The sequence below is a fragment of the Rathayibacter sp. AY1A4 genome (genome assembly GCF_002930955.1).
GTDB lineage: Bacteria > Actinomycetota > Actinomycetes > Actinomycetales > Microbacteriaceae > Rathayibacter.
Genome location: NZ_PSTN01000020.1, coordinates 1 through 57,671, shown reverse-complemented (window position 1 = coordinate 57,671; position 57,671 = coordinate 1). Strand labels below are relative to the sequence as shown.

Sequence of the window (57,671 nt, the reverse complement as noted above, 5' to 3'; positions counted from 1 at the left end):
TCACCGCGGTGTTCGCGGGGAACGACCAGATGGCGCTCGGACTGATGAGCGCGTTCCACGAGCGCGGCGTCCGCGTGCCGGAGGACGTCAGCGTCATCGGCTTCGACGACATCCCCGAGGCGGCGTTCTACTGGCCGCCGCTGACCAGCGTCCGCCAGGACTTCGTGGAGCTCGGACGCCGGTGCGTGGCCGCGCTGCTCAGCCTGATCGAGGGCGACCGGCCGGAGAAGGCGGCGCCGATCGCTCCGCAGCTGGTCGTCCGCGGATCCACGGCCGTCCCCCGGAGCGCGAGCGTCACCGCCTCGCGCTGACCGGCGGCCGCGACGCCCTCGCGCCGCGACCGCCCGGGATCACTCGCCGTGAGCAGCGATCGACACGTCGTTCCAGCGCTTCCAGGTCTCGAGGCGCGACTCGTAGTCCGCCGTCGCGATGCCCAGCGGCGCGCGTCCGAAGAAGATCCGCAGTGGCGGCTCGTCCGCGTCCACGACCGCGAGGATCCCGAGACGCGAGGCCCGCGGGTCGCCCTGCTGAGCGGCCGAGGGGCGTCGGCTCGCGGCCTCGCGGACCTCGTCGTACGCGGCGATCGGCTCGCTGCGCGACGCGGAGGGACCGGACCAGTCGGTCGAGTACCCGCCGGGCTCGACGAGGGTCACGTGGATCCCGAAGCCGGCGACCTCGGCGGCCAGCGACTGGGTGAAGCCCTCGAGCGCCCACTTCGACGCGTGGTACGCGCCGATCGAGGGGAATGCGCTGATGCCGCCGATGCTGGACACCTGCACGATGTGCCCCGAGCCCTGCTCGCGGAGGATCGGCAGCGCGGCCTGGGTGACCCAGAGGGCGCCGAAGACATTGGTCTCGAGCTGCGCGCGGACCTCCTCCTCGGTGAGCTCCTCGATCATGCCGAAGTGCCCGTAGCCGGCGTTGTTGATCACGACGTCCAGCCGGCCGAACCGCTCGGCCGCAGCCTGCACAGCGGCGAAGCCGGCCGCGCGGTCGGTCACGTCGAGGGTCAGCGGGAGGAACGTGTCCGGGTACTCCTCGACGAGGGCGTCGAGGGTCTCGATCCGGCGGGCGGTGCCGGCGACCGAGTCGCCGCGCTCGAGCGCCGCCTCGGCCCACTCGCGGCCGAAGCCCTTCGAGGCGCCGGTGATGAACCAGGTCTTCGTCATGGTGTGCGTCCTTTCGACAGTGCTGGACGCAACGCCGACGGCTCCGGCTCCCTTCCGGGGCCGGGGACCCTTGACAGCACCGCTCCGAGGGCGGACGACGCGCCGCCGGTGTCCCGTTACCGAGTCGAGACGTACGCGTTGACACGAACGGCGCCGTCGGGTCTAGCATGACGCAATGTGATCGCTCACATGGCATCACATCTCCGCCCCGATCCCGAGGGCGGCCCTGCATCCACTGCATTCAATGACGAAGGAATCACAGTGACCACAATGAAGCGCGCTCTCATCGCCGGCATCGCCGGCGGAGCGATGATCCTCTCCCTCGCCGCCTGCTCCTCCGGAACCGGTGGCGGCTCGGGCTCGGGATCCGGCGACGGCGGCCTCGTCGGCGTCGCGATGCCGACCAAGTCGTCCGAGCGCTGGATCGCTGACGGCAACAACGTCAAGTCGCAGCTCGAGGAGGCCGGCTACCAGGTCGACCTGCAGTACGCCGAGGATGACATCCCCACCCAGGTCTCGCAGCTCGAGAACATGATCACCAAGGGCGCCAAGGCCCTGATCGTCGCCTCGATCGACGGCACCACCCTCACGAGCGTGCTCGAGGAGGCCAAGGCCAACGACATCCCCGTCATCGCCTACGACCGCCTCATCCGCGACTCCGAGAACGTGGACTACTACGCCACGTTCGACAACTACAAGGTGGGCGTCCAGCAGGCCACCTCGCTCCTCGCGGGCCTCGGTCTCACCGACCTCACCGGCGCGAAGGCCGCCGACGCCCCCGCCGGCCCGTTCAACGTCGAGCTGTTCGCCGGCAGCCCCGATGACAACAACGCCACGTTCTTCTTCAACGGCGCGATGGACACCCTCCAGCCGTACATCGACGACAAGACGCTCGTCGTGAAGTCCGGCGAGACCGACTTCAACACCGTCGCCACGCTGCGCTGGGACGGCGAGGTCGCCCAGAGCCGCATGGAGGACATCCTCACCAAGACGTACTCCGACGGCTCCAAGGTCCAGGGCGTCCTCTCGCCCTACGACGGCCTCAGCCGCGGCATCATCTCGGCTCTGACCGACGCCGGCTACACCGTCGGCTCCGACTTCCCGATCATCACCGGTCAGGACGCCGAGCTCGACTCCGTCAAGGCGATCATCGCCGGCGAGCAGTACGCGACCATCTACAAGGACACCCGCGAGCTCGCCAAGGAGGCCGTGAAGATGGCTCAGGCCGTGCTCGAGGGCACCGAGCCCGAGGTCAACGACACCGACACCTACGACAACGGCAAGAAGGTCGTCCCGTCCTTCCTGCTCGAGCCGGTCATCGTCACCAAGGACCAGATCCAGTCCGTCCTCGTCGACGGCGGCTACTACACCGACGCGGAAGTGAACGGCTAGTCCTCTCTCCTCACCCGAGAAGGAACACCCCGGGAGGGCGCCCACTGGGCGCCCTCCCCCACTACGAAGGAAGGGAGGCGGCGTGACCTCGAACATCCTCGAGATGCGCGGCATCACCAAGACGTTCCCGGGCGTGAAGGCGCTCCAGGACGTCACGCTCAACGCACAGCGCGGCGAAGTCCACGCGATCTGCGGGGAGAACGGCGCCGGCAAGTCGACGCTGATGAAGGTCCTGTCGGGCGTCTACCCGCACGGCACCTACGAGGGCGACATCGTCTTCGAGGACGAGGTGATGCAGTTCTCCAGCATCCGCGACTCGGAGGCGAAGGGCATCGTCATCATCCACCAGGAGCTGGCCCTCAGCCCCTACCTCTCCATCGCGGAGAACATCTTCCTCGGCAACGAGGTGCGCGGCTTCGGCGGCCTGATCGACTGGAACAAGACCAACCAGGAGGCGGCGGCGCTGCTGGCCCGCGTGGGTCTGCGCGAGAACCCGACCACCAAGATCATGGAGATCGGAGTCGGCAAGCAGCAGCTCGTCGAGATCGCGAAGGCGCTCTCCAAGCGGGTCAAGCTGCTCATCCTCGACGAGCCCACCGCGGCCCTGAACGACGAGGACTCGGACCATCTGCTCGACCTGATCCTGCACCTCAAGGAGCAGGGCATCACGTCGATCATCATCAGCCACAAGCTGAACGAGATCAAGAAGATCGCGGACACCGTCACGGTCATCCGCGACGGCAAGACCATCGAGACGATCGCGCACGACGACGTCACCGAGGACCGCATCATCAAGGACATGGTCGGCCGCGACCTCGACCACCGCTACCCGGACCACACGCCGCACATCGGCGAGGAGATCCTGCGCGTGGTCGACTGGACGGCCCACCACCCCCAGGACCCGACCCGCGTCATGGTGGACAAGGTCAACCTGTCGGTCCACCGCGGCGAGATCGTCGGCATCGCCGGGCTCATGGGCGCCGGGCGCACCGAGTTCGCGATGAGCCTCTTCGGCCGCTCCTACGGCAGCCGCATCTCCGGCCAGGTGTTCAAGGCCGGCAAGGAGATCAAGATCCGCAACGTCTCGGAGGCGATCGCCCACGGGCTCGCCTACGCGACCGAGGACCGCAAGCACTACGGCCTCAACCTCATCGACGACATCAAGCGGAACATCTCGCTCGCTTCGCTCGACAAGGTCGCCCGCGGCGGACTCGTCGACGACAACCGCGAGTTCGAGGTCGCCAACGAGTACCGCGGCAGCATGAACATCAAGTCGCCGACCGTGCTCGCCAAGACCGGGAAGCTCTCCGGCGGCAACCAGCAGAAGGTCGTCCTGTCGAAGTGGATCTACTCCGACCCGGACGTCCTCATCCTCGACGAGCCCACCCGCGGCATCGACGTGGGTGCGAAGTACGAGATCTACACCATCATCAACCGGCTCGCGGCGCAGGGTAAGGGGATCATCGTCATCTCCTCCGAGCTGCCGGAGCTGCTCGGCATCTGCGACCGCGTCTACGCGCTGTCGGAGGGCCGGATCACGGGCGAGCTGCCCATCGCCGAGGCGACGCCCGAGGCGGTCCTCACCCTCATGACCCAGGAGAAGCAACGATGACCGATCTGCAGAACGAACCGTCCACCGCGGCCGGTGCGCAGGTGAAGCCCACCGAGAACGCCTTCACGAAGCGCCTCAGCCACGTGCTGGGCGACCTCGGCAAGAACGGCATCTTCATCGCCCTCATCGTGGTGGTGCTGCTGTTCGAGGTGATGACCGGCGGAATCCTCCTCCGCCCCCAGAACATCTCGAACCTGATCGTCCAGAACGGCTACATCCTGATCCTCGCCATCGGCATGGTGATGGTCATCGTGGCCGGGCACATCGACCTCTCGGTCGGCTCGGTCGCGGCGTTCGTCGGAGCGATCTCGGGCGTCTTCGCGGTCAACATGGGTCTCCCGTGGTGGCTGTCGATCATCCTCTCCCTCCTCATCGGCGCCCTGGTCGGAGCGTGGCAGGGCTTCTGGATCGCCTACGTCGGAATCCCGGCGTTCATCGTGACCCTGGCGGGCATGCTGATCTTCCGCGGCCTGGCGCTCGTCGTCCTCGGCAACGCGAACATCGGCTCCTTCCCGACCGAGTACCGCGCGCTGGGCAACGGCTTCCTCACCGACCTGTTCGGCGAGACCGATCTCGACCCGCTGTCGCTCGTCATCGGCGCGCTCGCGATCGTCGCCTTCGCCGTGCAGTCCGTGCGCACCCGCCGCGGCCGCCAGAAGTACGCGCAGAGCGTCGAGCCGGGCGCCTGGTTCGTCACCAAGCTCGTCCTCGTCTCCGTCGTGATCGCGGCCTTCTCCTTCGCGCTGGCCACCTTCAAGGGCATCCCGGTCACCCTGATCGTGCTCGCCGTGCTCGTCCTGATCTACGGCGTGGTCATGAACCGCTCCGTCTTCGGTCGCCACGTCTACGCGATCGGCGGCAACCTGCACGCCGCGGAGCTGTCCGGCATCAAGACCCGCAACGTCACCTTCTGGCTGTTCGTCAACATGGGCGTCCTCGCGGCGCTGGCCGGCCTCGTCTTCACCGCGCGACTCAACCTCGCCGGCCCGAAGGCGGGCGACGGCTTCGAGCTCGAGGCCATCTCGGCCGCGTTCATCGGCGGCGCGGCGGTCCAGGGCGGCGTCGGCACCATCGGCGGCGCGATCATCGGTGGCCTCATCATCGGCGTCCTGAACAACGGCATGTCGATCATGGGCATCGGCATCGAGTGGCAGCAGGCGGTCAAGGGCCTCGTGCTCCTGCTCGCGGTCGCCTTCGACGTCTACAACAAGCGCCGCTCGGGCGGACGCTAGGCCCTGCGGTCGTGCCCGACTGGTCGCGGTTCCTGCCGCTGAGCACCGGGCCCTCGGTCGACGAGACGGGCGTCAGCAACGACTGGCGCCCCCTCGTCGCCGAGAGGCTCGACCGCCTCGCCGTCCTGGCCGCCTCGCCCTCCACCACGGAAGGCGAGGCGGCCAGTGCCGTCTCCCGGGACGCCCTGCTCGGAGAGCTCGTCGTGCGGCTCTCGAGCAGCACCGGCCAGCGCCTCGCGACGCGGATGGGCGCCCGCGAGGCCTCCTCCCCTCCCCCTGCCGCCGAGATCGCCCCGGCCCTGGCCGCTCTCGCCTCCGCTCGCCGCGCCGGCGCGGGTCCCCGCTCGGTCGCCGAGCTGGTCGAGGTCGTCCGCGTCGAGCTCGCGCTCTCCCCCGAGCCGCTCGCCCTCTCCTCCCGCATCACCGGCGGGGTGGCCCTGGACCGCCTGCAGCGCGCGCCGCTCGCGATCCGCGCCGCCGTCCGCGGTCGCACCCTCGCTCCGACCGACGCGGAGTGGGAGCTCGGCTCCGGCCCCGCCCTGCGCGTGCCGGCCGACGCGATCCTCCGCTTCCTGCTCGGCCTCGGGCCCTTCCCCGCCGAGCCGACCGCCTAGGCGGCGCCGCCTCCTGCCCCCGGGCGGAGGCGGCGCCGCGCCGGTCGTAGCATCGGAGGATGACGCGCTCACTGCCGAGAAGCACCCCGTCCGCCCGCTCCGTCGACGCCGAGGGAGTGCTGGCCTTCGTCGAAGGCGTCGAGGCCGCTCCCGGCGTCGAGCTGCACGGCCTGATGGTCGTGCAGGGCGGCGACGTCGTCGCCGAGGGCTGGTGGGCGCCGTACTCGGCCGAGCGGCTGCACCTCTTCTACTCGCTGAGCAAGAGCTTCACCGCGACCGCCGTCGGCCTCGCGGTCGCCGAGGGCCTGGTCGACCTGGACGCCACCGTCCTCTCGTACTTCCCCGAGCTCGACGACGAGATCACCGACCCGCGCTCGCGTGCGATCCGCGTCCGCCACGTCCTCGCGATGGCGAGCGGCCACTCCGCCGAGACGATCGACCGCGCCGAGGAGACGGACCCGGCCGACCTGGTGCGCGGCTTCCTCCTCCTCCCGCCGGAGCAGGAGCCGGGCAGCGTCTTCGCCTACAACCAGCCCTGCACCTTCGCCGCCGCCGCGATCGTGCAGCGCGTGAGCGGGCAGTCGCTGACCGACTACCTGCGCCCGCGCCTGCTCGATCCGCTCGGCATCGGCGAGGTCGCCTGGCATCGCGACGACTCGGGGCGCGAGCTCGGCTACAGCGGGCTGCACGCCACCACCGAGGCGGCAGCTGCGCTCGGACTGCTGTACCTGCAGGAGGGGCGCTGGGGCGACCGGCGGATCCTCTCGCCGGAGTGGGTCGCCGAGGCGTCCCGCGCGCACGTCCCGACCCACGAGGACGGCGGACCGGACTGGCAGCAGGGCTACGGCTTCCAGTTCTGGCGGTCGCTGCACGGCTACCGCGCGGACGGCGCGTACGGGCAGTTCAGCCTGATCGTGCCCGAGCGCGAGCTCGTGATCGCGCTGACCGGCCAGACCTCGGACACGCAGACGCTGCTCGCGCTCGCCTGGGAGCACCTGCTCCCCGCCGTCGGCCGCGGGTCCACGGCGGAGGCCGACGCCCGGCTGGCCGACCGGCTGTCGGAGCTCGCCCTGCCCCCGCTCGAGGGCGCCTCCCCCGCGACCGGGAGCTACACGCCGGTCGGATCGTGGCCCGACGCCGTCGAGGTGACGGCCGACGAGGGCGGCTGGACGCTCGCGCTGACCGAGGGCGACGAGCGCTTCACGGTGACGCCCGGCGCGGGAGCCTGGACCGTCGACGGGCTGTTCGCGGCGAGCGCCGGACCCTCGGGCGACGGAGTCCTGGTCGACGTCGTGTTCCTCGAGACCCCGCACCGCCTGCACGTCGAGCTCGCTCCCGACCGCACCGCCCGCGTCCGCTGGGAGACGGAGCCGCTGCACGACGGCCCGCTCGCCGGGCTGCGCGCCCCGCGCTGACGGCAGGACCCGCTCCGCTCATCCGTCGCGAACGGCCCGTCCGCCCCTCGGCGACGGGCCGTTCGCGACGGATCGAGAGGGGTCGCGCTCGGCCGTGCGGACCGCGCGCATCGGGCGGTGCTCACCGGGGGTCGACCGCAGCCGCTACTTCCCGTCGATCCGGCCGAGGGCGGCCCCGTGGTGTCGGAAGGCGTCCCGCGCGGCGCCCCAGCTCCGCGGATCGACGCCGAGCGCGGTGCGGAGGTAGGCGGTGCTCAGCCGCTGCAGCGCGGCGACGCGCACGGGGTCCGCGTCGGTCGTCTCCGCCACCGAGTCCCCGACGATCCCGCCGAGCGAGTGCTCCGCACCGTGGAGGGTCAGCAGGTCGGAGGCGCCGGGGCTGTGCGTGAAGGCGTCGGTGAACCAGTCGGGGCCGCGCCGCGACATCCGCGACTGGTCACGGTCGCCCGCGACGACCAGGGTCGGTGTGGTCAGCTCGGCGAACGAGGGCCGCAGGAAGGGGAAGTGCTCGCGGGCGAACGGCGCGAGGTCGTCCCCGGCGAGCCCGGTCGCCGCGAGCAGGATCCCGGCGCGGACCCGCTCGTCCGAGAGGTCGGCTCCGGCGGTGCCGTCGTCGTCGAGGACGCGGGCGCCGAGGAGGGCCTGCGCGGTCTGCCCGCCCCAGGAGTGGCCGGCCACGGCGATCCGGGCGCGGTCGATCCGTCCGGCGAGGCCGGGGACGGCCGCCTCGAGGGTGTCGAGCCGGTCGAGGGAGCGGGTCAGATCGGCGATCCGCTCCGTCCAGATGCTCGGGAAGACCGGGTGGTCGAAGCCGAAGCCGTTGCGGCGGGAGTCGAGATGGGTGGGCTGGATCACGACGAAGCCGCGGGACGCCCAGAAGGCGGTCAGCGGGGCGTAGCCGTCGAGATTCCAGCCGTTGCCGTGCGAGAACAGCACGACGGGCAGATCCGACCCCGTCGTCGGGGCCGAGACGCGGACCTCGAGCGGGACGGGGCGGCCGGGGGCGTCGAGCACGACCGGAGCGAGGGAGACGACGGGGGCGCCGGGTCCGACGACGCGGTCGAGGGAGTCGAGGAGCGGAGTGGGCACGAGGGTCCTTCCTGGGGGGCGGCGCTCTGGCACAATCGTCGGAGCGCTGCTCCGGAACATTGCGGAGCACTGCTCCGGAACGTGGTGGAGCGGCGCTCGGAGACATTACGGAGCGCCGCTCCGAAAAGCAAGGAGAACCGATGAGCGACCGTGTGCCCCGCACGCCCGGCCGACCGCGGACGAGTCGCGACGCACTGCTCGCCGCCGCGGCGACGGTGTTCGTGGCCTCCGGCGTGGACGCGCCGGTCCGCGAGATCGCGGCGGAGGCCGGCGTCGGCATGGGGACGATCTACCGGCACTTCCCGACCCGCTCGGAGCTCGTGGTCGCCGTCTACCGCCACCAGGTCGAGGCCTGCGCGGAGGCGGGCCCACGGCTGCTCGCCGACAGCGCGACCCCGGAGGCCGCCCTCCGGGCCTGGGTCGCCCACTTCGTCGACCTCCTGGTGACCAAGCACGGCCTCGCCGGTGCGCTCCAGGGCGACAGCGCCGGATCCGACGCCCTGCACGCCTACTTCGTGGAGCGGCTCGTCCCCGTCTGCGGCGACCTGCTCGAAGCGGCACGACCCGCCCGGATCCCGGCGTCGAGTCTCAGCGGCTACATGCTCCTCAAGGGCATCGGCAACCTCTGCATCGGCGCCGCCCACGATCCGGACTACGACGCCGACACCCTCGTTCAGGCCCTCGTCACCGGAGCGCTGCAGGCGGATCAGCCCTGATCGCCTCCACGGTCCGCTCGACCGCGTCCTCGACCGCCGCCCTGCGGCTCGCGTCGTCCTCGCGCTCGGACTCGTGGACGAAGACGGCCCCGCCGCGCCGGGCCCCGCAGTAGTCGATGATCCCGTGCTGGATCTGCGTCAGCAGCGCCTGCTCGTAGCCGTGCCGCTCGTAGGTCCCGGCGGAGTCCCCCGCGATGAGGACGAGGTGGACGGTCAGAGCGCCGAGCCTCCGCTGCGTGCCGTGGACGGGGTCGATGTCGAAGGCCCAGCCGGCGAGGAAGACGCGGTCGATCCAGCCCTTCAGCAGCGCGGGCATCGACCACCAGTAGACGGGGAAGACGAGCACGAGGTGGTCGACGCCGTCGAGCCGGCGCTGCTCGCGGAGGACGTCGTCCGGAACCGGGCCGACACCTCGGTAGCGGTCCCGGTCGGCCGCGCCGAACCGCGGGTCGAAGCCCTCGGCGTCGAGGTCGGCCGTCTCCACTCCGTCGGGGCCGAGCTCGTCCCGCAGCCGCCGGGCGAGGGCGGCGGTGAGGGAGTCGCGGTCGGGGTGCGCGGTGACGAGGAGGGTGCTCACCGCTCAAGTGAACCGCACCCGCCCTGCGGCACCCCTGGCAGGATGACCCGGTGACTCCGCACCGCTCCCCCCGCCGCCCCGACGTCGCATCCGTCGAGCTCGTCGGCGGACCGGAGCCGCTCGAGCTCGCCCTGCACGAGCACGAACCCGAGTGGTCCGCCCTGTTCGAGGAGCACCGGCGGCGCATCCTCGAGGCCGTCCCGGGCGTGCGGGTCGAGCACATCGGCTCGACCTCCGTCCCGGGCCTGCCCGCGAAGCCGATCATCGACGTGCTGGTCGTCGTGCCCGACGTCACGGCGGAGGAGGACCACGTCGCGCCGCTGCTCGAGGCCGGCTACGTCCTGCGCACCCGCGAGCCCGGGCACCGGCTCGTCCGCACGCCCGGACGGGACGCCCACGTCCACATCTACGAGGAGGGTCATCCCGCGATCGACGCGTACCTCCTCCTGCGCGACCGGCTGCGCACCGACCCGGCCGACCGCGAGCTCTACCGCAGCACGAAGGCGTCTCTCCTCCTCCGGCGCTGGGAGGACGGGAACGACTACGCCGAGGCGAAGTCCGCCGTGATCGAGGCCATCCTCGAGCGCGCGAGATCCTCGCAGCCCTGAGATCGATACCCGGAAGGCGGTCGGCGGCTAGGCCGCACCGCACGTCCGATCGCCCTCGAGCCCTCCGGCCCGGGGGCGGGGGCGGTTCGGGCGGCATCGGATGATCGACGGTTCGCGGAGCGCGCCCTCCAACCGGGCGGAGCGCTCGCGCCGGAAGGTCGAGCAGCGAGGACCGGGCCCGCAGCCGTCGGGATCCGGCGATCGAGTGGATTCGGATGTTGACGTCATCAGACCCTCGTGGAAGCCTGATGTTTGCGTGAACATGCGCGAAGTCCCCGGTGCAAAGGAGCACAGCATGACGTCTCGACCACGAACGGCCGCCGCGGCGGTGGCCGCGCTGCTCGTCGCAGCACTCCTGGGAGCAGGAGCGCAGTCGGCCTCGGCCGCCGTGGCCACGGATCCCGACGACGGAGTGCCGCGCACCTCGACGCCCGTGACCTACACCGACTACCCGGCGGTCCAGGACCCGGGCAGCACCGCGGCCGGCTACTTCCAGCCCTACTGGTACGACACCGACGGCCGCCACATCCAGGCGCACGGCGGCCAGATCGTCACCGTCGAGGAGGGCGGTCAGCAGGTCCAGTACTGGTACGGCGAGGACCGCACGAAGGGCTACTGGAACAGCCCCGGAGTCGCGGTCTACCGCTCCACCGACGGCCACAACTGGGAGAACAAGGGCACCGCGCTGCGCAGCGTCTCGGCTCCGGCCGACCTCGAGGCCCCCTACTTCGACGCGCTCTACGACACCGTCGACGACTCCGGAGCCCCTCGCGCCGACCGCATCGCGGAGCTCGACTACCACCTCGACACGACGCAGGCCTCGCCGAACACCGCCATCTTCGAGCGCCCCAAGGTCCTCTTCAACGAGAAGACCGGCAAGTGGGTCATGTGGTGGCACTCCGACGGCCGGACCACGCCGGGCGGCAGCACCTACGCGCGCTCGATGGCGGGAGTCGCCGTCTCGGACAGCCCGACCGGGCCCTTCACGCTCCAGGGCGTCTACCGCCTCTACAACCGCACGGACTACAAGGCCTGCACCACCTCCGCCGTGCCCGGGCAGGCACGGGACATGACCGTCTTCCAGGACGAGGACGGCACCGCGTACATCTCCTACTCCTCCGAGGAGAACTACTCGCTCTACGTGGCGAAGCTGGACGCCGACTACACCAACGTCGAGCGGACCACTACGACCGACACCCTCGACGCGAACCAGTACTCGGCCGACGGGACGTACCCCTACGTCTTCGCCGACGGTGCGGCCGGAGCACCGGTGCGCGGCACCGACTTCCAGATCGTGAAGGAGTGCGGACACCTCGAGGCGCCCGCGATCTTCGCCAACGGCGGCAAGTACTACACGATCGCCTCCGGGGCGACCGGCTGGGCGCCGAACCCGCAGACCTACTACACCGCCGACTCGATCCTCGGCGCGTGGACCCGCGGAGTCGAGAAGGGCGACGCCGACGAGAACGTCGCCTACAACGCGATCCCGGAGGGCGGCGACGGCCTGCTCTCGATCGGCGACTCCCGCAAGACCACCTTCGGCTCGCAGTCGACGAACGTCCTCACCCTCGCTCCCGGGAAGTACGTCTACATGGGCGACCGCTGGAACGAGGGCAAGTCGGACTCGACCTACGTCTGGCTCCCGATGACGGTCGGCGAGAACGGCCGCCTCGCGATGCGGAATCCGGCTCAGGAGGACCCGGCGCGCTGGGGGTCCGGCTGGAACCTCTCCTACTGGGACGACAAGGGGGTCGGCGAGGGCGTCTGGTCGGTCGTGGACGCCCGTCTGCCGAAGCAGGTCCGCCGCGGCGCCGACATCGCCGCCGCGCTCCCCTCGACGGTCTCGGTCGCGAGCAACGGCTCGACCCGCGACGTCGCCGTGACCTGGGCCGCCCCCGGCCCCGCCGAGCTCGGCACGGTGCAGGTGACGGGCACGCTCGCCGCCGACGCCGGATTCTCCTCCGGCCGCCGCTTCACCCGCACGATCGAGGTGGCGGAGCCGGGCATCGCGAACCTCGCTCCCGGAGCGTCGGTCGCGGTCTCGAGCCGCACGGACCTCGCCGGCAAGCTCATCGACGGCGACGTCAAGGGCAAGGGCTGGGACGACTGGTCCTCGGCCGGCTACCCGCGCGACAGCCGCCTCTCCTTCTCCTGGGGCGCGGCGCAGAACCTCGACTCGGTGACGGTCAGCACCTACAAGGACGGTGCGACCGCGACCTGGCCCTCGCGGATCGAGGTCGAGTACCAGGTGAACGGCGCATGGACGACCTCCTCGGTCGCCACCACCCTCAGCCAGGCCGCGACCGGATCCGCCCCGACGGCGATCCTCGACCTGTCCTCCCTGCCCGACACCACGGGCCTCCGCCTGCACCTCACCAGCGCGGCGAACACGTGGCAGTCGGTCTCGGAGGTGCAGATCTGGGGCACCGCGCCGCCGACGAACGTCTGCCGCGTCCCCGGAGCCGCGGTCTCGGCGTCGTTCAGCCAGACGAAGTACGCGACCCTCCCCGCGAAGAACGCCTGCGACGGCAACGTGAGCACCCCCTGGTCGACCTGGACCGACGGCACCTTCGCCGGCAGCGCCGAGTTCACGCTGACGAACACCGAGGCGCACCGCGTCGCCGGGCTCACCTTCACCAACACCGAGGGCACCCTGGCGTCGGTGAGCGTGGCCTACCGCGCCGAGGACGGCACCTGGAAGCCGACCACCGCGCAGAACGTCGCTCCGGCGGCGAACGGCACGCTGACCACGATCCCGTTCGCGGCGGTCTCGGCCACCGGCCTGAAGCTGACCTTCTCCACGCCGGGCTCGTTCCTCAAGATCGGCGAGATCGTCGTCCCCGAGGCGGCCGCCCCGGCGCTGACGGTGCCGGTGACCGTGACGTCGCGCTGCGTGGCCGGGAAGGCGGTGCTGACTGTCCTCGCCAAGAACGGCGGCACCGCTCCGATCGACGTCGCGATGGCCTCGGCCTACGGCTCGAAGACGGTCACCGCGGTGGCCGCGGGTGCGAGCGGATCGGCCGCGTTCACCACCCGCCTCGCGAGCATGCCGGGCAGCCAGGTGACGGTGACCGCCACGGCGGGCTCCGAGACCCTCGCGCAGACGGTGGCCTACCCGGCCCGCGTCTGCTGAGCGCACGGCGGCCGGTCGACCGGTCGTGACGGAGGAGGGAGTGCCCGCGGGCGCTCCCTCCTCTGCGTGTGCGGCCGGGCGTCCGGGGCGGAAGCGGCGGTGGGTCGGGGGGCACTCGCCCTGCATCGCAGTCCGCTCGCTCTGGTCGTCCAGTGGCGGCCCGTCCGCGGAGGGTCATCCGGCGCGGAGGGCGAGCGCGGGCTCGATGCGCGCGGCCCGGAGGGCGGGGGCGACGGCCGAGACCGCGCCCGCTCCGATCCCGGCCAGGACTCCCGCCGCGGCACTGAGCGGGTCGAGCACCGGCGTCCAGCCCTGCGCGGCACTGAGGACGGCGGTCGCGAGGACCCCCAGAGCCAGGCCTGAGAAGGCGCCCGCGGCTCCGATCACCGTCCCCTCGGCGAGGAAGAGCGCCCTGACGTCGGACCGTGTCGCTCCGACGGCCCGCCGCAGCGCGATCTCGCGGGTGCGAGCCGAGACGGCGAGGAACATCGAGGTCGCGCTCGTCAGGCAGACCAGCACGAGTAGGAGCAGCGACACCAGGAGGAGGTTCGCGGCGAGGTCGCTGCTCACGCCCCGGCTGAGCAGCCGCAAGTCGGCGACCGTCTGGACGACCGAGCGCTCGGGGTGGGCGGCGTCGACGGCGAGCGGCACGGACTCGGCGATCGCGGCGGGCCGGCCGGGCGCGGTGCGGGCGACCACCGAGGGCTCGGCTCGGGCGGGCACCTCGAGGTCGGTCAGCGAGACGAGGATCGACTCCGCGAGCGCCGGATCGCGCTGGGAGGACTCGACGAAGCCCGCGACCACCACGGGCGTCCCGGCGATCCGGACGGTGTCGCCCGTCCTGCCGACGGGGATCCCGAGATCGGCCGCCGCTCCTGCGCCCAGCAGGGCGACGGGACCTCCGTCCACCGCGTCGAGCCACTCGGAAGCGGTGGAGGGACGGGTGGTGACGAGCTCGACGTCGAGGAAGGCCCGGTCGACGGCGACCACCGCGGCGTCGGTGGCGACGACGGAGGAGGCCACCCAGCGCTCCGGGTGCGCGACCGCCGCCGGAAGGGTCAGGCGGGCGCTCGCCGCCTCCACTCCCTCGAGGCCCCCGATGTCGGACGCCGCCTCCCGCAGCTGAGGCAGGGTCGTCTCGGCCGGGAGGCGCACCGTGATCTGATCGAGGGCCGCGGCGTCCAGCCGTGCCGAGATCTGCTGCGCCGCGGCCGCGCTCATCCCGACCGAGGTCACCAGCCCGGCGACAGCGAGGACGAACGCGGCGAGGATCCCGAGGGTCCGGGCGGGCGAGAGCAGGAGCGACGACACCGCGTCGGCGAGGTGCGGAGCGCGGCGGCGACGCGGTGCTGCAGCCGGGGCGGGGTCGGACGGATCGGTGGCGCCCTGTGCCGCCTCGGAGGAGTCCGCAGCGGACAGACCCGCGCCCTGGTCTGTGTCCGGCACCGCACCCGAGTCGTCGACCACTCGTCCGTTCTCGAGGCGGAGCCGGCGCTGGGCGTGCGCTGCCACCTCCGGCGAGTGCGTGATGAGCACGATCGTCACGCCCGCGCGGTGCAGCGCGGACAGCACCTCCAGGACGGCATCGGCGGTCGCGGAGTCGAGGTTCCCGGTCGGCTCGTCCGCCAGGATCACGGCCGGTCGGCCGACGACGGCGCGCGCGATCGCGACCCGCTGCCGCTCGCCTCCGGAGAGCGTGCCCGCGCGCTGATCCGCAAGTGGGAGGAGCGCGACGCCCTCCAGCGCCTGCGCGACCGGGTCGCGCTGGTCCCCCGTCCGCTCTCCGCGGGTCCGGAGCGGGAGCGCCGTGTTCCGGGCGACCGTCTCCCGCGGCAGGACGAAGGAGTCCTGGAACACGAAGCCGAACGTCCGGGACCGCAGCGCGTCGCGCTCCCGCTCCGGGAGCGAGGCCACGTCGACGCCTGCGAGGCGGTACTCCCCCTCGTCCGCCGAGTCGAGAAGCCCGAGGATGTTGAGCAGCGTCGACTTGCCGGCGCCGGAGCGTCCGACGATCGCGACGAACTCCCCCGCACGGACGTCGAGGTCGAGCCCCGAGAGCGCGCCCGCTGATCCCCCGCCGGGATAGCGGCGGCCGACGCCGCGCAGCGACAGCAGCGGCCCGCTCACGGCGTCACCACGACGGTGTCGCCCTCGGCCGGTCCCGTCGACTCGTCGAGGTGTGCCCAGCCGTCTCCGACTCCGAGCACTGTCACGGGGACCTCCTCGCCCGTCCGGTATCGGGAGGACCGGCCGACCACGACGAACGGAGCGGTGGAGGCCCGGTGGACCGCCGTCAGCGGGACGGCGAGGACGGGGTCGCCCGCTCTCGCCGCGGAGACGACGACGGACGCCTTGTCACCCAGGTCGGCCCAGTCCTCGGGCAGGTCGAGGAACAGGTCGCGGCCGGACGCGCTCCCGGCGGTGCTGTCCGCGGCGACGAAGTCCCCCTGCCGCACGACGGCCCCCGATCGCTCGGGCCGGCCGTCCGCGTGGAGCACGACCGGCGTCCCCGCCTGAAGCGCCTCGGCGTCGATCACGGTCGCCCGGGCGGTGATGCGCCGCGGGCTCGTCTGCAGGACGGCGAGCGGCTCCTCGGAGGAGGCCGTCGCCCCCACCGCCGGCGCCGAGAGCACGGTCACGGAGTCCGACTCCAACTGGACGATCTGCGTCACGTCGACGAAGGGGCGCGTGACCGCGGTGGGTGGCGGCGTAGGACCGGGAGTCGACGTCGCCCCCGGATCCGACGATCCGCCCGCGGGCGACGCGACGGTCTCGGTCGGGAGCCGGTAGCCGCGCTCGCGCCACAGCGCGTCGGCGGCAGCGACGGTCGCCTCGGTCACGGTGCCGTCCACAGCGAAGTCGGCGTCGGAGAGCGCGCTGAGCGCCACCTCGAATGCTTCGGCGTCGGGCCCCGAGTCGCCGACGTGCAGATCGCGGTACAGCGGAGCCGTGACCCGCAGCCCGAGGAGCGGACGGCCTGCGACGGCGAGCAGGAGTCCCCCGCTGGCGAGGACCCCGCCCTGCGGTGTCCCCACTTCGGTCACGTAGGGCAGGACCGCGGGTGCACTGATGCCCGCGAACGGAACGGTCCGGATGTCACCCGGGTCGACGACGCCCTGCACTGTCCGCGGCGGCTCGATGGAGCGCCGCTCCACCTCGACCTCGACCGGGGGCGGCGGCTGCTCGGCCGCCGCGTCGAGGTCGTCGGCGGATCGGAGCGAGGCTCCCACGCCCACTCCGACGGCTCCGACGAGGAGGACGCTCACGAGGAAGGCTACGAGCGCTCGCGGCCGGGCGACGGCGGGCAGGCGCACCGATCCGTGCTGGTCGGCCACGGCTCAGCGCCCGTACCGCGCGATGACGGCATCGGCGCGCTCCAGGACTGCGCGCTCCTTCTGCGCCACCTCGTCCAGCTCGGCGCGGTGCCTGTCGATCAGCGCCGCCTGGTACTGCGCCTGCAGAGAGCTCAGCGTCTCGACGAGCCGGGTGTCCTCTTTGCACTGCACGTCCTGCACCGCCGTCCGGATCGCCGCCTCGGGGTCGTCGGGCACCTGGGGCGACCAGGGCTGCTCGCTGTCGGTGCGGAGCTGCAGTCCGTGCGCGATCAGGCAGTCGCCCCACCGGGTGCGCGCCCGGTTCCACCGGGGATCCGCCGATGCGAGGCGCCCGGCGTCGTTGGTGATCGCCTGCGGCAGCTGAGTGATCTCCATCCCCTTATCGGCCGCGTAGTCGCGTCCCAGGCCGGGCAGGGTCTCGACCCGGTCCTCACACGCGCTCATCGCGTCCTCCCACCCCGGATCGGCGGCGGCGGCCTCGATGACCGCCGCACTCGCCGCCTCGACGGCCGCCGCGTTAGGCATGTCGAAGCCGTATCCGGAGCGGGCCGCGCGCTCCGGGCTCCAGATGCCGAAGGTCGTCTCCGTGACGACGGCGGACCGGGTGAGGTCGAACGCCGCCGACGGGTCCGTCCGGCCGCCCTCCCGCATGCAGTCGTCCAGCAGCAGGGCATTGGCCTGCACGATCCGGCCGAGCCCCTCCGCGTCGATGAAGTACGCGTCGATCGGGTAGGTCATCAGCTCGTTCGTCCGGTCGAGGACGGCGTGCACCTCCGAGTAGGCGCTGATGTCGAGTCGCTCATCGACCGGCGCATCCGCGGGAGTGCACCCGGCCAGCGGCACCAGCACGGCGAGCGCCACCGGAGCAATGCGGAACACCGGCCCTCGTACCCGGGTCCGGGTGCTCGATCGCGGGTCGGCGGTCATGTCGCCGCCCCGTCCCGCGCCATGACCGCGTCGGCGCGCTCGAGGACCGCGCGCTTGTTCTGCGCCATGTCATCAGGCTCGGTGCGGTGCAGGTCGAACAGGGCGACCTCGTACGGCGACTGCAGCGAGGTCGGCTTCTCGATGAGGCGGGTTTCCTCCTTGCACTGCACGTCGACGACGGCGGTGCGGACAGCGGCGTCCGGATCATCCGGGATCTCCGGCCCCCAAGCGTGCGGCTCCGCCGGATCGAAGCGGAGCCCGTGGTCTTTCGAGCAGCTGATCCGTTCGGAGCGCATTTTTTCCCATCGGAGATCCGCCGTGGGGATCGTCCCTGTGCGACGGAGGACGTCGTGAGCCGACCCCGCGACCGCCTGGGCGGCGTCACCCCCGGAAGAGCGTCCGAGATGGGGCGGGCGCTCGACCGACTCGTCGCAGGCATCCGCCGCCGCGCCCCAGGTCGCATCGGCGGCCGCTTGCGCCACGAACGCCTGGTTCGCCGCCTCCATCGGTGCATCAGCGGAGCCGTCGAAGCCGTACCCCAGCCGAGCCTCTCCCTCCGGACACCAGCTGCCGGAGGACGTGTCCGGCAGCGGCGGGAGCGCCGCCAGGTCGACCTCCACGGGGCGGAAGGAGCGGCCGCTCGTCCGAATGCACGCCCCGATGAGGAGATCATCGGCCGGACCGACTCGGTTCAGCGCCGCCTCGTCGAGGAAGCAGGCGTCCGTCGGCGTCCTGATCGACTCCGCCGCAGGGTCGAGGACGGGGTGAACATCGGCGTACGGGCCGATGTCGAGGTCGCCTGACGACGCCTGTCGAATCGCTGATGCGCACCCGACGAGGAGAACGACGGTCGCGCCGACGGCGAGGAGAGCGGCCGAACGCCCTAACGGCCGCATCAGTCGACGCTCGAGATGAAGTCGTTCCAGTCGGGGTGGTAGTTCTTCCCCGATGCGATGCGCTGCAGGTTGGAGACCTGGTGTCCGCTGAGGATCCGCAGCTGAGCCCCGCCTCTGTTCGCGTCTTCAAACCAGGTCTTCGTGCCCGTGTAGCGGTTTTTCAAGCTCGAGATCGAGTCGTTGAAGACCCGTCCCCCCAACGCATGCCACTCGTCGTAATTCGCATTCCCGCGCCCGGAGTAGCTGCCCTGGTAATCGGCATCTGTCCAGACGCAGCTGTACCCGCTCGGACATTGCGACTCGGAGGCCGACGCCGTCGGTGCCATGAGGGCTACCCCGGCGATGGTCGCTGTGATGATGGCAAAGGCGTGCGAACGCACGGAGGCAAAGGACAAGAGTGAACTCCCGGCTCGAAGCAAATGAGGATGTGTCGAACAGTACGCATGTATTCCGCTGGCCGAGCCCGCTGGCGCGCTCCGCGGCACTCCACCCGGAAGCGGGGGTGCAGAGCACTTCGCGCTCCTGGTAGTAATCACAGGCGGGCGCATCGCAGAGCCCGCAGAACTGGACCGTCCGTGACCCGCACCACCCGCGCTCTCGCCGCGTTCGTCCCGACGACGACCCTCGTGCTCTCCGTGGTGTTCGCCTCCGCCGCCCTCGCGCCCGAGGCGATGACCGCCCCGGAAGCGGTGTCGACGCCGACCGCCGCCTCGCCCGCGGAGGATGGGGCGGCGACTGCGGACCCCTCCGCTCCCGGTGCGGGATCCGGCGCCTCCGACCGCCGCTCCTCGAGCCCCTCCTCCGCGGACCCCGTCGACCCCGCGCAGCCGACGACCGGCTCCTCCCCCGCAGACCGGCCCGCCACAGATCCGCCCGCGACAGACCCGCCCGCCGCGGACCATCCCGCCGACTCCCCCTCCGCCACCCCGCCCGACGCCGCCGATCCCCTCACCGGCGAGGACCCGGTCCGCACGCCGCCCCTGCTCCACGACCTCGACGGAGTGGACGTCGACGTCGACATCACCCCTCCCGCGCAGCCCGGCTCCCTCTCGCTCTCCGTCGCCGCCGACGCCGTCGACCTCGCCGAGTCGGGCTCCACCGCCCTCCAGCGCCGGTTCACGGGCGGGCTGCCCACGGTCACCGTCACCGACTCGCGCGTCGGCGCGCAGAACGACTGGTACGTCCTCGCCTCGGCGAGCGCCCTCACCGGCCCGAGCGCCTCGATCGGAGCCGACCATCTCGGCTGGACCCCGCGCCTGATCACCGGCACCGGCGCCGTCGCGGGCGATCCGGTCGCCTCCTCCCTCGAGGGAGGCGCGGGCCTGCGCGACGCGCTGCTGCTCGGAGCCGCCGGCGGGGCCGGCACCTGGAGCGCCGACGCCGAGCTGCGGCTGCTGGCCGAGCCGGACGTCGAGGCCGGCTCCTACCGCTCGACGATCACGCTGTCGCTGTTCGCCTAGGCGCGGACCGGCGCAACGGCCGGGGACCGCGCCCCGCGGTCACTCCTGAGCGACCGCGACCGCCACGACGAGCCCGGAGTGGACCGCCGGCTCCGAGACGGCGAAGTAGCGGCTCGAGCCCTCGATCCAGGCCTCGGTCGCACCCTCCCTGGTGCGGAAGCGGACGGGCTCGTCGCTCGAGGTCCCGCGCCCGTCGGCCTTCGCGACCGCCTGCGAGCGCAGATCGGCGAGCACCTGCTCCGCCGTCGTCGCCCCGGAGGCCACGCGGTCGCGGACGCTGCGGGCGCGCACCGCGTCGATCCCGATGTCGCGTCCGGTCGCCAGCGCCGCGACCACCGCGCCGTCGCAGTGCGCGATGCTGATCCGCATCCGCTCCAGCGCCGGGTGCTCGCCGCGGAGCACCGGGCGGCCGTGCGGTCCGGAGCAGCGCTCGCAGCGCGCGTCCACGGCGACCTCGAGGGGATCGATCCCGAGCGTCTCGGCGGCCAGCTCGCGCACGAGGACCCGGCCGAGGAGGAAGCCGTCGCGGACCTCGCGCCGACTCGTCGCCTCGTAGCGCAGGCGCTCGGCGAGGGTGAGCAGGCGCAGCATCCGGTGGCGGGCGGAGTCGAGGACCTCGGGTCGCGCCCAGCGCAGCTGCACGTCGTCGGTGGCGAGGAGGGGGAGTCCGGTCATGCCCCGGACGCTACGCACGCCAGGCGACATCGGCGTGACGGGAGGGTGGCCGGAGGGAGACGGGCCGCTGTTGACTGGGAGGCGTGCAGACCTTCCTCCCCTACCCCGACTTCCACCGCAGCGTCCGCGCCCTCGACGGCAAGCGGCTCGGCAAGCAGCGCGTCGAGACGCTGCAGGTCATGCGGGCGCTGACCGTCCCGGGGTACGGCTGGCAGAACCACCCCGTCACGCGGATGTGGCGGGGCTACCGGCCGGCGCTGATGACCTACCAGCGCGAGACCTGCGCGGAGTGGACGGAGCGCGGCTTCGCCGACACGTGCCTCGTGAAGACCGAGGAGGCCCTCGCCGCCGCCCCGGAGGATCTCGCCGCCTACCTGACCGGCGACTACCCGCTCCCGCCGTGGTTCGGCGACGAGCGGCTGCACCTCTCGCACCGCTCGAAGCTCGTGACCAAGGACGAGGAGCACTACGGCCCGCTGTTCCCCGGCACGCCGCCGGGGCTCGACTACCTCTGGCCCGTCGGCGCCTGAGCTCAGGCCGCGGGCGGGCGGAGGAACGGGATCGCGATGCGCGGACGGAACACCTCGCGCTGGTTCGCCTTCACCAGTCCGCAGATGATCAGCACGAAGTGCACCAGCCAGAGCACGGCGAACAGCGTGATCGGGATGCCGATCGGATAGAAGTCCTTCGCGAGCGGGGTGTCGGAGGCGGCGAAGAGCAGCACGACGTGCGCGCCGAGCGTCACGACCCCGATCAGGATCACCGTCAGGCCCCAGTTCGCCGCGTTCCGCGCGTTCTCGGCGGCGATCCCGCCCTTCCTCCGGGCGGACGGGTACACGGACGCCATGACGATGCCGCCCACGATCAGGCTGAGGAACGGGATCCCGATGAACGCGAGGAAGCCGAGAGCGTACGAGAGGGCGCCCGTGGGCGGTGCGGGGACGGCCTGCGGGGGCGCGACCGGAGCGGCCTCCGGGGTCGTCGCGTCGGCCGGTCGGGGGTCGGAGGAGGGGCTCGCCATGCCGACAGCCTAGGGAACACCGTCCCCCGGGTGGCGGTCAGGGTCTTTTCAGGCCTCTGGCCGGGCCTTCGTCTTCGGGGGCTCTCGGGTTAGTCTGTCGAGGTTGACCTGCCGCACGGAGCGTGCAGGGCGTCGGCCGCGGTCGTCGCAGCATCCGGGGGGATTCGCGAAGGAGAAGGTTTGGCGTCCGACAGAAGGACCACCGGTGGTGTGGTCAAGGCGATCGTGGGCTTCCTGGGCATGAGCGTCGTGGCCGGAGTCCTCGTGACCGCCACCGTCACCCCGGCCGTGGCGCTCGCCGGAGTCGCCGCGAACCAGTCGATCGGCGTCTTCGACGGCCTGCCCGACTACCTCGAGGTCGACAAGCTCTCCGAGAAGAGCAACATCTACGCGACCGGCTCCGACGGCCCGCAGCTGCTCGCCTCCTTCTACGTCGAGAACCGCGTCGAGGTGCCGCTCGACCGCATCGCCCAGGCCGCCAAGGACGCCGCCGTCTCGGGTGAGGACCCCCGCTTCTACGACCACGGCGGAGTCGACCTCCCCGGCACGCTCCGCGCCGTCGCGCAGACCTACGTGCTCGGCAACGACGTGCAGGGCGGATCCTCTATCACCCAGCAGTACGTGAAGAACGTCCTCGTCGAGAAGGCCGTCCGCAACATCTCGGACGACGCCGAGCGCGCGGCCGCGATCGACGAGGCCACTCGGACCTCCCCTGAGCGCAAGCTCCGCGAGATGAAGCTCGCCATCGGCCTCGAGAAGCAGTACACGAAGGACCAGATCCTCCAGGGCTACCTCAACATCGCGTTCTTCGGAGGCACCACCTACGGCCTCGAGACCGCCGCGAACTACTACTACGCGACCTCGGCCGCGGACCTCTCGATCGCCCAGGCCGCGAGCCTCATCGCGATCGTCAACAACCCGGCCGTCCTGCGGATCGACCAGCCCGACAACCCGGACAACGGCGCCGCGAACGGCTACGCCCGCAACAAGGACCGCCGCGACTACATCATCGGCAAGATGCTCGAGGAGGGGAAGATCTCGCAGGAGGACCACGACGCCGCCGTCGCCACTCCGATCGAGCCCCGCATCACCCAGCCCAGCACCGGCTGCTCGACCGCGGGCAACGCGGGCTTCTTCTGCGACTACGTCACCAACGTCCTGAAGAACAACGAGATCTTCGGCGCCGACGAGGACACCCGCTGGACCAACTTCCGCCGCGGCGGCCTCGACGTCTACACGACGCTCGACGTCGGCCTGCAGGACGCGGCCGTCGCCGCCGTCGACGCGCAGGTCCCGCAGACCTGGAACTTCGACGTCGGAGCCGTCTCCGTCAGCGTCGAGGTCGGATCCGGGCGCGTGCTCGCGATGACGCAGAACAAGAAGTACTCGCAGGATCCGGACGTCCTCACGACCGACCCGTCCTACAGCGCCGTGAACTACAGCACCGATCGGGCCAACGGCGGATCCTCCGGGATCCAGCCGGGCTCGACCTACAAGCTCTTCACCCTGGTGGAGTGGCTGAAGGAGGGCCACAGCATCAACGAGTCGGTCGACGGGACGCGCAAGTCCACCTGGGGCACCTTCACGGACTCCTGCGTCTCGGGCGGCACCGACACGAGCAACGAGACGAGCGCGAAGAACGACGAGGGCGGAACCGGCGAGGTCGGCACCCCGGTGTCCTTCACGAAGACCTCCCTCAACACCGGCTTCGTCGGCATGGCCCGTGAGCTCGACCTGTGCGGCATCCGCGACACCGCGGTCGACATGGGGGTGAAGCAGGGCAGCGGCGAGGAGCTCGAGCACAACCCGTCGTCGGTGCTCGGCACGAACTACGTCTCGCCCCTCTCGATGGCCGGCGCCTTCGCCACCATCGCCTCCGGCGGCACGACCTGCGACCCCGTCGCGATCGACCGCATCACCGACTCCGCCGGAGCCGACCAGCCGGTGCCCCCGGCGAACTGCCGCCAGTCGATCGACCGCAACGTCGCCGCAACCGCGGCCGTCGCGCTGCAGGCGACCTTCACCGGCGGAGGGACGGCCGTGGCCTCCCGCACCGGCGACGGCGTTCCGCTGATCGGCAAGACCGGCACCACCGACGACGCGAAGGCCACCTGGATGACCGGAGCGAGCACCCGCGTCGCGACCGCCGTCGGCGTGTTCAACGTGAAGGGCGACGCGAACCTGCGCCTCGGCCGCTACTCCTTCGACTCCGGATCCGCCGCCACCGCGCGCCACCGCATCTGGCCGGTCGTCATGCGCGCCGCCGACGCGACGTACGGCGGGACGGACTTCCCGGAGGCCGACGGCTCGCTGCAGGTCGTCCCGAAGGTGGACATCCCGGATGTCGTCGGGCTCTCCTCCGCCGACGCCGAGGCCAAGCTCGAGGCGGCCGGCTTCGGCGTCGTGCAGGGCGGCACGGAGGCGAGCGACGCCGCGGTCGGGACGGTCACCCGCGCCGACCCGTCGGGGTCGGCCCCGCGCGGCACCGCGATCACCGTGTTCACCAGCTCCGGCAACCAGAAGACCGTGCCGAACGTGACGGGCCAGGATCTGGAGGCCGCGAAGAACGCCTTCGGCGCCGCCGGCTTCACGAAGATCACGCTCGCCTGCGCCGAGGACCCGAAGGCGCCCGACGCCGGCCAGGTCACCGGGCAGGAGCCGGCCGGCGGCTCCCCCGTCGCTCCGGACGCCACGCTGAAGGTGACGATCACCGCGAAGAAGTGCCCCTGACCGGCGCCTGACGGCTCGTGAGAACGCGTCCGGCCCGCGAGGATCCTCGGATCCCGCGGGCCGGACGCGTTCCTGTCGGACGACGGCGTCGGAGCCGGGGCTACTGCCCGCGGCCCCGGATCGCGCCGACGATCGCGACGGTCGCGAAGTAGACGATGAGGGCCAGCACGCCGAACGAGGCGAGCGCCCCGCTGGCCTCGGCCCAGGGCCGACGCTCGTCCGTCATGGTGCCGGGCATGACGATGTCGAGGGCGAACATGCCCACCGCCAGGGCGAAGCAGACCAGGCTCAGCACGAGCAGCGCCCGGACCGCCTTGCCCACGGGGTCGTAGTAGCGCGGGTTCGACATCGTGCCTCCGGTTCTCGTGCTCTCGTGTCTATCCCGCCCGGACCGCTGTGGCAAGCCGTGGGGACGCGAAGACCCCCGCCCCTCCCCCTCCGCGGGCGCCGCTCGCGACGACGGGCGGTGCCGTCGTCACGAGCGGCGTCTCGCGGGAGGAGGAGGGACGGGGGTCGGAGCGGGACCGGCTACGCGGCCAGCGGGAGGGCGACGGCCGAGGTCACCAGCAGCTCGCCGGCGACGGCGTCGACGCGGACCGCGCCTCCGTCGGAGACCTCGCCGCTGACGAACAGGTCGGCGATCCGGTCGTCGATGGAGCGCTGGACGAGCCGGCGCAGGGGCCGGGCGCCGTACTGCGGCTCGTAGCCGTTCTCGGCGAGCCAGTCGACGGCCGCCTCCGTCACCTCGAGCGTCACCTCGCGGGGAGCGAGGCGGGAGCGCGTGGTGTCGAGGACGATGCCGACGATCTCCCGCAGCTGCTCGCGGCCGAGGCGGCGGAACAGGACGATCTCGTCGATCCGGTTGAGGAACTCGGGGCGCATCGCCTCGCGGAGACGGCCCATGACGCGATCGCGCAGGTCCTTCTCCGAGGCGAAGCCCTCGGCCGACGCGTCGCTCTGAGCGACGAAGCCGAGCGCACCCGACCGCGAGGCCAGGAACTCCGAGCCGAGGTTCGAGGTCATGATGATCACCGTGTTGCGGAAGTCGACCGTCCGCCCCTGGCCGTCGGTCAGACGCCCGTCGTCGAGCACCTGCAGCAGCAGGTTGAACACGTCGGGGTGCGCCTTCTCGATCTCGTCGAAGAGGACCACCGAGTACGGGTTCCGGCGCACGCGCTCGGTCAGCTGACCGGCCTCGTCGTAGCCGACGTACCCGGGAGGGGCGCCGACCAGCCGCGAGACCGTGTGACGCTCGCCGAACTCGCTCATGTCGAAGCGGATGACCGACTGCTCATCGGCGAAGAGGGAGCCCGCGAGGGTGCGCGCCAGCTCCGTCTTGCCGACACCGGTCGGGCCGAGGAAGAGGAACGAGCCGACCGGGCGCGAGGAGTCGCCGAGGCCTGTGCGGCTGCGGCGGACGGCCCGGGCGACCGCGGTGACCGCGTCGTCCTGGCCGATGACCCGCTGGTGCAGCTCGGTCTCGAGGTGCGCGAGGCGCTCGCGCTCCCCCTCCGTGAGCCGCGACACCGGGATGCCGGTGGCGCGGGCGATGACGGCCGCGATCTCGGTCTCGCCGACGACCGCCTCCGCGGGGGCGCTGCCGGTGGCCGCGTCGAGCTCCGCCTGCACGGCGCTGATCTCGTCGCGGACGCGGGACGCCTCCTCGTAGTGCTCGGCCGAGACGGCCGCGTTCTTGTCGGCCTCCAGGGTCGCCAGACGCTCGAGCAGAGCTCCGGTGTCGACGCCGGCTCCGAGGCGGAGGCGGAGGCGCGCGCCGGCCTGGTCGATCAGGTCGATCGCCTTGTCGGGCAGCACGCGGTCGGTGAGGTACCGGGCCGAGAGCTCGACGGAGGCGCGCAGGGCCTCGTCCGTGAAGCGCACGCGGTGGTGCTCCTCGTAGGCGGGGCGCAGGCCGTGCAGGATGGCGACCGCGTCCTCGATGCCGGGCTCGCCGACGCGGACCGGCTGGAAGCGCCGCTCCAGTGCCGGGTCCTTCTCGATGGTGCGGTACTCCTTGAGCGTGGTGGCGCCGACGAGGTGCAGCTCGCCTCGGGCCAGACGCGGCTTGAGGATGTTGCCCGCGTCCATGCCGCCCTCGCCGCCGCCGCCCGCACCGACGACGGTGTGGACCTCGTCGATGAAGACGATCAGCTCGCCGGAGTGCGCCGCGATCTCGTCCATGGTGCCGGTGAGGCGCTCCTCGAAGTCGCCGCGGTAGCGGGTGCCGGCCAGCATGCCGGGGAGGTCGAGCGAGATCACGCGCTTGCCGCGCAGCTGCTCGGGGACCTCCTCCGCCACGATCGCGCGGGCCAGGCCCTCGACGATGGCGGTCTTGCCGACGCCGGCCTCGCCGACGAGCACCGGGTTGTTCTTGGTGCGGCGGCTGAGGATCTCGACGGTCTGCTCGATCTCGTCGGCGCGCCCGATGACCGGGTCGAGCCGGCCCTCGCGGGCGAGAGCGGTGAGGTCGGTGCCGAACTTGTCGAGCAGCGGAGTGTCGGAGGCGGGCTGTCCCGCCTCCTGCTGCTGCGGGGCCTCGGTCTCGCGCATGCCCTGGGTGAGGGCCTCGGCGGTGACGCCGGCGCGGGCGAGGACCTGCCCGGCGGGGGCGTCCTGGCCGAGCACGAGCGCGAAGAAGAGGTGCTCGGGCTCGATGTAGGTCGAACCGCTGGAGCGGGCGACCTGGTAGGCGTGGAACAGCGCGCGCTGCGCGCTGGGGGTGATGGTGGCCGCGTTCTGCGAGGCGTGGGCCTCGTCGGCCTGCGGGAGGCGCGCCTCCGCGGCGGTGGCGATGGCGGCGGGGTCGACGCCGATGCGGCGCACGGCCTGCGAGACGGTCTCGTCGTCGATGAGCACGCGGAGCACGTGCAGGGCGTCGAGCTCGGTCTGGCCGCGCTCGAGGGCGAAGCGTCCTGCGGACTGCAGGATGTCGCGGGTACGGGCGGTGAGGAATCGGCTGAGGTCGATCGACCGCGCCGCGCGGGCGCGCTCACCGTCGAGGTAGCGGGCGAGGAAGTCGTCGAACGAGCTCGCTCCGGCCTCGCTGTAGTTGTCGGGCACCTGTCCTCCTGAGGAAGTTGAGTCGGTTACGCTCAAGTTCAACGCAGGGGTGCCGTTCCTATTCCCGCCCCTCCCCAGCGAGATGCCGCTTCGGTCCACGGCACACCGCGGCGGGCGTTCCGACCGGCGTCCCGCGGGGACGGGAAGAGGCACGGACTCCGGGGAGTCCGTGCCTCTCTGCGCCGACGCGCATTTCCTCCGGGGTGGGAGCTCTAGGGGACGAGGTAGCCCGCCGCGCGGAACAGCTCGTACCACTCCGGCCGCGTGAGCGGCAGATCGGAGCCGAGGGCCGCATCGCGCACGCGCTGCTCGTTGGTCGTGCCGAGCACGACCTGCATGCCCGCCGGGTGGCGGGTGATCCAGGCGGTGGCCACGGCGATCGCCGGGACCTCGTACGTCGCTGCGAGCCGGTCGATGACGGCGTTCAGCTCGGGGTAGGCCGGGTTGTCGAGGAAGACGCCGGTGAAGAACCCCGCCTGGAAGGGCGACCAGGCCTGCACGGTGATGTCGTTCAGTCGGCAGTAGTCGAGGATGCCGGCGTCGCGCATGACGGACTGGTCCTCGCCGACCATGTTGGAGGCGACACCCTGCGCGATCAGCGGCGCATGAGTGATCGAGAGCTGCAGCTGGTTCGCCACGATCGGCTGGTTCAGCGACTTCTTCAGCAGCTCGATCTGGTACGGCGTCTGGTTCGAGACGCCGAAGTGCTTCACCTTGCCGGACGCGTGCAGCTCGTCGAACGCGCGGGCCACCTCGTCGGGCTCGACGAGCGCGTCGGGCCGGTGCAGGAGCAGCACGTCGACGTAGTCGGTGCGCAGCGCCTTCAGCGAGCCCTCGACCGAGGCGATCAGATGCTCGTACGAGAAGTCGAAGTAGGGGCCGTCCGGGACGATGCCCGCCTTGGTCTGCAGGACGACCTGCTCGCGCTCCGACGGGGTGAGCGCCATCGCCTCGGCGAAGCGCTCCTCGCAGCGGTGCAGCTCGCCGCCGTACACGTCGGCGTGGTCGAAGAAGTCGATGCCGGAGTCACGGGCGGCGCCGACGAGGCCGCGGATCGCCTCGTCGCTCATCTCGGGGATGCGCATGAGGCCGAGGACGACGTTCGGGGAGTCGACACCGGAGGTGCCGAGGGGGACGTGCTTCACAGGGAGTGCTCCTTCGTTGGATACCTCGTCCACGGTAGGCGCCCCGCCTGGGCGCCGTCCAACAGGGGATGCTGGTGCGATTCATCCGGCGGAGTGGTGAATCGGCGGAGTGCGTTCACGATGCAGGACGAACGTGGTGCCACGACCCCGATTCCGCGGCGGGGAGGGAGTCCTTCGTCGTTCGTCCCGAGTTCTGAACGGCTTGTCCGCGCACCCCGACGGTGGAAGGCTGCGGCCATGACGATCGAGGTGCGCGCGGCCACCGTCTTCGACGACCTGGCGACGATGGTCGGCCCGAAGCGCCCCGACGCGAGCGTGTGCTGGTGCCTGAGCTAGCGGCTCCGCTCCTCCGTCGAGAACCGGGCTCTCGCCGGTCCCGCTCGCGGTGCCCGGGTGCGGGAGCTCGTCGCGGAGGACCCTCCGCCCGGCGTCCTCGCGTACGACGGCGAGGAGGTGGTCGGCTGGGCGGCGGTGCACCCCCGGGCCGACACGAGCTACTCGACGAACCGGCGCATCCCGCACGTGGACGCCCTCGACGTGTGGAGCGTGTGGTGCCTGCGCGTGCGGCCCGGCTTCCGCGGGCGCGGGATCTCGCATCCGCTGCTCGAGGGCGCCGTCGAGTTCGCCCGAGCCCACGGGGCACCGGCGATCGAGGGCTACCCGGTCGACAACGCCGGTGCGGAGGTCGACCGGACGATGGCGTACGTCGGCACGCGCTCGCTGTTCGAGCGCGCCGGCTTCGAGAAGGCCGCGGACACGACCTCGGTGCTCGACGGCTTCCCCCGGGTGCTGATGCGCCTGGCCCTCTGAGGCGCGCACGACGGCCGCTCCGGCCCCGCTCCGCGAGACACCGACGTGCCGCGCGAGGCGCCGCCGACAGGACGGCGCCTCGGCGACAGGGCGGCGCCTCGCCGGGTGCGGTGACCCGGCGCCCGCCCGCCGCCCGGAGACGAGGAACGGCCCCTCACCCGCGAGGGGAGGGGCCGTTCGCCGTGGAGGCCGGGACGTGGTGTCGACGCCTAGAAGTCCCAGTCCTCGTCCTCGGTGTTCACGGCCTTGCCGATCACGTAGGAGGAGCCGGAGCCCGAGAAGAAGTCGTGGTTCTCGTCCGCGTTGGGCGAGAGGGCCGACAGGATCGCGGGGTTCACATCGGTGACCTGCTTGGGGAACATCGGCTCGTAGCCGAGGTTCATCAGCGCCTTGTTGGCGTTGTAGTGCAGGAACTTCTTGACGTCCTCGGTCAGGCCGAGCTGGTCGTAGAGGTCCTGCGTGTACTGCGCCTCGTTGTCGTAGAGCTCGTAGAGCAGCGAGAACGTGTAGTCCTTGATCTCGTCGCGCTTGGCCTGGTCGACCCGCTCGAGTCCCTTCTGGAACTTGTAGCCGATGTAGTAGCCGTGCACGGCCTCGTCGCGGATGATCAGGCGCACGAGGTCGGCCGTGTTGGTGAGCTTGGCGCGCGAGGACCAGTACATCGGCAGGTAGAAGCCCGAGTAGAAGAGGAACGACTCCAGCAGCGTGGAGGCGACCTTCCGCTTCAGCGGGTCGTCGCCGCGGTAGTAGTCCATCACGATGGACGCCTTCTTCTGCAGGTTCGGGTTCTCCATCGACCAGCGGAAGGCCTCGTCGATGTCCTGGGTGTTCGACAGCGTCGAGAACACCGAGGAGTACGACTTGGCGTGGACCGACTCCATGAACGCGATGTTCGTGTAGACGGCCTCCTCGTGAGGCGTGATCGCGTCCGGGATGAGCGAGACGGCGCCGACGGTGCCCTGCACGGTGTCGAGCAGGGTGAGCCCGGTGAACACGCGCATGGTGAGCTGCTGCTCCTGGTGCGTGAGCGTGTTCCACGACTGGATGTCGTTCGACAGCGGGACCTTCTCAGGCAGCCAGAAGTTGCTCGTGAGGCGGTTCCACACCTCGACGTCCTTGTCGTCCTGGATCCGGTTCCAGTTGATCGCCTGGACGGAGTCGACGAGCTTGAGCTTCTCGGGGGGAGTCATGATTCCTTCTCGCTGCTGCGGATGGGTCGTGCGGAGGGGGGTGGGGCTGCGTGCTCTAGAGCATGCACGAGACGCACTGGTCGAGCTCGGTGCCCTCGAGCGCCAGCTGACGGATGCGGATGTAGTAGATCGTCTTGATGCCCTTGCGCCAGGCGTAGATCTGGGCGCGGTTGACGTCGCGGGTGGTCGCCGTGTCCTTGAAGAAGAGCGTGAGCGAGAGGCCCTGGTCGACGTGCTGCGTGGCCGCGGCGTAGGTGTCGATGATCTTCTCGTAGCCGATCTCGTACGCGTCCTGGTAGTACTCCAGGTTGTCGTTCGTCATGAACGGCGCCGGGTAGTAGACGCGGCCGAGCTTGCCCTCCTTGCGGATCTCGATCTTCGACGCGATCGGGTGGATCGAGGACGTCGAGTTGTTGATGTACGAGATCGAGCCGGTCGGCGGGACGGCCTGCAGGTTCTGGTTGTAGATGCCGTGCTCCATGACCGAGGCCTTGAGCGCACGCCAGTCGTCCCGGGTGGGGACCGCGATGCCCGAGTCGGCGAAGAGGCGGGAGACGCGCTCGGTGGCCGGCGCCCACTCCTTCTCGGTGTAGGTGTCGAAGAACTCGCCCGAGGCGTACTTCGAGTCGGCGAAGCCCTCGAAGGTGGTGCCGCGCTCGATGGAGAGGTTGTTGGAGGCGCGCAGGGCGTGGAACAGCACCGAGTAGAAGTAGATGTTGGTGAAGTCGATGCCCTCCTCGGATCCGTAGTGGATCCGCTCGCGGGCGAGGTAGCCGTGCAGGTTCATCTGGCCGAGGCCGATGGCGTGCGACTTGTCGTTGCCGTCCTCGATCGAGCGGACCGAGGTGATGTGCGACTGGTCGGACACCGAGGTGAGGCCGCGGATAGCGGTCTCGATGGTGCGGCCGAAGTCGGGCGAGTCCATCGTCAGCGCGATGTTCAGCGATCCGAGGTTGCAGGAGATGTCCTTGCCGATCTGCGCGTAGGAGAGGTCCTCGTTGTAGGTCGTCGGAGTGTTGACCTGGAGGATCTCGGAGCAGAGGTTGGACATGTTGATGCGGCCCTTGATCGGGTTCGCCTGGTTCACCGTGTCCTCGAACACGATGTAGGGATAGCCCGACTCGAACTGGATCTCGGCGATGGTCTGGAAGAACTCGCGCGCCGAGATCTTGGTCTTCTTGATGCGCGGGTCGTCGACCATCTCGCGGTACTTCTCCGAGAGGGAGATGTCGCCGAAGGGGATGCCGTAGACGCGCTCGACGTCGTAGGGCGAGAAGAGGTACATGTCCTCGTTGTTCTTCGCGAGCTCGAACGTGATGTCGGGCACGACGACGCCGAGGGAGAGCGTCTTGATGCGGATCTTCTCGTCGGCGTTCTCGCGCTTGGTGTCGAGGAAGCGGAGGATGTCGGGGTGGTGCGCCGAGAGGTACACCGCTCCCGCGCCCTGGCGCGCGCCGAGCTGGTTGGCGTAGCTGAAGCTGTCCTCGAGGAGCTTCATCACGGGGATGATGCCCGAGGACTGGTTCTCGATCTGCTTGATCGGGGCGCCGGCCTCGCGGATGTTCGAGAGCGAGAGGGCGACGCCGCCGCCGCGCTTGGAGAGCTGGAGCGCGGAGTTGATGCCGCGGGCGATCGACTCCATGTTGTCCTCGATGCGCAGCAGGAAGCAGGAGACGAGCTCGCCGCGCTGGGCCTTGCCTGTGTTGAGGAAGGTCGGGGTCGCGGGCTGGAAGCGGCCGGCGACGATCTCCTCGACGAGGGCGGTCGCGAGCGTCTCGTCGCCCTGGGCGAGGCCGAGGGCGGTCATCACGACGCGGTCCTCGAAGCGCTCGAGGTAGCGCTTCCCGTCGAACGTCTTGAGCGTGTACGAGGTGTAGTACTTGAACGCGCCGAGGAAGGTCGCGAAGCGGAACTTCTTCGAGTACGCCAGGTCGTTGAGCTGCTGGATGAACTCGAACGAGTAGTGGTCGAGCACGGCCTGCTCGTAGTACTCCTTCTCGACCAGGTAGTCGAGGCGCTCCTTGAGCGTGTGGAAGAACACCGTGTTCTGGTTGACGTGCTGCAGGAAGAACTCGCGAGCGGCCTCGCGGTCCTTGTCGAACTGGATCTCTCCGTTCGGGCCGTAGAGGTTCAGCATCGCGTTGAGCGAGTGGTAGTCCATCTGTGCGGCGTCGCGGGGAGCGTCGATCACTGCTGCGTCCAAAACGTGTCCAATCCTTCGTCGACGGCGCGGACGTCGTCGGGTGTTCCGAATACTTCGAATCGATAGAGGTGCGGCACCTCGCACTTGCGGGCGATGATGTCGCCGGCGAGGCAGTACGCCTCGCCGAAGTTCGTGTTGCCGGCGCCGATGACGCCGCGGATCAGGGAGCGGTTGCACGGATCGTTGAGGAACCGGATGACCTGCTTGGGGACCGCTCCTCCGCCGTTGCCGCCGCCGTAGGTGGGGAGGACGAGCACGTACGGCTCGTGGACGTGGAGCGTGTCGAGGGCGGCTCCGTCGCGGCGGGCGTGGAGCGGGATGCGCTGCGCCGGCCGTCCGAGCTTCTCGATGAACCGGTGCGTGTTCCCCGAGCTGCTGGAGAAGTACACGAGCCCGCTCATCCTTGGGCCCCTCTCCCCGTCAGCTGCTGTTCTCGGTCCCGCCTCCGAGGCGGCTGCGCGGTGAGCCGCAAGGCGGAGGAGGAAGCCGCAGCGGCGCTACGGCGCCCGCCGACGACGCCGCGGATCGCCGCCCGTGCGCCTCAGAGGGTCGCGATCTTGTCGGGGCGGAAGCCGGACCAGTGGTCGTCGTCCGTGATGACGACCGGCGCCTGGAGGTAGCCGAGGGCCTTGACGGCCTCGAGGGCCTTCTCGTCCACGGAGAGGTCGAACACCTCGTAGTCGATGCCCTTGCTGTCGAGGGCGCGGTACGTCGCGGTGCACTGGACGCAGGAGGGCTTGGTGTAGACCGTCACAGCCATGGGTGTCGCCTTTCGGAGGGGGTGTCCCGGTGCCGCTCCCCGACCGGCGGCTCGCGATGCGGGCGGGGTCGGAGGGTGGTCCGGGTGAGTTCTGGGTGCCGGTGGGGCTCTCGCTCCGACCTGCTCAGCAATACTACATATAGGGGGCGGGCCGGTGTCAGCCCACTAGACGTAGTAGTTACAGCCGTGTAGTTATCCACCGGTTCCTCCCCCGTTCATCCACAGGCCGGAGCCCGTGGAACCGCGGAAGGACGCGGATCCGGACGAACCATCCACAGGTGTGGACAGAAGGATCCCGTTCACTGTGTACAACGCGCCACGGCGTGTCGGCATGCCCGACCGGTGGGGTCCGCGCGGCGGCTCGACCACAAGATGTGGTGGTCGGATCGCATCGCGGGGCATGCCCGGACGGTACGCCCGACCACCGACACCGCGAACGGTCAGAGGAGCTGCGCGGCCCACTCCCGGGCGACGGCGCGCAGGTGCGGGAGCGGGTCCGCGAGGGCCGCGGACGAGGAGCCCGCCGCCTCCGTCAGCGACACCGCCGCGGTGAAGCCGGGAGTCGGCGCCGCGATCGCCCCGGCGACGAGGAGCGTCCGCGCCCCGGCCGCCTCGGCGAGCGCGAGGACGTGCACCGGGACCTTGCCGGCGGCGGACTGCGCGTCGAAGCGCCCCTCCCCCGTGATGACGACGTCCGCGCCCGCGAGGAGCGCCGGGAGCCCGATCGCCCGTCCGACGGCGTCGGCGCCGGAGGTCGGGCGCGCGCCCCAGGCGAGCAGCCCGAAGCCCGTCCCGCCCGCCGCCCCGGAGCCCGGCGCATCGGGATCCGCGTCCAGGTGCGCGGCGAGACGGCGGAGGCCGCTCTCGAGGAGGAGGACGTCCTCGGGGCCGGCCCCCTTCTGCGGTCCGAAGACGCTCGCCGCCCCGGAGTCGCCGAGCAGCGGGGTCGCGACGTCGCTGAGCACGACAGCGCCTCCGGGCGGCAGAGGACGCAGCCCGCGGAGGTCGGCGGCGGCGAGCGCGGGCAGCGCACCGCCTCCCTCGCCGAGGTCGCGGCCGGAGGCGGTGGAGAAGCGCGCGCCGAGCTCGCGGAGCGCTCCGACTCCGCCGTCGGTCGAGGCGCTGCCGCCGATCGCCAGCAGCAGGGCGTCCGCCCCCGCGTCGAGGGCGGCGGCGATCGCGCGGCCGAAGCCGCGCGTGTGCGCGGTGAGCGGTCGGAGCGGGTCGAGCAGCGTGATGCCGCTCGTGGAGGCGAGCTCGACGACGGCTGTCCCGTCGGGGAGCAGCAGCCACCAGGCGCGGACCGGCCGGTCGTCCGGGCCGGGCACGACGACCGGCCGCCGAAGCGACCCCGGGACCGCGAGTGCGAAGGCCTCGACCGTGCCCTCTCCCCCGTCGGCCATCGGCGCGAGGACGATCTCGTCTCCCGCGCGCGCAGCGCTCCAGCCCTCGGCGATCGCCCGTGCGACCTCGACCGCGCTCGCCGACCCCTTGAAGGAGTCGGGCGCGACGACGACCCTCAGCCTGCCCACGCGCTCAGTGTGGCACCGCGCCGCCGCTCAGAGCGGGGTCGCGAGCCGGTAGCCGCGCTTGATCACCGTCGCCACGAGCCGCGGTTCGGGGAGGGCCTGACGGAGGCGGCTGACGGCGACGTCGACCGCGTGGTCGTCGAGAGCCTCCGGCGCGGAGGCCGCGAGGACGTGACGCGCGACGGTCGCGCCCTCGGCGGCGACGAGAGTCCGGAACAGCGCGAGCGCGACCGGGGTCAGCGCCACCCGGGTCCCGGCCAGGACCGCGTGCCGGCCTCGGAGCTCGAGAGTGCCGAAGGCCGTCTCGATGCGGGGCGACGCCTGCTCGAGGTGCTCGCAGGTCAGGCGGATGAGCGCGCCCATCCGGAACCGGTCCGGCACGACCGGGAGGATCCCCGCCTCGACCAGGGGTGCTGCGGTCACCGGGCCGACGGCGGCGGCGACCACCGTCTCGCGGAAGGCCGCCTGGAGGTCGTCGAGGCGGCCCGCGGCCTCCGCGACCGTGAAGAGCGCCTCCACCGCCGGCGCGCTGGTGAAGGTGACGGCGTCGATGCCCCCTCCGCAGACCGCGTCGATCAGCCGCAGCACCCGGGCGGAGTCCTCGTGCACGCTCCAGCGGTAGGGCGCGGCCGTGAGCACCCGGGCGCCGGCGTCGCGGAGACGCTGCAGCTGAGCCGGGTCGGTGAATCCGTGCAGCTGCACCGCGATCGTGCGGCCGGCGACGCCCTCGCGCAGAGCCAGGTCGACGAGGGAGGTGGTCGTCTCGCGCTCGCTCATCCCGTGGTCGTCGAGACCCGCCGCACGGATCGCTCCGCGCGCCTTGGGTCCGCGGACGAGGATCCGCGCGGAGGACAGCGCGTCGGCCAGCTCGATCCCCGCGGCGTCCGCGGCCTCGAGCCAGCGCCGCAGGCCGTAGGAGGTGGTGGCGAGGAGCACGTCGGGACGGGCGGCGACGATGGCGCGGGTCTCCTCCTCGAGCGCGCCCTCGGTGTCGACGCCGCGCATTCGGATGGTGGGGGCGTGCGTGACGGCGGCACCGCGGCGCTCGAACGCGGCGATCAGGTCCTCGGAGCGGCGGTCGGAGGTGACCCCGATGCGGAAGCCGTCCAGCTGGTCGGGTCGGAACCCCACGGCGGCGTCGGGATCGGTGCCGGTCATGCTCGGCCCCCTCGGGGTCTCACGCGGTCAGTGCATCGACCGCTCGGGCGATGCTCTCGGGGTCCCCCGCATCATGGCACGCGGCCTGCCGGACCACCTCGCCGATGACGATCACGGCGGGCGAGCGCGGTGCCAGCTCGGCGAGCAGGCCGAGCACTCCGCCGACCGACGAGACAGTCGTGCGCTGGTCGCGCGACCAGCCCCGCTCGACGATCGCGAGGGGCGTGTCGGCGCGCATCCCGGCGCGCTGCAGCCCGGCGACGAGGTGCGGGAGGGTGTTCACGCCCATCAGCACCACGATCGTCCCGCCCAGCCCGGCCAGATGGCCGAGCTCCTGCTCGCTGAACGGCGCATGGCCCGAGACCACGGTGAAGGCCCTGCTGACCTCGCGGTGGGTGACCGGGATCCCGGCGGCGGCGGGCACCGAGATCGCGCTGGTCACTCCGGGGACGACCGTGGAGCCGACGCCGGCGAGCCGGCACGCGCGCACCTCCTCCGACCCGCGGCCGAACACGAACGGATCGCCGCCCTTCAGGCGCACGACGTCCAGACCCGCGAGGGCCCGCTCGATCATCAGCCGCTCGATCTCGTGCTGCGGCACCGCATGATGACCCGGCGTCTTGCCGACGTCGATCAGCTCGGCGCCGGGCGCCCACTCGGCCAGGCCCTCGTGCGGACCGAGCCGGTCGTAGAGCACCACGTCCGCGTCGCGGAGGGCGCGGCGGGCGGCGAGGGTCATCAGATCCGGATCGCCGGGGCCGCCGCCGACGATGCTGACGTGCCCGACCGGCCGGGTCGGCGCGGGGGCCTCGTCGACGATCCAGGGGCAGAGCTCGGCCGCCGCTGCTCGGAGCGGCGCCGGCCCCTCCACCCACACGATCAGGGCCGGGGGCGCCGGGGTGAGCGCGTCCTCCGCCTCGTGCCGCTCGACGAGTGCGCCGGCGGCTCGGTAGCGGGCGAGCACGCGGCGGGTCCCGGAGGCTGTGCCGATCACGAGCACACGGCGTCCGGCGAGGTCGAGGTCGAGGGAGAGCTGCATCACGAGTCCGATCCGATCCCGGCCGGACCGACGGGGATCCTCGGCCCCGCGACCAGCACGGGTCCGTCCGGTCTCTCGTCCCGGCCGGCGGGCCGGACCTGCCCGCGCTCGCGCACGGTCGCGACACGCGGATCCGCGGTGTCCGGGGCGTTCACGAAGGAGCGGAAGCGGCGGAGCCGGTCGGGATCGGCGAGGGTCGCCGCCCACTCGTCGACGTAGGTGTCGACGTGCGTGGCCATGGCGGCCTCCAGCTCGGCGGCGATGCCGAGCGAGTCCTCGCAGACCACCTCGCGCACGTGCTCGAGTCCGCCGGGGAGCTCCTCCTGCCAGCGGGCGGTGCGCTGGAGCCGCTCGGCCGTGCGCACGTAGTACATGACGTAGCGGTCGATGTAGCGCACCAGGGTCTCGTCGTCGAGGTCCTGCGCGAGCAGCTGGGCGTGCGCCGGCTGGTAGCCGCCGTTGCCGCCGACGTAGAGGTTCCAGCCGAGGTCGCTCGCGATGACGCCGATGTCCTTCCCCCGCGCCTCGGCGCACTCGCGGGCGCAGCCGCTGACCCCGAGCTTGAACTTGTGCGGCGAGCGGAGACCCCGGTACCGCTCCTCGAGGAAGACCGCCATCCCGACCGCGTCCTGGACTCCGAAGCGGCACCAGGTCGATCCGACGCACGACTTGACCGTGCGCAGCGACTTGCCGTACGCCTGACCCGACTCGAAGCCGGCGTCGACGAGGAGGCGCCAGATCTCGGGCAGCTGCTCGAGGCGGGCGCCGAACATGTCGATCCGCTGCCCGCCGGTGATCTTCGTGTAGAGGCCGTACTGCTCGGCGACCTCGGCGATCACCTTGAGCTTCGCCGGCGTGATCTCGCCCCCGGGGATCCGCGGGACGACGGAGTAGGTGCCGTCCTTCTGCATGTTGGCCAGGGCGCGGTCGTTGGTGTCCTGCAGCGGCGCCTGGCCGCCGTCGAGGATGTAGGCGTTCGTCTGGGTGGCGAGGACGGAGGCGATCACCGGCTTGCACACGTCGCAGCCCAGCCCGGAGCCGAAGCGCTCCATCACCTGCTCGGCCGAGTGCAGCCCGAGGATGCGGACCGACTCGAACAGCTCGCTGCGGCTGAGCGCCACGTGCTCGCAGAGGGCGCGGGAGACCTCGACGCCCGCACGGATCAGCTCCGTGTCGAGCAGCTTCTTCACCAGGGGCACGCACGATCCGCACTGGGTGCCCGCGCGGGTGCAGGCCTTGAGCGGCCCCAGCTCGGTGCACCCCTCGCCGATCGCGTGGCGGACCTCGCCGACCGAGACGTTGTTGCACGAGCAGACCTGGGCGTCGTCCGGAAGGTCGCCCGAGGGCGCCTCCGCCCCCGCCGCCGCGAGGTAGGCGCCGGGCTCGGCCGGCAGCTCGCGCCCCAGCAGCGGGCGGAGGGAGGAGTAGGGGCCCGCGTCGCCGACGAACATCCCGCCGAGCAGCGTGCGCGCATCGTCCGAGACGACGACCTTCTGGTAGAGACCGCGGGCCGGATCGGCGTAGACGACCTCGAGCGCTCCCTCCGTGGTGCCGAGGGCGTCGCCGAAGCTGGCGACCTCCACGCCCGAGAGCTTGAGCTTGGTGGCGTCGTCGACCCCCGGGAAGGTCGCGTCGCCGCCGAGGATCCGGTCGGCGACAACCTCCGCCATCGCGTTGGCGGGTGCGACGAGCCCGACGGTGCGGCCGTCGATCGCGGCGACCTCGCCGATGGCCCAGACTCCCGCTCGGCTGGTGCGGCAGGCCTCGTCGACGACCACGCCTCCGCGCGGTGCGACCTCGATCCCGGCCGCCCGGGCGAGCTCGTCGCGCGCCGTGATCCCGATGGAGAAGACCACGAGATCGCCGCTGATGCTGCTGCCGTCGGTCAGCGCGACGCCGAGCACCGTCCCTGTCGGCGAGGTGAGGATCGCGGTGGGCCGGTTGCCGAGGTGCAGCGCGATCCCCTGCGCCGAGATGATGCGGCCGAGGGCCTGTCCGGCGCCCTCGTCGAGCTGCGCGCTCATCAGCCAGCGGCCGGAGTGGACGAGGGCGGTGCGCGCACCGAGCCGGTGCGCGCCTCCCGCCGCCTCGAGGCCGAGCAGACCGCCGCCGACCACGACCACGATCGCGGGGCGGCCGCGCCGGGCGCGGAACGCGGCGAGCTCGGCGACGAGCCCGTCCACGTCCTCGAGCGTGCGGTAGACGCGGCCGTGCTCGGCGCCCTCGATCGGCGGGACCGTGGCGGAGGAGCCCGTCGCCAGGACGATCTCGTCGCCCTCGAGGGAGCGGCCGTCCGCGAGCTCGACGCGCAGGCGGTCGGGATCGATCGCGACGACACGGGAGGAGGTGATCAGCCGCGCCGACTCCCACAGAGCGCCGTCGCCCAGAGTCAGGTCGTGCTCGCCGTCGAGGCGCTTCGAGAGTGCGACGCGGTCGTAGGGACGGTGCACCTCCTCGCCGAGGACGGTGATCTCCAGCGCCTGGTCGCCGGCCCGGGCGACGAGCGCGTCGACCAGGCGGTGCGCGGCGGGTCCCGCTCCGACGACGAGCACGCGTCGGGGCCGGGCGGCGGGGTTCGCTCCAGGAGTCATGACGTCCACCGTAGGGACGGCCCGTTTCCCCGCCGTTGCCCCGGTGTAACAGCGTGTGACGCGCGCCTCTCGGCGAGCGCCGCAGGCCGTGAGGGCTTCGTTACGCCCGTGACATCGGAGGCGTGCTCGCACGAAACGCGCGATCCCTACCGTTGCCTCATCGCGTCCGACCGGATGCGGTGGCCCACCCGCAGGAAGAAGGCGCAGCGATGACCCTCCTCGATCGGCTCGCCCCCGCGACCGCCACCACCTGGGTGCCGGTCTGCGCCGTCGGCGACCTCGAGCCGCTCTGGGGCGAGGCCGCCCTGGTCGGCGGTGTGCAGCTCGCCCTGTTCCTCCTGCCCGACGGGCGGGTGCGGGCCGTCTCGAACCTCGACCCCGCGACCGGCGCGGCCGTGCTCTCGCGCGGCATCGTCGGCTCGCGTCTGGTCGACGGGGTGCAGCGGCCCACGATCGCCTCCCCCCTGCACAAGGACGTCTTCGACCTCGAGACCGGCGCCTGCTTCACACGAGCGGAGCTGCACCTCGCCACCTGGCAGGTGCGCGAGAGCGACGGCACGATCGAGGTCGCCCAGCGGACCGCTCTGGTCGCCGCGTCCCACGGGACCTCCGACGACGACGGGAGGCATGCCGTCGCCGCGCTGGTCGAGGCGGTCCGCCGGGCCAACCCGGCGCTGGACGTGCTCGACTCCTTCGTCGACGTGCAGCAGCCCGACGTCCCCGCGACCCTGGGCTCTCTCGAGCCGGGCCGGCCGGCGGTGGTCGTGCCGCTGCTGCTCTCGGCCGGCTACCACGTGCACGTCGACCTCGCCGAGGCCGCGGCGGAGGCGGAGCGGCCGGTGCGGGTCTCGGGCGCGCTCGGACCCGATCCCCGCCTGGCGCGCGTGCTCGCCCGCCGGCTCCACGAGGCAGGGCTCGACGACGGCGACCGCGTCGTGCTCGCCGCCGCCGGCTCGAGCGACGCCGGTGCCGTCGCGGACTGCTGGACCACCGGCCGCCTCCTCGCCGCCGAGCTCGGCCGCGAGGTGAGCACCTCGTTCATCTCGGCCGCCGAGCCGCGGGTCGCGGAGGCGGTCGCCGCCGAGCGCGCCGCCCACCCCGGCGCGCGCGTCGTGGTCGCCACCTACCTGCTCGCGCCCGGCTACTTCGCCGGCCTGGCCGCCTCCGCGGGGGCCGACCTCGCCTCCGCTCCCCTCCTCACCGCCGTCGATCCGCCCGCCCGCGAGCTGGTCGACATCGTCTCGGAGCTGTTCGGGCGCAACGCCTGACGCCTCCTCCCCGCACCACCACCGCTCCACCTCCCCGTCCCGAGCGCGCCCTCGCGCGCGCCGCCCACCCTCCGGAGGACCACGATGACTGCTGCACCCCCGACCACCGCCCCCACGACCGCCGCCACTTCCACCGGCATCATCCGACGGCCGGGCCGCTGGATCGACGGCTGGAACCCCGAGGACCCCGCCCAGTGGGAGGCGGAGGGACGCTCCGTCGCCGCTCGCAATCTGAGGTGGTCGATCTTCGCCGAGTTCCTCGGCTTCGTCGTCTGGCAGCTCTGGTCGGTCGTCGTCGTCTCGCTGCCGGCGGCCGGGTTCGCCTTCGACACCGGGCAGATCTTCTGGCTCATCTCGATGCCGAGCCTCGTCGGCGCCACCCTCCGGATCCCGTACACGTTCATGGTCCCCCGCTTCGGCGGCCGCAACTGGACGATCGTGTCGGCGGGCCTCCTGCTGATCCCGAGCGTCGGACTCGGCATCGCGGTCTCGAATCCGGAGACCCCGTTCGGCGTCATGCTCCTGGTGGCCGCGCTCGCCGGCTTCGGCGGCGGCAACTTCGCCAGCTCGATGGCGAACATCACCTTCTTCTACCCGCACGCGCAGAAGGGCTGGGCTCTGGGGCTCAATGCCGCGGGCGGCAACCTGGGCGCCTCCGTCGCGCAGCTCGTCGTGCCGATCGCGATCACCGTCGGCGCCGCGGCCACGCTGAACCTGCCGATCGCCGGCTTCCTCTGGGTCCCCCTGATCGTCGTCGCGATGATCGGCGCCGCCAAGCGCATGGACAACCTCTCGACCGCGAAGTCCGACGTCGCCGCCTCCCTCGCCGCGCTCCGCGAGCCGCACCTCTGGCTGCTGGCCGTGCTCTACATCGGGACCTTCGGGTCCTTCATCGGATTCGCCGGCGTGTTCCCGAAGCTCATCGCCGACACCTTCCCCGAGTTCTCCGGCTTCGCCGTCGGCTCGGCGACGGTCGGCCTCGCGTTCCTCGGCTCCCTGGTGGGCTCGCTGTCCCGCCCCTCCGGCGGCCGTCTGGCCGACCGCTTCGGCGGAGCGCCTGTCACGGTCCTCGCCTTCGTCGCCATGGGCGCCGGGATCCTCGGCGTGATCGCGACACTGCCGCTCGGCAGCTTCTGGCTCTTCCTCGCCTGCTTCCTCGTGCTCTTCTCGGCGGCCGGCATCGGCAACGGCGCGACCTACCGCATGATCCCCACGGTGTTCGCCCTCCGCGCCCGCCAGCGCGGTGACGACGGCATCGGCGCCCAGCGCACGTCCGCCGCGGCGCTCGGCCTGATCTCGGCGATCGGCGCCTACGGCGGCTTCGTGATCCCCCAGCTGCTCGGCTTCTCCAAGACCGAGTTCGGCGACTACACGACGGCGCTGGGCTGGTTCGTCGGCGCCTATGCGGTGATGCTCGCGATCACGGCCGGCGTCTACCTCCGCCTCGCCGCGAAGACGGGGACCCGGATCTGACGATGAGCGCCCCCGCCTCGACCGACTCCCACTGCCCGTACTGCGCCCTGCAGTGCGCGATGACGCTGACACCCGCGGCGGGCCCCGTACCCGTGGCGGTCGAGGGGAGGGAGTTCCCGACGAACCGGGGCGGGCTCTGCGCCAAGGGCTGGACCTCCGCCGAGCTGCTGGCGAGCGGACAGCGCCTGGTCTCCCCGCTGCTGCGCGGCGCCGACGGCGTCCTCGCGGAGGCGTCGTGGGAGGAGGCGCTCGACGCGGTCGCCGGGGCGGTGCGCGGCGTCCGGGAGCGGCACGGCGCCGACGCGGTGGCCGTCTTCGGCGGCGGGGGCCTCACCAACGAGAAGGCCTACCAGCTCGGGAAGTTCGCTCGGATCGCTCTCGGCACCTCCCGGATCGACTACAACGGCCGCTTCTGCATGTCCTCGGCCGCGGCGGCCGGCAACCGCGCCTTCGGCGTCGATCGCGGACTGCCGTTCCCGGTGTCCGATCTCGACGACGCCGACACGATCCTGCTCCTGGGCTCGAACGTCGCCGCGACGATGCCGCCGCTGCTCGCCCACTTCGCCGGTGCCCGCTCGCGGGGCGGCCTGGTGGTCGTCGACCCGCGCCGCTCGGCCACCGCGCGGCTGACGGAGGACGGCGCCGGCACGCATCTGCAGCCCGCCCCGGGGACGGATCTGCCGCTCCTGCTCGGGCTGACCCACCTGGTCTTCGCCGAGGGCCTCGCCGACACCGCCTACCTCGCCGCGCGCACGACCGGCGCCGAGGCGGTGCGCCGCAGCGTCTCGGCGTGGTGGCCGGAGCGCACGTCCGCGGTCACGGGCGTGCCGACCACGCTCCTCCGCTCCCTCGCGCGCCGGCTCGCCGCGGGGCGGTCGTTCGTGCTGACCGGCCGCGGGGTCGAGCAGCACGTCGACGGCACCGACACCGCGACCGCCGCGATCAACCTCGCTCTCGTGCTCGGCCTGGTGGGCCGCGAGGGGTCGGGGTACGGCACGCTCACCGGTCAGGGCAACGGCCAGGGCGGACGCGAGCACGGCCAGAAGGCCGATCAGCTCCCGGGGTACCGCTCCATCCGCGATCCGGAGGCGCGGCGCCACGTCGCCGCCGTCTGGGACGTGACGCCCGAATCGATCCCGGGCCCAGGGCTGCCCGCCACCGCCCTGCTCGCCGAGCTCGGACGCTCCGTGCACTGCCTGCTGGTGCACGGCTCCAACGTGGTCGTCTCGGCCCCGGACGCCGACGCCGTCCGCGCCGGGCTCGAGGCCCTGGACACGCTGGTCGTCTGCGACTTCTTCCTCTCCGAGACCGCCGCGCTGGCCGATGTGGTGCTCCCGGTGCCGCAGTGGGCGGAGGAGGAGGGCACGATGACCTCGCTCGAGGGCCGGGTGCTCCGCCGCCGCCGGGCGATAGACCCGCCGGCAGGAGTGCGCAGCGAGCTCTGGATCATGAGCGAGCTGGCGCGCCGTCTCGACGCCCCCTCGAGCTGGTCGGCGGTCCCCTCGGAGGTGTTCGACGAGCTGGCCCGCGCGTCCGCGGGAGGCGTGGCCGACTACTCCGGCCTCTCGCACGCCCTGCTCGACACCGGGATCGCCGCCCACTGGCCCTACCCCGCGGGCGGCACGGGGACGCCGCGCCTCTTCGCTGAGCGCTTCGGGCACCCCGACGGCCGGGCGCGCCTGGTCGCCGTCATCCCCGCCGTCCCCGTCGTCGTGGACCGCGGCGAGGAGCTGACCCTGGTGACCGGCCGCTACCTCCAGCAGTACCAGTCGGGCACCCAGACCCGGCGGGTCGCGGAGCTCGATGCGGCCCGCCCCGAGGCTCGGCTCGAGATCCACCCGGCGACCGCCTCCCGGCTCGGCGTCCGCGACGGAGCACCTGTGGCGATCGGGAACGCGCGCGGCGTGGTCCGCGCCCGCGCGAGCGTCACCGCGGACATCCGCCACGACACGGTGTTCCTGCCCTTCCACTACGCGGGTGAGCAGTGCGCGAACCTCCTCACCGAGGCCGTCGTGGACCCGGTGTCGTCGATGCCCGAGTTCAAGCGCACGCGGGTCTGGGTCCGCGCGGAAGGGACGGCACATGCCTGAGACACCTCCCGAGCGGATCGTCCTGATCGGCTACGGCCCCGTCGGCTCGCGCTTCGTCGAGGAGCTGCTACCGGCCGTGCGGGCCGGTCTGGTCGCGCTGACGGTCGTCGGCGCCGAGAGCGACGACCCCTACAACCGTGTCCTGCTCGCGGAGTACGCCGTCGGCCGGGCGACCCGCGAGCGCCTCGACCTCGGCGACCGGACGGCGGCGGAGGCGGCGGGCGTCGTCCTGCGCCTGGGAGCGGCCGTCGTGGGGATCGACCGCGCGCGGAACGTCGTGCGGCTGCACGACGGCGAGCGGCTCCCCTACGACCGCCTCGTCCTGGCGACCGGCGCCCGGGCGAACGTGCCGACCCTCGCCGGGATGGAGCGGGCCCGACGTGAGCGGACGGTGCGCGCAGCCGATCCGGAGTCGCTCGACGCGGGCTCCCGGCCCCTCCCGGAGAGGGTGGTGGCGCTGCGAGACCTGGCCGACGCCCGGGTGGTCCGCGAGGCCGTGCGCTCCGGCGCTCGCCTCGTCGTGCTCGGGGCGGGAGTGCTCGGGATCGAGTTCGCCCTCGCCGCCGCCGAGCAGGGCGCGCAGGTGGTGGTCGTCTTCCACGGCGACATCCCGATGGCCCGCAATCTCGACACGGGCGGGGGGCGGATGCTGGCCGCGGCCGCCCGCGCGGCCGGCGTCGAGATGGTGGCGCACGCCCGGTCCGAGAGCGTCCTGCTCGCGCACGACGACCGCGGCCGTGCGCACTTCCAGGCGCTCGTCTGCGCTGACGGCAAGCAGATCGAGGGGGATCTGCTGGTGCTCTCGTGCGGTGTCGGTGCGCGGGTCGAGCTGGCCGCGGGCGCGGAGCTCGCCGTCTCGACCGGGATCCTCGTCGATGAGCAGCTGCGCAGCTGGAGCGACCCGGACGTCTTCGCGATCGGTGACTGCGCGCACGTCGCCCCCCGCGGCTCGGCCCTCCCCGACGGCCGCGTGCCCGGCGGACCGAGCGGACTGATCGGTCCGGGATGGGAGCAGGCGGACCGGCTCGCAGCGCGGATCCGGGCGGAGGCGGAGGGCCGCTGCGGCGAGGAGCGCGTCCCCGACGCCCGACCGGCGGTCGTGATGCTGAAGGCCGAGGGCGTCGACCTCGTGGCAGGAGGCGACGTGGCCCCGGAGCCGTGGGACCCGCACCGCCCGGGCGAGGAGCACCTCGAAGTGACGCTATGGGCTGACCCCGCCCGCGGGGGCTACGCCAAGCTCGTGACCGCGGGAGGAGTGCTGCGCGGGTTCGTCTCGGTGGGTCTGCCCAGGGTCGGCGCCGAGCTCAGCCTCCTCTTCGAGCGGGGCTCGGAGCTGCCGGCGGACCGGTCGAGCCTCCTGCGTCTGGACGCCCCGGATGCGGGCGCCGCGGCGACCGGCGATCCGTTCGCCCCCGATGCCACGGTCTGCTGGTGCAACGGCGTGACGGCGGCGGTGATCACCGATGCGGCTGCGGCGGGACACGGGACGGTCGCCTGCGTCGGGCGGGCGACCCGCGCCGGCACGGGCTGCGGCGGCTGCACCGGGCGCATCGCCGAGCTGCTCGCGCGGACGGCGGTCCCCGCCTGATCGCCGCGAAAACCGGGCCTCGCCGCCTCAGCGGTCGAGCGCCTCCGCGAGGCGCCGGGTGACCGCCCGCAGTTCGAGCTCGACCCCGCGGACGCGCTCGTCGAGAGCCGCCGCGGTGTCGGCGGCCTGCTCGGCGGCCGCCGCACCCGCCGCCTCGGACGAGGCTCGGTCGGCCGCGACCGACGCGCTGAGCTCGTCCAGCGCCGCCCGGAGGCCCGCCGACTCGTCGCGCAGCACGGAGACGTCGCCCTGCACCGCACTCAGCTCGCCGCGGAGCCCGGCCACCTCGTCGCGCAGGGCCGCCGTCTCGGCGCGCAGCTCCTCCGTGCGCAGCCGCGCCTGCTCGAACCAGGGGGCGACCAGCCGGTGCACGGCGTCGCGGAGCACGACGCCGCCGCGGCCGAGCCGGGTGGGCGCGGAGCCGGGGTCCTGGAGGAAGTCGTGGTCAGTGGTCATCGTCGTGGTCCCGTCCGGAGAAGCGGCGGTGGAGCACGTCCATCGCCCGCAGATCCTTGTCCATGATGTCGGCCTCGAGGGTGGTGTCGGCGAGGCGGTCGGCGAGGCCCGGCCGGGAGCGGCGCTCGAGCGATGCCTCGATCAGCTCGACGGACCGCTCGAACGAGAGCGGTCCGCGCGCCGCGGCCCGGCCCCGCCGACCGAGCGCCTCGAGGTCCACCGCCCCGCTCGCCACGTCCCGCATCGCCTCGAGGAGCGCCGGGGCGGAGCGGGTGATCTTGATGCAGTCGACCCCGTCGATGAGGAACTCCGCGACTCCGCTGGCCGCCGTCATGATCGGCACGGCGCCCGCCGCGGCCGCCTCGACCGGCGCGACGCCGAACGCCTCTCCGGCCCAGGTCGGGAAGAGGAACGCGTCGGCGCGGCCGTGCGCGGCGAGCACCTCGGCGTGGGGCGTCGGTCCGTGGAACTCGACCAGGCCGTCCAGGCCCGCCTCGTCCGCCCGGGCGCGCCAGCCGTCCACGTCTCCGTCGCCGTAGAGGTCCACGCGGAAGTCGCGGGTCTCCTCCGCGAGAGACGCCGCCGCCTCCAGCACCAGCCCGACGCCCTTGTGCTCGCCGAGCGACGCGGCGAACGTGAACCGGGTGGTCCCGCCCTCGCGGTAGCGCCGCGGCTCCGCGGTGTCGGGGGGAACGGACACTCCCCGCCCGATCACCTCGACCTCGCCCAGGCTCAGCCCGCCGGCCTCGATCGCGTCGACGAGGGAGCGGCTGACCGCGACGATCTCGCCGCGGTCGAAGTGGTCGGGGGCGTGAGCGCCGTAGACGCGGAGCACGCGCTCGGGCAGCCCGTCGACCAGGGCGTTCGGGATGCGGTCGCCGAGGTTCCACATCCACGGGGCCTCCACCGCGCGCAGCAGGTCGATCAGCGCGAGGCCGCCGATCCCGAGCAGGTTGAAGGCCACCACGTGGGTCGGCGCGAAGTCGCGCAGCTCCTCGAGCAGGATGCGGGTGTTCTCGAACCGCGAGACGGCGCTCTCGTGGTGCAGCAGCTGAGCGATCTCGCCGCCGGTCTGCGGCAGCGGGAAGTAGGTGCGCAGGCTCAACGTGCGGTGCACCTCGACGCCCGAGGGCTCCGGCGGCAGGTAGGTCGGCGTGGTCAGCACGCGCACGGTGTGGCCGCGGGCCGCCATCGCCTCCGCGACGCGCGCGCAGGTCATCTCGTATCCGCCGAGCACCTGCGGCGGATAGAGGTTGCTCACGAACAGCAGGCGCATCAGCGCACCTCCCCTCTCGCGGAGGCGTCGGCCGCGATCCGCGCCGTCACCTCGGGCGTGTAGGCCGCGCGGGCCTGGCGGTCGTTGCCGCCGTCCCAGTAGTTGACGAGGTAGAGCCCGGACTGCTGCGTCCGCGGCACGAACGGGAACAGCTGGGCGCGGGGCTCGATCTGCGCGATCCGGTAGCCGGCGTCGACCGCGCGCACGTGCAGCCAGATGTCGTCGGCGTCCGGGGCGATCTCGCGGAACGCGTCCCCGTGAGCGGCGATCTCGCCGAGGAGCGGAGCGGGCAGCAGCTGCCCGGAGACGGAGGTGCCGAAGACGTCGGTCGACGCGCGCGTGTCGGCGACCGGGGTCCAGCTCGTGTACGGAGCGACGGCGCCGTCGACGATCCCCACCCGGTGGGCGCGGTAGCAGAGCACGGTCTCGCGGGGGTAGCGCGAGCGGGCGTCGAGCAGGCCCCTCAGCCAGGTGCGCGGGTACACGATGTCGTCGTCGGAGGTGACGAGGTCGCGCTCCCCCGCCCGGCCCGAGAGCAGGTGCGGGTAGTACTTCGTGTGCACGCGGTAGCCGTCGACCAGGCGGATCTCGACGCCGCGGCGGCGGAGGCGGCGCAGCGGCGCGGGCAGGTCGGCGTGCAGGGCCGGGTCGTCGAGCCAGAGCACCAGGCGCGCGGGCCGGGCGTCGCCGCGGGCGATCGACTCGAGCGCCACGTGGACCCGCTGCAGCCGCTCGCCGTGCGTGGTCATCGTCACCACGACCTCGCCCGCCGGATCGACCGCGGAGCGGCGGGAGAAGCGGTTGGCCAGGGCGAGCAGCAGCAGCTCGCGCCGGAGCGCGGGCGAGGGGTGGTCGATCGGCCGGGCGGCGATCACGGCGGCGCGGCGCTCCGAGAGGCGCTGAGGGGCGGAGCGGACGACCCGGGCCGCGGAGCGCAGCCGCGTGCGGGGGCGGACACGACGGCCCAGCGCCGCGAGGCGCGTGCGGGGCCGGACGCGCCGGCCGACGGCGGCGAGAGCGGGATGCATCGGTCCAGGTTAGCCGGAGGCGCCCGGGCGCCCTGCGCCGGTCAGGGCTCGTCGACGACCGCGAAGGCCCGCACCGGGAAGGTCCCGAAGCCCCGCACCTTCGGCGGCACGGCGGTGAAGTGCGCCCCTGTCGCCGGCAGCCCGCCGAGGCCGGTGAGGTGCTCGACGACGTGCACTCCCGCGGCGAGGAGGGCCGAGTGCGCGGGCCGCGATCCGCCCGACTCCGTGTCGTCGATGTTCACCGAGTCGATGCCGACCAGCACCGCGCCGGCGGCGACGAGCGACTCCGCCGCCGCGCCGCTGAGGAAGGGGGCGCCCCTGCCGTACCCGGGCGTGGCGAAGTGCGCGTCCCAGCCGGTGCGGAGGAGGACGGCGGCGCCGCGGACGTCGAGTCCCGCGACCGCGTCCGCACTGATGCCCCGTCCGGTGGCTCCGGTCGCGTCGACCACGACGGCAGGCAGATCGACCAGCGTCTCGAGGCGGAGAGCGGCGAGATCGGCTCCGCCCTCGTAGCGGTGGAACGGGCTGTCGAGGTAGGTGCCCGTGTTCCCGATCATCTCGATGACGTCCATCGCGAACTCGGTGCCGGGCGCGTAGGAGGCGCGGGACGCCTCACGCGTGAGGTGCGACCGGATGCGCGGAGCGGGCAGGCCCGGGTAGGTCACCAGCCCGTCCGCGACGGTGTGGCTGAGGTCGACGAAGCGGCGCGAGGAGGTCATGCGCCCGATCCTGGCAGGGGCCGGATCGGGCGCACCATCGAGATGCCGCCCCGCGGGGCGGCGTTCCCGCCTCTACTTCTTCGGCAGCGCCGCCGACAGGTCCGCGATCAGGTCGGACGAGTCCTCGAGGCCCACCGAGAGGCGCACCAGCGACTCCGAGACCTCCAGCGGCGTGCCCTTCACCGACGCGTGCGTCATCTCACTCGGGTAGCCGATCAGCGACTCGACGCCGCCCAGCGACTCCGCGAGCTGGAACAGCTCGGTCGACTCGGCGAACTTCCGGGCCGCGCGCGGCGTCGCGAGCTCGAGCGAGAGCATCCCGCCGAACCGCGACATCTGGCGCTTCGCCAGCTCGTGGCCGGGGTGCGAGGGCAGGCCCGGGTAGTGCACGGCCGTCACCGCCGGGTGCTCGACGAGGAACTCGGCGACCGCCTGCGCGTTGACGGAGTGGCGCTCCATCCGCACCCCGAGGGTCTTGATGCCGCGGACCGTGAGCCATGCGTCCATCGGGCCCGAGATCGCTCCGACCGCGAACTGCAGGAACGCGATCTTCTCGGCCAGCGGCCCCGAGCGCAGGGCGAGCGCGCCGCCGACGACGTCCGAGTGGCCGCCGAGGTACTTCGTGGTCGAGTGCACGACCACGTCGGCACCGAGGGCCAGCGGCTGCTGCAGGGCGGAGGAGGCGAAGGTGTTGTCGACGACGACGATCAGGTCGTGCGCGTGGGCCAGGTCGGCGAGCTCGGCGATGTCGCTGATGGTCATCAGCGGGTTCGACGGGGTCTCGACCCAGAGCATCTTCGTCTCGCCGGGGACGATCGCCCGCTGCACCTCGCGGAGGTTCGACATGTCGACGGCCGTGTTGCGCACGCCCCAGGCGCTGTGCACCCGGTCGATCAGGCGGTGGCTGCCGCCGTACGCGTCGTTGCCCAGGACGACGTGGTCGCCGGGCGCGAGGGCGGCGCGCAGCAGGGTGTCCTCGGCGGCGAGGCCGGAGGAGAAGGAGTAGGCGACGTCCGCGCCCTCGAGCGAGGCGATGAGCTCCTGGAGCGAGTCGCGCGTCGGGTTCGCCGAGCGGGCGTACTCGTAGCCGCCCCGGAGACCGCCGATGCCGTCCTGGACGAACGTGGAGGTCATGTAGACGGGCGGCACGACCGCCCCGGTGGTCGGATCGAACTCCTGGCCGGCGTGGATGGCGCGGGTGTCGAAGTGCTGCTTCTTGGGCATGGTGCGGGCTCCCTGGGTCGGAGGTGCGGAGGCGGCGGCCGTCAGGCCGTGGCGTAGGTGAGGAGGTCCTGTCGGGTGATCACCGCGACGGGCTTGCCCTCGTCGGTGACGAGGAGGGCGCTGTGCTCGGTGAGCGCGGCGCGGGCGGCGGTGATGCTCTCGCCGAGCCCGATCAGCGCGAGCGCGTCGCCCACGCAGTCGCCGAGCGGGTCGTTCATCGAGGCGGATCCGGCGAAGACGCGGTCGAGCAGCTCGCGCTCGTCGACGGCTCCGACGACCTCGCCCATCACGACCGGCGGCTCGGCGGTCAGCACCGGGAGCTGCGAGACGCCGTACTCGGTCATGATGCCGATCGCGTCGCGGATGGTGTCGGTCGGGTGCGCGTGCACGAGCGCCGGGAGGTCGGCCTGCCCGCTCGCCGCCCTGGCGCGGAGCACGTCGCGGACGGTGCCCTCGTCGCGCATCTCGAGGAAGCCGTAGGAGCGCATCCAGCGGTCGTTGAAGATCTTGCCGAGGTAGCCGCGCCCGCCGTCCGGCAGGAGCACGACGACGACGTCGTCCGGCCCGAGACCGGCGGCGGCCTTGAGCGCGACGGAGACGGCGAGCCCGCTCGATCCGCCGACGAGCAGCCCCTCCTCGCGGGCGAGGCGGCGGGTCATCGCGAACGACTCGGCGTCGCTGGAGGCGATGATCCGGTCGACCACGCTCGGGTCGTACGCGCTCGGCCAGAAGTCCTCGCCGACGCCCTCCGTCAGATACGGGCGACCGCCGCCGCCGGAGTAGACGGAGCCCTCGGGATCGGCGCCGACGATCTGCACGCGGCCCTCCGACACCTCCTTGAGGTAGCGGCCGACGCCGCTGATGGTGCCGCCCGTGCCGACTCCCGCGACGAAGTGGGTGAGCCGGCCGGCGGTGTCGCGCCAGATCTCGGGGCCCGTGGTCTCGTAGTGGCTGAGCGGTCCGTTGAGGTTCGCGTACTGGTTGGGCTTGAAGGCGCCGGGGATCTCGCGGGCGAGGCGGTCCGAGACGGAGTAGTAGGAGGCGGGGTCCTCCGGAGCGACGGCCGTCGGCGTCACGACGATCTCGGCCCCGTAGGCGGTGAGGACGTTGCGCTTGTCCTCCCCCACCTTGTCCGGCAGCACGAACACGCAGCGGTAGCCGCGCTGCTGCGCGACGAGGGCGAGGCCGATGCCGGTGTTGCCGCTGGTCGGCTCCACGATGGTGCCGCCGGGCTTCAGCAGCCCGTCGCGCTCGGCGGCGTCGATGATGCGGGTCGCAATGCGGTCCTTCGACGAGCCGCCGGGGTTCAGGTACTCGACCTTGACCAGCACGGTCGCCTGCACGCCCGCCGCGACCGGGCCCAGCTTCACCAGCGGAGTGTCGCCGATGAGGTCGAGGACCGAATCGGCGTAGGCCATCCCGGTCTCCGGGCGTGCGGGAAGGGCGCGATCCAGGCTCATCCCGCCAGCGTAGCAACCGGCTCCGGGCGTGTGACGGGGGTGGGCGGAGGCACAGGGAGCGGTCTCGGGACGGGAGTGCCGCCGGTCGCGCCGGTGCCCTATCGTGGGGGTCCGCGAGCGCCGCCGTCGACCCGGAACGGACCCCGAATGACCTCACCGATCGCCGCACCGCCGCGGCGTCCGGCCGACATCCACCTCCTCCGCCTGCTCGGCCCGGCGCTGGTCGCCGGAGTCGCCTACCTCGACCCGGGCAATGTCGCCAGCAACATGACGGCCGGCGCCCGGTTCGGCTACCTCCTGGTCTGGGTGGTGGTGCTCGGCAACCTGATGGCCTGGCTCATCCAGTACCTCTCGGCGAAGCTCGGCCTGATGACCGGCCGCAGCCTCCCCGAGCTGCTCGGCGACCGCCTGCGCGGCCGCTGGGGCCGCCGGGCCTACTGGCTGCAGGCCGAGACGGTCGCGATGGCGACCGACCTGGCCGAGGTGATCGGCGGTGCGATCGCGCTGAACCTGCTCTTCGGACTGCCTCTGCTGGCCGGCGGCGTGGTCACCGGCGCGGTCTCGCTGGTGCTGCTGCTCGTGCAGACGCGGGGCGGGGCGCAGCCGTTCGAGCGGGTGATCACGGCGCTGATGGTGCTGATCGCCGTCGGCTTCACGGTCGGCGTGGTCGTCGATCCGCCGGACGCGGGCGCGACCGTCGCCGGTCTCGTGCCACGCTTCGAGGGCTCGGAGTCGGTGCTGCTCGCCGCCTCGATCCTGGGCGCGACCGTCATGCCCCACGCGATCTACGCCCACTCCGCGCTCGCCCGGGACCGCTTCGGCCACGTCGAGGGCGTCGGCGCGCGCCGGAGGATCCTGGTCGCCACCCGGATCGACGTGACGATCGCGCTCGCCATCGCCGGCACCGTGAACCTCGCGATCCTGCTCCTCGCCGCGCACTCCCTCGCGGGAGTCGCCGGGACCGACAGCCTCGAGGGCGCCCACGCGGCCATCGGAGCGGCGCTCGGCCCGGTGGTCGCGACCCTGTTCGCCGTCGGCCTGCTCGCCTCCGGCCTCGCCTCGACCTCGGTCGGCGCGTACGCGGGGGCCGAGATCATGCACGGTCTGCTCCAGGTGCGGGTGCCGCTCGTCGCCCGTCGTCTGGTCACGCTGATTCCGGCGCTCCTGGTGCTCGCAATCGGCTTCGACCCGACGCGCGCGCTGGTGCTCAGCCAGGTGGTCCTGTCGTTCGGCATCCCCTTCGCGCTCGTGCCGCTCGTGATCCTGACGCGCGACCGCCGCCTGATGGGCGACCAGACGAACCGCTGGTTCACCACCCTCGCCGCCGCTCTGGCCGCCGTCTTCCTCATCGTCCTGAACGGCCTGCTGCTCTGGCTCACCTTCGCTCCTTGAGCGGGGAGCGGCGGCGCATCCTGCTGATCGAGCAGCCCGCTCCTCGGGAGTACCGAGATCCCTCCTGACCGCGCATTGATCCGATCCGAAGCCTCGCTCGTTATCCTCTGAGAGCGCCTCTCAGGCGCCTGCGCCCGCCCCAGGCGCCTTCCGCCCTCAGAACGAGAGACGCCGCCGTGCCCAAAGACACGATGTCCGCCAAGAACCGCGCCCGACAGGAGAAGCTCGAGGCCTACAAGCGCGAGCAGGACCGCCGCAAGCGCGGCTCCCGCATCTGGATCTGGTCGCTGTCGGCCCTGGCCTTCCTCGCTGTCGGCGGGATCGTCGCGGTCACCGTCTTCGGGAACCAGCAGATCGTCGAGGCGCGCGAGATCGACGGCCTGCAGACCTTCGACAACGACGCCACCCACGTCGCCGGCGCCGTCGACTACCCGCAGACCCCGCCGGCGGGGGGCCCGCACAACGCCGTGTGGATGAACTGCGGCGTCTACGACGAGCCCGTCCCGAACGAGAACGCGGTGCACGACCTCGAGCACGGCGCCGTCTGGGCCACCTACGACCCCGAGCTCCCGCAGAGCGAGGTCGACGCGCTGATCGCCGCGATGCCCGACACCTACTCCGTCGTCTCGCCCTACGAGGGCCTCGAGTCGCCCATCGTGCTGAGCGCCTGGGACGCCCAGGTCGCGATCGACTCGCCCGAGGACCCCCGCATCGATGCCTTCGTCGAGCGATTCTGGCAGTCCTCGAGCGCTCCGGAGCCCGGCGCCCCTTGCACCGGAGGGATCGATGCGCCCGGCAAGCAGTAGGGGCCGGATCCTCGTCGCCGCGGTCGCCGTGGTCGCGCTCCTCCTCGGGGCGGCCGGCGGCTACCTCTTCGGCGCGCTCGCCCCGTTCGCCTCCGCCGCGACGCCCTCGAGCGCCAGCGCCGAAGCGGGTTTCGCGCGCGACATGCAGGTGCACCACCTGCAGGGCGCCGAGCTGGCGATGATCGCCCGCGAGCGCAGCGCCGACGACGAGGTCCTCACCGTCTCGAAGGACATCCTGCTCACCCAGCAGCAGCAGGCCGGGCAGCTCTTCGGCTGGCTGAACTCGTGGGGCCTGCCGCAGGCTGCTCCGGAGCCCTCGATGACCTGGATGGGCCGGCCGACCCTGGCCGGAGCCGCCGACGAGCACTCGTCGATGGGGATGGGGACCGAGGACGGCGTCGTGCCCGCGAGCATGCCCGGTCTCGCGACACCGGACCAGATCACCGCCCTCAGCAGCGCGTCGGGCCGAGACTTCGACCGGATGTTCCTCGAGCTGATGATCGCCCACCACCGCGGCGCGATCGACATGGCCGAGGCGCTGCTCGCCCGGAGCCGCGTGACGGTCGCCACCGACTTCGCCTCCTCCGTCGTGAAGGCCCAGGAGGCCGAGATCTCGCTGATGGAGCAGATGCTCGAGGACCGGCCGGCGGAGTGACCGCCTCCGGCGCGCACGACATCGGCTGAGAGTGGTGCGCCTCCCCCACCGGGAGGGGCACGTGCTCTCCGCCGACGTCGTGCACGGGGCCCGGCGACTCAGACGGCGTCGGCTGCGAGTAGCCCCGCGAAGTCCGGCCGCCGATCCGCGGCTCAGCCCTGGAGGGCCGACTCCGTCTGCTGTGCGTAGAGCGAGGCGTAGAGACCGCCGAGGCCGAGCAGCTCGCGGTGGGTGCCCGACTCGACGATCCGGCCGCCCTCGACGACGTGGATGACGTCGGCCGACACGATGGTCGAGAGCCGGTGGGCGATCGCGATCGTGGTGCGGCCGCGGGCGGCGTCGTCGAGCGCGGTCTGGACGATCCGCTCCGAGACGGTGTCGAGGGCGCTGGTCGCCTCGTCGAGGATGAGGACCGCCGGGTCCTTCAACAGGACGCGCGCGATCGCGAGCCGCTGCTTCTCGCCTCCGGAGAGCCGGTAGCCGCGCTCGCCGACCAGCGTGTCGTAGCCGTCGGGGAACGACGTGATCGTCGCGTGGATGTTCGCGGCGCGGGCGGCCGCCTCCAGCTCCTCCTGCGTCGCGTCCGGGCGGGCGTAGCGGAGGTTGTCGCCGATCGTCGCGTGGAAGAGGTAGGTCTCCTGGCTGACGATGCCGATGTGCGAGACGAGCGACTCCTGCCGCAGCTCGCGCACGTCGGTGCCGGCGAAGCGCACCGCTCCCCCGGCCACGTCGTAGAGGCGCGGGACGAGGTACGAGATGGTGGTCTTGCCCGCGCCGGAGGGACCGACGAAGGCGACGAACTGGCCCGGCTCGATCGCGACCGAGACGTGGTCGAGCGTCGGGCGCGCGTCCTCCGCCTGGTCGGGGTAGCGGAACACGACGTCGTCGAGCTCGACCCGGCCGAGCTCGCCCGAGACCTCGCGTGCATCTGCCCGGTCCGTGATCGCCGGGCGCAGGTCCAGGTACTCGAAGATGCGGGCGAACAGCGCTCCGGCCGTCTGCAGGTCGAGCGCGACGCGCATCAGGCCCAGGAGCGGCCACATCAGGCGCGCCTGCACGGTGGTGAAGGCCACGACGGTCCCGGCGGTGACGGTGGTGCCGCCGAGGATCAGCCAGGCGGCCACGAGGTACACGATCACGGGGATGACCGAGAGGAAGATCTGCACCATCGCGAAGAACCACTGGCCGGACATCTGCTGCCGCACCTGGAGCTCGATCTGGCGGCCGTTCTCGTCGGCGTAGCGCGTCACCTCCGACTCCTGGCGGCCGAAGCTCTTGGCCAGGAGGATGCCCGAGACGCTCAGGGTCTCCTGGGTGATCGCGGTCATCTCGGACAGCGACTCCTGCGTCTTCGTCGCGATGCGCGCCCTCACCTGGCCGACGCGGCGCTGGGCCACGACGAGCACCGGAGTGAGGACGAGGGCGACGATCGTCATCTGCCACGAGAGCAGGAGCATCGCGACGACGGCCGCGATCACGGTGACGGTGTTGCCGAGCACGCTCGAGACGGTGTTCGTGAGCACGTTGGCCACGCCGCCCACGTCGTTGGCGAGGCGCGACTGGATGACGCCGGTGCGGGTGCGGGTGAAGAAGCCGAGCTCCATCGCCTGCAGGTGGCGGAACAGGCGGATGCGCAGCTCCCCCATGACCGTGTTGCCGACGGTCGCGGTGAGGTAGGTCTGCCAGACGCCGAGGATCGCCGAGAACGCCCAGACCAGCACCATGACTCCGACCAGCTCGAGCAGCACGGGGAGGTTCGGGCGTCCGCCGGGCGGGAAGAGCCCGCGGTCGAAGGCCAGCTGGGTGAGGAGCGGGGGCACCACCGTGAGGGCGGCGCCGACGAGCACGAGGATCACGGTGAGCGTGAGCTTGGGGCGGTGGTCGCGGAAGAGTCCCGCGATGCGCCGGAGCAGGTCGTCGACCTTCGGAGCCGCCGCGTTGATCTCCCGCTGGCTGTCCGGATCGCTGCTCGAGATCCTCCCGCCGCGCGCCCCTCCGCGCATCCCGCCGCCTGCCGCGACGTCACCCATCCTGCTCACGGCTCGACCCTAGCCCCGCCGGTCGACTGGCTGGGACTCGAGCCGTGGAACACGCTGTTCCTCGTCGTCGTCCTCATCTGGACCCAGGCCGGATTCGCCATGACGGTGCTC

Annotated in this window: 47 protein-coding genes and 1 pseudogene (1 of these 48 running past the window's edge); 20 read left to right on the top strand and 28 right to left on the bottom strand. The window is 72.3% G+C overall.

Going from position 1 to position 57,671, the window contains the following annotated elements; all coding sequences use genetic code 11:
- On the top strand, positions 1-311 hold the final stretch of the coding sequence (locus tag C5B92_RS12450) for a LacI family DNA-binding transcriptional regulator (RefSeq protein ID WP_104234510.1). It extends 730 nt beyond the left edge of the window; only the last 311 of its 1,041 coding nucleotides appear in the window; its start codon lies off the left edge, out of view; the stop codon is at positions 309-311.
- Positions 312-350: 39 nt separating this feature from the next.
- On the opposite strand, the gene C5B92_RS12445 is transcribed toward C5B92_RS12450, so the two are convergent.
- Complete coding sequence (locus C5B92_RS12445) at positions 351-1,169, bottom strand: SDR family oxidoreductase (protein WP_104256397.1); 819 nt, start codon at positions 1,167-1,169, stop codon at positions 351-353.
- A gap of 270 nt (positions 1,170-1,439) precedes the next feature.
- Between C5B92_RS12445 and chvE the strand changes: the two genes are divergently transcribed.
- The 5 genes from chvE (at position 1,440) to C5B92_RS12420 (ending at position 7,434) form a co-directional block, all read left to right on the top strand.
- Positions 1,440-2,561, top strand: coding sequence for a multiple monosaccharide ABC transporter substrate-binding protein (gene chvE, locus C5B92_RS12440; protein ID WP_104224984.1), 1,122 nt, complete (start codon positions 1,440-1,442; stop codon positions 2,559-2,561).
- 82 nt (positions 2,562-2,643) lie between these two features.
- Complete coding sequence (gene mmsA, locus C5B92_RS12435; protein WP_104256398.1) at positions 2,644-4,173, top strand: multiple monosaccharide ABC transporter ATP-binding protein; 1,530 nt, start codon at positions 2,644-2,646, stop codon at positions 4,171-4,173.
- Entirely contained in the window at positions 4,170-5,405 is a 1,236-nt protein-coding gene (mmsB, locus tag C5B92_RS12430) for a multiple monosaccharide ABC transporter permease (RefSeq protein ID WP_104227395.1), read from the top strand. The genes mmsA and mmsB overlap by 4 nt, the downstream gene beginning before the upstream one ends.
- Positions 5,406-5,416: 11 nt before the next feature.
- A complete protein-coding gene (locus C5B92_RS12425; protein ID WP_104234507.1) occupies positions 5,417-6,019 on the top strand; it encodes a hypothetical protein in 603 nt (200 codons plus the stop codon).
- A gap of 59 nt (positions 6,020-6,078) precedes the next feature.
- Complete coding sequence (locus tag C5B92_RS12420; protein ID WP_104256399.1) at positions 6,079-7,434, top strand: serine hydrolase; 1,356 nt, start codon at positions 6,079-6,081, stop codon at positions 7,432-7,434.
- Positions 7,435-7,578: 144 nt separating this feature from the next.
- Here the strand turns inward: C5B92_RS12420 and C5B92_RS12415 are convergent, their stop codons facing one another.
- Positions 7,579-8,523 carry a chlorophyllase gene (locus tag C5B92_RS12415; protein ID WP_258061410.1) on the bottom strand — a complete coding sequence of 315 codons (945 nt, stop codon included), beginning with the start codon at positions 8,521-8,523 and terminating at the stop codon, positions 7,579-7,581.
- Between the two features lie 140 nt (positions 8,524-8,663).
- Between C5B92_RS12415 and C5B92_RS12410 the strand changes: the two genes are divergently transcribed.
- Entirely contained in the window at positions 8,664-9,239 is a 576-nt protein-coding gene (locus C5B92_RS12410; protein ID WP_104227392.1) for a TetR/AcrR family transcriptional regulator, read from the top strand.
- Here C5B92_RS12410 and C5B92_RS12405 read toward each other — a convergent pair.
- A complete protein-coding gene (locus C5B92_RS12405) occupies positions 9,208-9,816 on the bottom strand; it encodes an NAD(P)H-dependent oxidoreductase (RefSeq protein ID WP_104256401.1) in 609 nt (202 codons plus the stop codon). The genes C5B92_RS12410 and C5B92_RS12405 overlap by 32 nt on opposite strands.
- A gap of 50 nt (positions 9,817-9,866) precedes the next feature.
- Between C5B92_RS12405 and C5B92_RS12400 the strand changes: the two genes are divergently transcribed.
- Together C5B92_RS12400 and C5B92_RS12395 are read left to right on the top strand one after the other, a co-directional pair.
- Complete coding sequence (locus tag C5B92_RS12400; protein ID WP_104256402.1) at positions 9,867-10,424, top strand: GrpB family protein; 558 nt, start codon at positions 9,867-9,869, stop codon at positions 10,422-10,424.
- Between the two features lie 295 nt (positions 10,425-10,719).
- Positions 10,720-13,557, top strand: coding sequence for a discoidin domain-containing protein (locus C5B92_RS12395; protein WP_104256403.1), 2,838 nt, complete (start codon positions 10,720-10,722; stop codon positions 13,555-13,557).
- 174 nt (positions 13,558-13,731) lie between these two features.
- Here C5B92_RS12395 and C5B92_RS12390 read toward each other — a convergent pair whose 3' ends face one another.
- The 5 genes from C5B92_RS12390 to C5B92_RS12370 form a co-directional block, all read right to left on the bottom strand.
- Positions 13,732-15,684, bottom strand: a complete 1,953-nt coding sequence (locus tag C5B92_RS12390; protein WP_104350444.1) for an ABC transporter ATP-binding protein — start codon at positions 15,682-15,684, stop codon at positions 13,732-13,734.
- Positions 15,681-16,892, bottom strand: coding sequence for a hypothetical protein (locus C5B92_RS12385; RefSeq protein WP_104256405.1), 1,212 nt, complete (start codon positions 16,890-16,892; stop codon positions 15,681-15,683). The genes C5B92_RS12390 and C5B92_RS12385 overlap by 4 nt, the downstream gene beginning before the upstream one ends.
- 3 nt (positions 16,893-16,895) lie before the next feature.
- Positions 16,896-17,771, bottom strand: coding sequence for a hypothetical protein (locus tag C5B92_RS12380; RefSeq protein ID WP_146079309.1), 876 nt, complete (start codon positions 17,769-17,771; stop codon positions 16,896-16,898).
- Positions 17,772-17,815: 44 nt separating this feature from the next.
- Positions 17,816-18,325: a hypothetical protein gene (locus tag C5B92_RS16950; protein WP_146079308.1), complete on the bottom strand. Its 510-nt coding sequence runs from the start codon at positions 18,323-18,325 to the stop codon at positions 17,816-17,818.
- A 389-nt stretch (positions 18,326-18,714) separates the two neighbouring features.
- A complete protein-coding gene (locus C5B92_RS12370) occupies positions 18,715-19,041 on the bottom strand; it encodes a peptidase inhibitor family I36 protein (RefSeq protein WP_258061415.1) in 327 nt (108 codons plus the stop codon).
- A gap of 249 nt (positions 19,042-19,290) precedes the next feature.
- Between C5B92_RS12370 and C5B92_RS17350 the strand changes: the two genes are divergently transcribed.
- On the top strand, positions 19,291-20,175 hold the full coding sequence (locus C5B92_RS17350) for a hypothetical protein (protein ID WP_104326896.1): 885 nt from the start codon (positions 19,291-19,293) through the stop codon (positions 20,173-20,175).
- A gap of 39 nt (positions 20,176-20,214) precedes the next feature.
- On the opposite strand, the gene C5B92_RS12360 is transcribed toward C5B92_RS17350, so the two are convergent.
- Positions 20,215-20,850 carry a 4'-phosphopantetheinyl transferase superfamily protein gene (locus C5B92_RS12360; protein ID WP_104256340.1) on the bottom strand — a complete coding sequence of 212 codons (636 nt, stop codon included), beginning with the start codon at positions 20,848-20,850 and terminating at the stop codon, positions 20,215-20,217.
- A gap of 83 nt (positions 20,851-20,933) precedes the next feature.
- Here C5B92_RS12360 and C5B92_RS12355 point away from each other — a divergent pair, with 83 nt between their 5' ends.
- Positions 20,934-21,380, top strand: a complete 447-nt coding sequence (locus C5B92_RS12355) for an MSMEG_6728 family protein (RefSeq protein ID WP_104256341.1) — start codon at positions 20,934-20,936, stop codon at positions 21,378-21,380.
- 2 nt (positions 21,381-21,382) lie between these two features.
- Here C5B92_RS12355 and C5B92_RS12350 read toward each other — a convergent pair whose 3' ends face one another.
- Positions 21,383-21,871 carry a DUF4870 domain-containing protein gene (locus C5B92_RS12350; protein ID WP_104256342.1) on the bottom strand — a complete coding sequence of 163 codons (489 nt, stop codon included), beginning with the start codon at positions 21,869-21,871 and terminating at the stop codon, positions 21,383-21,385.
- Positions 21,872-22,051: 180 nt separating this feature from the next.
- Between C5B92_RS12350 and C5B92_RS12345 the strand changes: the two genes are divergently transcribed.
- Positions 22,052-24,601 carry a transglycosylase domain-containing protein gene (locus C5B92_RS12345; RefSeq protein WP_258061408.1) on the top strand — a complete coding sequence of 850 codons (2,550 nt, stop codon included), beginning with the start codon at positions 22,052-22,054 and terminating at the stop codon, positions 24,599-24,601.
- A gap of 100 nt (positions 24,602-24,701) precedes the next feature.
- Here C5B92_RS12345 and C5B92_RS12340 read toward each other — a convergent pair whose 3' ends face one another.
- The 3 genes from C5B92_RS12340 to C5B92_RS12330 form a co-directional block, all read right to left on the bottom strand.
- Positions 24,702-24,950 (bottom strand): hypothetical protein, encoded by a 249-nt coding sequence (locus C5B92_RS12340; protein WP_104224361.1) that lies wholly within the window; start codon positions 24,948-24,950, stop codon positions 24,702-24,704.
- A gap of 179 nt (positions 24,951-25,129) precedes the next feature.
- Positions 25,130-27,661 (bottom strand): ATP-dependent Clp protease ATP-binding subunit, encoded by a 2,532-nt coding sequence (locus tag C5B92_RS12335; RefSeq protein WP_104256343.1) that lies wholly within the window; start codon positions 27,659-27,661, stop codon positions 25,130-25,132.
- 212 nt (positions 27,662-27,873) lie between these two features.
- Positions 27,874-28,806, bottom strand: coding sequence for an aldo/keto reductase family oxidoreductase (locus C5B92_RS12330; protein ID WP_258061406.1), 933 nt, complete (start codon positions 28,804-28,806; stop codon positions 27,874-27,876).
- A gap of 237 nt (positions 28,807-29,043) precedes the next feature.
- Between C5B92_RS12330 and C5B92_RS12325 the strand changes: the two are divergent.
- Positions 29,044-29,616, top strand: a pseudogene (locus tag C5B92_RS12325) (GNAT family N-acetyltransferase).
- A 209-nt stretch (positions 29,617-29,825) separates the two neighbouring features.
- Here C5B92_RS12325 and nrdF read toward each other — a convergent pair.
- The 8 genes from nrdF to nirB form a co-directional block, all read right to left on the bottom strand.
- Positions 29,826-30,806 (bottom strand): class 1b ribonucleoside-diphosphate reductase subunit beta, encoded by a 981-nt coding sequence (nrdF, locus tag C5B92_RS12320; RefSeq protein WP_104224358.1) that lies wholly within the window; start codon positions 30,804-30,806, stop codon positions 29,826-29,828.
- 55 nt (positions 30,807-30,861) lie between these two features.
- Positions 30,862-32,967, bottom strand: a complete 2,106-nt coding sequence (gene nrdE, locus C5B92_RS12315) for a class 1b ribonucleoside-diphosphate reductase subunit alpha (protein ID WP_104350447.1) — start codon at positions 32,965-32,967, stop codon at positions 30,862-30,864.
- A gap of 26 nt (positions 32,968-32,993) precedes the next feature.
- Complete coding sequence (gene nrdI / locus C5B92_RS12310; protein ID WP_104224357.1) at positions 32,994-33,410, bottom strand: class Ib ribonucleoside-diphosphate reductase assembly flavoprotein NrdI; 417 nt, start codon at positions 33,408-33,410, stop codon at positions 32,994-32,996.
- Between the two features lie 140 nt (positions 33,411-33,550).
- Positions 33,551-33,769 (bottom strand): glutaredoxin-like protein NrdH, encoded by a 219-nt coding sequence (gene nrdH / locus C5B92_RS12305; RefSeq protein ID WP_068255139.1) that lies wholly within the window; start codon positions 33,767-33,769, stop codon positions 33,551-33,553.
- A 440-nt stretch (positions 33,770-34,209) separates the two neighbouring features.
- Positions 34,210-35,292 carry a glycerate kinase gene (locus tag C5B92_RS12300; RefSeq protein WP_219814352.1) on the bottom strand — a complete coding sequence of 361 codons (1,083 nt, stop codon included), beginning with the start codon at positions 35,290-35,292 and terminating at the stop codon, positions 34,210-34,212.
- Positions 35,293-35,328: 36 nt separating this feature from the next.
- Positions 35,329-36,456 carry a uroporphyrinogen-III synthase gene (locus C5B92_RS12295; protein ID WP_104238252.1) on the bottom strand — a complete coding sequence of 376 codons (1,128 nt, stop codon included), beginning with the start codon at positions 36,454-36,456 and terminating at the stop codon, positions 35,329-35,331.
- 19 nt (positions 36,457-36,475) lie between these two features.
- Complete coding sequence (cobA, locus tag C5B92_RS12290; protein WP_104350446.1) at positions 36,476-37,495, bottom strand: uroporphyrinogen-III C-methyltransferase; 1,020 nt, start codon at positions 37,493-37,495, stop codon at positions 36,476-36,478.
- On the bottom strand, positions 37,495-40,086 hold the full coding sequence (gene nirB, locus C5B92_RS12285) for a nitrite reductase large subunit NirB (protein WP_104350442.1): 2,592 nt from the start codon (positions 40,084-40,086) through the stop codon (positions 37,495-37,497). Before nirB ends, cobA begins: the two co-directional genes overlap by 1 nt.
- A gap of 209 nt (positions 40,087-40,295) precedes the next feature.
- Between nirB and nirD the strand changes: the two genes are divergently transcribed.
- The 4 genes from nirD (at position 40,296) to C5B92_RS12265 (ending at position 46,505) form a co-directional block, all read left to right on the top strand.
- Entirely contained in the window at positions 40,296-41,354 is a 1,059-nt protein-coding gene (gene nirD, locus C5B92_RS12280) for a nitrite reductase small subunit NirD (protein ID WP_104350441.1), read from the top strand.
- An 84-nt stretch (positions 41,355-41,438) separates the two neighbouring features.
- The gene (locus C5B92_RS12275) at positions 41,439-42,827 is read left to right on the top strand and encodes an MFS transporter (protein WP_104326350.1); all 1,389 of its coding nucleotides are present in this window, start codon (positions 41,439-41,441) and stop codon (positions 42,825-42,827) included.
- A gap of 2 nt (positions 42,828-42,829) precedes the next feature.
- Positions 42,830-44,917 (top strand): molybdopterin oxidoreductase family protein, encoded by a 2,088-nt coding sequence (locus tag C5B92_RS12270; RefSeq protein ID WP_104350440.1) that lies wholly within the window; start codon positions 42,830-42,832, stop codon positions 44,915-44,917.
- The gene (locus C5B92_RS12265) at positions 44,910-46,505 is read left to right on the top strand and encodes an NAD(P)/FAD-dependent oxidoreductase (protein WP_104350439.1); all 1,596 of its coding nucleotides are present in this window, start codon (positions 44,910-44,912) and stop codon (positions 46,503-46,505) included. Before C5B92_RS12270 ends, C5B92_RS12265 begins: the two co-directional genes overlap by 8 nt.
- 27 nt (positions 46,506-46,532) lie before the next feature.
- Here the strand turns inward: C5B92_RS12265 and C5B92_RS12260 are convergent, their stop codons facing one another.
- The 6 genes from C5B92_RS12260 to C5B92_RS12235 all read right to left on the bottom strand — a co-directional run bounded on the left by C5B92_RS12260 (position 46,533) and on the right by C5B92_RS12235 (position 52,626).
- Positions 46,533-46,961 carry a hypothetical protein gene (locus tag C5B92_RS12260; protein WP_104238256.1) on the bottom strand — a complete coding sequence of 143 codons (429 nt, stop codon included), beginning with the start codon at positions 46,959-46,961 and terminating at the stop codon, positions 46,533-46,535.
- Positions 46,951-48,237 carry a glycosyltransferase gene (locus C5B92_RS12255; protein ID WP_104350438.1) on the bottom strand — a complete coding sequence of 429 codons (1,287 nt, stop codon included), beginning with the start codon at positions 48,235-48,237 and terminating at the stop codon, positions 46,951-46,953. Before C5B92_RS12255 ends, C5B92_RS12260 begins: the two co-directional genes overlap by 11 nt.
- Positions 48,237-49,265 (bottom strand): glycosyltransferase, encoded by a 1,029-nt coding sequence (locus C5B92_RS12250; RefSeq protein WP_104350437.1) that lies wholly within the window; start codon positions 49,263-49,265, stop codon positions 48,237-48,239. Before C5B92_RS12250 ends, C5B92_RS12255 begins: the two co-directional genes overlap by 1 nt.
- Positions 49,266-49,306: 41 nt before the next feature.
- Positions 49,307-49,984 (bottom strand): cyclase family protein, encoded by a 678-nt coding sequence (locus tag C5B92_RS12245; protein ID WP_104350436.1) that lies wholly within the window; start codon positions 49,982-49,984, stop codon positions 49,307-49,309.
- A 72-nt stretch (positions 49,985-50,056) separates the two neighbouring features.
- On the bottom strand, positions 50,057-51,208 hold the full coding sequence (locus C5B92_RS12240) for a cystathionine gamma-synthase (RefSeq protein WP_104224345.1): 1,152 nt from the start codon (positions 51,206-51,208) through the stop codon (positions 50,057-50,059).
- 41 nt (positions 51,209-51,249) lie between these two features.
- A complete protein-coding gene (locus C5B92_RS12235) occupies positions 51,250-52,626 on the bottom strand; it encodes a cystathionine beta-synthase (RefSeq protein WP_104234473.1) in 1,377 nt (458 codons plus the stop codon).
- A gap of 189 nt (positions 52,627-52,815) precedes the next feature.
- On the opposite strand from C5B92_RS12235, the gene C5B92_RS12230 reads away from it, so the two are divergent.
- The 3 genes from C5B92_RS12230 (at position 52,816) to C5B92_RS12220 (ending at position 55,521) form a co-directional block, all read left to right on the top strand.
- Positions 52,816-54,060 carry an Nramp family divalent metal transporter gene (locus tag C5B92_RS12230; RefSeq protein WP_104227179.1) on the top strand — a complete coding sequence of 415 codons (1,245 nt, stop codon included), beginning with the start codon at positions 52,816-52,818 and terminating at the stop codon, positions 54,058-54,060.
- Between the two features lie 176 nt (positions 54,061-54,236).
- Positions 54,237-54,866 (top strand): DUF3105 domain-containing protein, encoded by a 630-nt coding sequence (locus tag C5B92_RS12225; RefSeq protein WP_258061405.1) that lies wholly within the window; start codon positions 54,237-54,239, stop codon positions 54,864-54,866.
- The gene (locus C5B92_RS12220; protein WP_104224341.1) at positions 54,847-55,521 is read left to right on the top strand and encodes a DUF305 domain-containing protein; all 675 of its coding nucleotides are present in this window, start codon (positions 54,847-54,849) and stop codon (positions 55,519-55,521) included. Before C5B92_RS12225 ends, C5B92_RS12220 begins: the two co-directional genes overlap by 20 nt.
- Positions 55,522-55,673: 152 nt before the next feature.
- Here C5B92_RS12220 and C5B92_RS12215 read toward each other — a convergent pair whose 3' ends face one another.
- Entirely contained in the window at positions 55,674-57,551 is a 1,878-nt protein-coding gene (locus tag C5B92_RS12215) for an ABC transporter ATP-binding protein (RefSeq protein ID WP_104247708.1), read from the bottom strand.
- Positions 57,552-57,671: the final 120 nt, after the last annotated feature.

Coding starts and splice junctions, on each gene's coding strand:
- C5B92_RS12445 (WP_104256397.1), bottom strand. CDS start 1,169: ATGACGAAGACCTGGTTCATCACCGGCGCCTCGAAGGGCTTCGGCCGC.
- chvE (WP_104224984.1), top strand. CDS start 1,440: ATGAAGCGCGCTCTCATCGCCGGCATCGCCGGCGGAGCGATGATCCTC.
- mmsB (WP_104227395.1), top strand. CDS start 4,170: ATGACCGATCTGCAGAACGAACCGTCCACCGCGGCCGGTGCGCAGGTG.
- C5B92_RS12420 (WP_104256399.1), top strand. CDS start 6,079: ATGACGCGCTCACTGCCGAGAAGCACCCCGTCCGCCCGCTCCGTCGAC.
- C5B92_RS12410 (WP_104227392.1), top strand. CDS start 8,664: ATGAGCGACCGTGTGCCCCGCACGCCCGGCCGACCGCGGACGAGTCGC.
- C5B92_RS12395 (WP_104256403.1), top strand. CDS start 10,720: ATGACGTCTCGACCACGAACGGCCGCCGCGGCGGTGGCCGCGCTGCTC.
- C5B92_RS16950 (WP_146079308.1), bottom strand. CDS start 18,325: ATGGAGGCGGCGAACCAGGCGTTCGTGGCGCAAGCGGCCGCCGATGCG.
- C5B92_RS12370 (WP_258061415.1), bottom strand. CDS start 19,041: ATGGCACCGACGGCGTCGGCCTCCGAGTCGCAATGTCCGAGCGGGTAC.
- C5B92_RS12360 (WP_104256340.1), bottom strand. CDS start 20,850: ATGACCGGACTCCCCCTCCTCGCCACCGACGACGTGCAGCTGCGCTGG.
- C5B92_RS12350 (WP_104256342.1), bottom strand. CDS start 21,871: ATGGCGAGCCCCTCCTCCGACCCCCGACCGGCCGACGCGACGACCCCG.
- C5B92_RS12340 (WP_104224361.1), bottom strand. CDS start 24,950: ATGTCGAACCCGCGCTACTACGACCCCGTGGGCAAGGCGGTCCGGGCG.
- nrdF (WP_104224358.1), bottom strand. CDS start 30,806: ATGACTCCCCCCGAGAAGCTCAAGCTCGTCGACTCCGTCCAGGCGATC.
- nrdE (WP_104350447.1), bottom strand. CDS start 32,967: ATGGACTACCACTCGCTCAACGCGATGCTGAACCTCTACGGCCCGAAC.
- nrdI (WP_104224357.1), bottom strand. CDS start 33,410: ATGAGCGGGCTCGTGTACTTCTCCAGCAGCTCGGGGAACACGCACCGG.
- nrdH (WP_068255139.1), bottom strand. CDS start 33,769: ATGGCTGTGACGGTCTACACCAAGCCCTCCTGCGTCCAGTGCACCGCG.
- C5B92_RS12295 (WP_104238252.1), bottom strand. CDS start 36,456: ATGACCGGCACCGATCCCGACGCCGCCGTGGGGTTCCGACCCGACCAG.
- cobA (WP_104350446.1), bottom strand. CDS start 37,495: ATGCAGCTCTCCCTCGACCTCGACCTCGCCGGACGCCGTGTGCTCGTG.
- nirB (WP_104350442.1), bottom strand. CDS start 40,086: ATGACTCCTGGAGCGAACCCCGCCGCCCGGCCCCGACGCGTGCTCGTC.
- nirD (WP_104350441.1), top strand. CDS start 40,296: ATGACCCTCCTCGATCGGCTCGCCCCCGCGACCGCCACCACCTGGGTG.
- C5B92_RS12275 (WP_104326350.1), top strand. CDS start 41,439: ATGACTGCTGCACCCCCGACCACCGCCCCCACGACCGCCGCCACTTCC.
- C5B92_RS12270 (WP_104350440.1), top strand. CDS start 42,830: ATGAGCGCCCCCGCCTCGACCGACTCCCACTGCCCGTACTGCGCCCTG.
- C5B92_RS12265 (WP_104350439.1), top strand. CDS start 44,910: ATGCCTGAGACACCTCCCGAGCGGATCGTCCTGATCGGCTACGGCCCC.
- C5B92_RS12260 (WP_104238256.1), bottom strand. CDS start 46,961: ATGACCACTGACCACGACTTCCTCCAGGACCCCGGCTCCGCGCCCACC.
- C5B92_RS12255 (WP_104350438.1), bottom strand. CDS start 48,237: ATGCGCCTGCTGTTCGTGAGCAACCTCTATCCGCCGCAGGTGCTCGGC.
- C5B92_RS12250 (WP_104350437.1), bottom strand. CDS start 49,265: ATGCATCCCGCTCTCGCCGCCGTCGGCCGGCGCGTCCGGCCCCGCACG.
- C5B92_RS12245 (WP_104350436.1), bottom strand. CDS start 49,984: ATGACCTCCTCGCGCCGCTTCGTCGACCTCAGCCACACCGTCGCGGAC.
- C5B92_RS12240 (WP_104224345.1), bottom strand. CDS start 51,208: ATGCCCAAGAAGCAGCACTTCGACACCCGCGCCATCCACGCCGGCCAG.
- C5B92_RS12235 (WP_104234473.1), bottom strand. CDS start 52,626: ATGGCCTACGCCGATTCGGTCCTCGACCTCATCGGCGACACTCCGCTG.
- C5B92_RS12230 (WP_104227179.1), top strand. CDS start 52,816: ATGACCTCACCGATCGCCGCACCGCCGCGGCGTCCGGCCGACATCCAC.
- C5B92_RS12220 (WP_104224341.1), top strand. CDS start 54,847: ATGCGCCCGGCAAGCAGTAGGGGCCGGATCCTCGTCGCCGCGGTCGCC.
- C5B92_RS12215 (WP_104247708.1), bottom strand. CDS start 57,551: ATGGGTGACGTCGCGGCAGGCGGCGGGATGCGCGGAGGGGCGCGCGGC.